At 49.5% G+C, this 57,671-nt stretch carries 41 protein-coding genes (1 of these 41 cut by a window edge); 27 read left to right on the top strand and 14 right to left on the bottom strand.

Going from position 1 to position 57,671, the window contains the following annotated elements:
* The 3 genes from Pan241w_RS11980 to Pan241w_RS11970 form a co-directional block, all read right to left on the bottom strand.
* Window positions 1-1,022, bottom strand: the 5' portion of a protein-coding gene (locus Pan241w_RS11980; protein WP_145215637.1) for a hypothetical protein. Its footprint begins 607 nt before the window's first position; the window shows 1,022 of its 1,629 coding nt (coding positions 1-1,022); its start codon is at window positions 1,020-1,022; the stop codon falls past the left edge of the window.
* 275 nt (window positions 1,023-1,297) lie between these two features.
* Complete coding sequence (locus Pan241w_RS11975) at window positions 1,298-1,945, bottom strand: bifunctional 4-hydroxy-2-oxoglutarate aldolase/2-dehydro-3-deoxy-phosphogluconate aldolase (RefSeq protein WP_145215634.1); 648 nt, start codon at window positions 1,943-1,945, stop codon at window positions 1,298-1,300.
* A gap of 50 nt (window positions 1,946-1,995) precedes the next feature.
* Window positions 1,996-2,481 (bottom strand): hypothetical protein, encoded by a 486-nt coding sequence (locus Pan241w_RS11970; protein ID WP_145215631.1) that lies wholly within the window; start codon window positions 2,479-2,481, stop codon window positions 1,996-1,998.
* A gap of 587 nt (window positions 2,482-3,068) precedes the next feature.
* On the opposite strand from Pan241w_RS11970, the gene Pan241w_RS11965 reads away from it, so the two are divergent.
* From Pan241w_RS11965 to Pan241w_RS11945, 5 genes are all read left to right on the top strand, one after another.
* Window positions 3,069-3,473, top strand: a complete 405-nt coding sequence (locus tag Pan241w_RS11965; RefSeq protein ID WP_145215628.1) for a hypothetical protein — start codon at window positions 3,069-3,071, stop codon at window positions 3,471-3,473.
* A gap of 213 nt (window positions 3,474-3,686) precedes the next feature.
* Window positions 3,687-4,976, top strand: coding sequence for an ATP-dependent Clp protease ATP-binding subunit ClpX (gene clpX / locus Pan241w_RS11960; RefSeq protein ID WP_145215625.1), 1,290 nt, complete (start codon window positions 3,687-3,689; stop codon window positions 4,974-4,976).
* Between the two features lie 143 nt (window positions 4,977-5,119).
* Window positions 5,120-5,641, top strand: a complete 522-nt coding sequence (locus Pan241w_RS11955) for an FHA domain-containing protein (RefSeq protein WP_198000478.1) — start codon at window positions 5,120-5,122, stop codon at window positions 5,639-5,641.
* Window positions 5,642-5,674: 33 nt separating this feature from the next.
* Window positions 5,675-6,064, top strand: coding sequence for a DUF4440 domain-containing protein (locus tag Pan241w_RS11950; protein ID WP_145215617.1), 390 nt, complete (start codon window positions 5,675-5,677; stop codon window positions 6,062-6,064).
* A 6-nt stretch (window positions 6,065-6,070) separates the two neighbouring features.
* Window positions 6,071-6,454: a hypothetical protein gene (locus Pan241w_RS11945; RefSeq protein WP_145215614.1), complete on the top strand. Its 384-nt coding sequence runs from the start codon at window positions 6,071-6,073 to the stop codon at window positions 6,452-6,454.
* A gap of 18 nt (window positions 6,455-6,472) precedes the next feature.
* Here the strand turns inward: Pan241w_RS11945 and Pan241w_RS11940 are convergent, their stop codons facing one another.
* The 6 genes from Pan241w_RS11940 to Pan241w_RS11915 form a co-directional block, all read right to left on the bottom strand.
* On the bottom strand, window positions 6,473-8,269 hold the full coding sequence (locus tag Pan241w_RS11940) for an aspartate kinase (protein ID WP_145215611.1): 1,797 nt from the start codon (window positions 8,267-8,269) through the stop codon (window positions 6,473-6,475).
* Window positions 8,270-8,549: 280 nt separating this feature from the next.
* Window positions 8,550-9,701 (bottom strand): undecaprenyldiphospho-muramoylpentapeptide beta-N-acetylglucosaminyltransferase, encoded by a 1,152-nt coding sequence (gene murG, locus Pan241w_RS11935; protein ID WP_145215608.1) that lies wholly within the window; start codon window positions 9,699-9,701, stop codon window positions 8,550-8,552.
* Window positions 9,702-9,789: 88 nt separating this feature from the next.
* The gene (gene ftsW / locus Pan241w_RS11930; protein WP_145215605.1) at window positions 9,790-11,427 is read right to left on the bottom strand and encodes a putative lipid II flippase FtsW; all 1,638 of its coding nucleotides are present in this window, start codon (window positions 11,425-11,427) and stop codon (window positions 9,790-9,792) included.
* A 243-nt stretch (window positions 11,428-11,670) separates the two neighbouring features.
* On the bottom strand, window positions 11,671-12,777 hold the full coding sequence (gene mraY / locus Pan241w_RS11925) for a phospho-N-acetylmuramoyl-pentapeptide-transferase (protein WP_145215602.1): 1,107 nt from the start codon (window positions 12,775-12,777) through the stop codon (window positions 11,671-11,673).
* Between the two features lie 292 nt (window positions 12,778-13,069).
* A complete protein-coding gene (locus Pan241w_RS11920; protein WP_145215599.1) occupies window positions 13,070-14,470 on the bottom strand; it encodes a UDP-N-acetylmuramoyl-tripeptide--D-alanyl-D-alanine ligase in 1,401 nt (466 codons plus the stop codon).
* A gap of 57 nt (window positions 14,471-14,527) precedes the next feature.
* Entirely contained in the window at window positions 14,528-16,003 is a 1,476-nt protein-coding gene (locus Pan241w_RS11915; protein ID WP_198000477.1) for a UDP-N-acetylmuramoyl-L-alanyl-D-glutamate--2,6-diaminopimelate ligase, read from the bottom strand.
* A 780-nt stretch (window positions 16,004-16,783) separates the two neighbouring features.
* Here Pan241w_RS11915 and Pan241w_RS11910 point away from each other — a divergent pair.
* The 6 genes from Pan241w_RS11910 to Pan241w_RS11885 all read left to right on the top strand — a co-directional run bounded on the left by Pan241w_RS11910 (window position 16,784) and on the right by Pan241w_RS11885 (window position 23,791).
* Window positions 16,784-17,791 (top strand): DUF1559 domain-containing protein, encoded by a 1,008-nt coding sequence (locus Pan241w_RS11910; protein WP_145215593.1) that lies wholly within the window; start codon window positions 16,784-16,786, stop codon window positions 17,789-17,791.
* A 204-nt stretch (window positions 17,792-17,995) separates the two neighbouring features.
* Window positions 17,996-18,340, top strand: coding sequence for a hypothetical protein (locus Pan241w_RS11905; RefSeq protein ID WP_145215590.1), 345 nt, complete (start codon window positions 17,996-17,998; stop codon window positions 18,338-18,340).
* A 104-nt stretch (window positions 18,341-18,444) separates the two neighbouring features.
* Window positions 18,445-19,773 carry a PhoPQ-activated pathogenicity-related family protein gene (locus tag Pan241w_RS11900; RefSeq protein ID WP_145215587.1) on the top strand — a complete coding sequence of 443 codons (1,329 nt, stop codon included), beginning with the start codon at window positions 18,445-18,447 and terminating at the stop codon, window positions 19,771-19,773.
* A gap of 185 nt (window positions 19,774-19,958) precedes the next feature.
* Window positions 19,959-20,273 carry a hypothetical protein gene (locus tag Pan241w_RS11895; RefSeq protein WP_145215584.1) on the top strand — a complete coding sequence of 105 codons (315 nt, stop codon included), beginning with the start codon at window positions 19,959-19,961 and terminating at the stop codon, window positions 20,271-20,273.
* 332 nt (window positions 20,274-20,605) lie between these two features.
* Window positions 20,606-21,157 carry a ribosomal protein S18-alanine N-acetyltransferase gene (gene rimI / locus Pan241w_RS11890; RefSeq protein WP_145215581.1) on the top strand — a complete coding sequence of 184 codons (552 nt, stop codon included), beginning with the start codon at window positions 20,606-20,608 and terminating at the stop codon, window positions 21,155-21,157.
* Between the two features lie 12 nt (window positions 21,158-21,169).
* Window positions 21,170-23,791: an excinuclease ABC subunit UvrA gene (locus tag Pan241w_RS11885; protein WP_145215578.1), complete on the top strand. Its 2,622-nt coding sequence runs from the start codon at window positions 21,170-21,172 to the stop codon at window positions 23,789-23,791.
* A 12-nt stretch (window positions 23,792-23,803) separates the two neighbouring features.
* Here the strand turns inward: Pan241w_RS11885 and uvrB are convergent, their stop codons facing one another.
* The 4 genes from uvrB to Pan241w_RS11865 form a co-directional block, all read right to left on the bottom strand.
* Window positions 23,804-25,849 (bottom strand): excinuclease ABC subunit UvrB, encoded by a 2,046-nt coding sequence (uvrB, locus tag Pan241w_RS11880; protein ID WP_145215575.1) that lies wholly within the window; start codon window positions 25,847-25,849, stop codon window positions 23,804-23,806.
* Between the two features lie 222 nt (window positions 25,850-26,071).
* The gene (locus Pan241w_RS11875; protein WP_232107427.1) at window positions 26,072-26,953 is read right to left on the bottom strand and encodes a segregation and condensation protein A; all 882 of its coding nucleotides are present in this window, start codon (window positions 26,951-26,953) and stop codon (window positions 26,072-26,074) included.
* 297 nt (window positions 26,954-27,250) lie between these two features.
* Window positions 27,251-28,015, bottom strand: coding sequence for a gamma-glutamyl-gamma-aminobutyrate hydrolase family protein (locus tag Pan241w_RS11870; RefSeq protein ID WP_145215572.1), 765 nt, complete (start codon window positions 28,013-28,015; stop codon window positions 27,251-27,253).
* A gap of 960 nt (window positions 28,016-28,975) precedes the next feature.
* Window positions 28,976-30,172, bottom strand: coding sequence for an MFS transporter (locus Pan241w_RS11865; protein ID WP_145215569.1), 1,197 nt, complete (start codon window positions 30,170-30,172; stop codon window positions 28,976-28,978).
* A gap of 219 nt (window positions 30,173-30,391) precedes the next feature.
* Between Pan241w_RS11865 and tsaE the strand changes: the two genes are divergently transcribed.
* The 16 genes from tsaE to Pan241w_RS11785 all read left to right on the top strand — a co-directional run bounded on the left by tsaE (window position 30,392) and on the right by Pan241w_RS11785 (window position 56,792).
* Window positions 30,392-30,877 carry a tRNA (adenosine(37)-N6)-threonylcarbamoyltransferase complex ATPase subunit type 1 TsaE gene (gene tsaE, locus Pan241w_RS11860; protein ID WP_145215567.1) on the top strand — a complete coding sequence of 162 codons (486 nt, stop codon included), beginning with the start codon at window positions 30,392-30,394 and terminating at the stop codon, window positions 30,875-30,877.
* Window positions 30,878-30,923: 46 nt separating this feature from the next.
* Window positions 30,924-31,928, top strand: a complete 1,005-nt coding sequence (locus Pan241w_RS11855; protein ID WP_145215564.1) for an NAD-dependent epimerase/dehydratase family protein — start codon at window positions 30,924-30,926, stop codon at window positions 31,926-31,928.
* 103 nt (window positions 31,929-32,031) lie between these two features.
* Complete coding sequence (locus tag Pan241w_RS11850) at window positions 32,032-32,322, top strand: hypothetical protein (protein WP_145215561.1); 291 nt, start codon at window positions 32,032-32,034, stop codon at window positions 32,320-32,322.
* 259 nt (window positions 32,323-32,581) lie between these two features.
* Window positions 32,582-36,097 (top strand): DNA polymerase III subunit alpha, encoded by a 3,516-nt coding sequence (dnaE, locus tag Pan241w_RS11845; protein WP_145215559.1) that lies wholly within the window; start codon window positions 32,582-32,584, stop codon window positions 36,095-36,097.
* Between the two features lie 134 nt (window positions 36,098-36,231).
* A complete protein-coding gene (locus Pan241w_RS11840) occupies window positions 36,232-36,828 on the top strand; it encodes a hypothetical protein (protein ID WP_145215556.1) in 597 nt (198 codons plus the stop codon).
* 257 nt (window positions 36,829-37,085) lie between these two features.
* Window positions 37,086-38,144: a biotin synthase BioB gene (gene bioB, locus Pan241w_RS11835; RefSeq protein WP_145215553.1), complete on the top strand. Its 1,059-nt coding sequence runs from the start codon at window positions 37,086-37,088 to the stop codon at window positions 38,142-38,144.
* 183 nt (window positions 38,145-38,327) lie between these two features.
* Window positions 38,328-40,484 (top strand): terpene cyclase/mutase family protein, encoded by a 2,157-nt coding sequence (locus Pan241w_RS11830; protein ID WP_145215550.1) that lies wholly within the window; start codon window positions 38,328-38,330, stop codon window positions 40,482-40,484.
* Between the two features lie 322 nt (window positions 40,485-40,806).
* On the top strand, window positions 40,807-41,766 hold the full coding sequence (locus Pan241w_RS11825) for a DUF1559 domain-containing protein (RefSeq protein WP_315940512.1): 960 nt from the start codon (window positions 40,807-40,809) through the stop codon (window positions 41,764-41,766).
* A gap of 377 nt (window positions 41,767-42,143) precedes the next feature.
* The gene (locus Pan241w_RS11820; protein ID WP_145215548.1) at window positions 42,144-44,753 is read left to right on the top strand and encodes a peptidase MA family metallohydrolase; all 2,610 of its coding nucleotides are present in this window, start codon (window positions 42,144-42,146) and stop codon (window positions 44,751-44,753) included.
* A gap of 52 nt (window positions 44,754-44,805) precedes the next feature.
* Entirely contained in the window at window positions 44,806-45,612 is an 807-nt protein-coding gene (locus Pan241w_RS11815) for a DUF4159 domain-containing protein (protein ID WP_145215545.1), read from the top strand.
* Window positions 45,613-45,656: 44 nt separating this feature from the next.
* A complete protein-coding gene (locus Pan241w_RS11810) occupies window positions 45,657-46,682 on the top strand; it encodes an AAA family ATPase (protein ID WP_198000476.1) in 1,026 nt (341 codons plus the stop codon).
* On the top strand, window positions 46,679-47,617 hold the full coding sequence (locus Pan241w_RS11805; RefSeq protein WP_232107426.1) for a DUF58 domain-containing protein: 939 nt from the start codon (window positions 46,679-46,681) through the stop codon (window positions 47,615-47,617). Before Pan241w_RS11810 ends, Pan241w_RS11805 begins: the two co-directional genes overlap by 4 nt.
* A gap of 28 nt (window positions 47,618-47,645) precedes the next feature.
* Complete coding sequence (locus Pan241w_RS11800; RefSeq protein ID WP_145215539.1) at window positions 47,646-49,745, top strand: vWA domain-containing protein; 2,100 nt, start codon at window positions 47,646-47,648, stop codon at window positions 49,743-49,745.
* Window positions 49,706-53,395, top strand: coding sequence for a DUF4175 family protein (locus tag Pan241w_RS11795; RefSeq protein WP_145215536.1), 3,690 nt, complete (start codon window positions 49,706-49,708; stop codon window positions 53,393-53,395). Before Pan241w_RS11800 ends, Pan241w_RS11795 begins: the two co-directional genes overlap by 40 nt.
* Window positions 53,392-55,725, top strand: a complete 2,334-nt coding sequence (locus Pan241w_RS11790) for a hypothetical protein (RefSeq protein ID WP_145215534.1) — start codon at window positions 53,392-53,394, stop codon at window positions 55,723-55,725. Before Pan241w_RS11795 ends, Pan241w_RS11790 begins: the two co-directional genes overlap by 4 nt.
* Complete coding sequence (locus Pan241w_RS11785) at window positions 55,725-56,792, top strand: hypothetical protein (protein ID WP_145215532.1); 1,068 nt, start codon at window positions 55,725-55,727, stop codon at window positions 56,790-56,792. The genes Pan241w_RS11790 and Pan241w_RS11785 overlap by 1 nt, the downstream gene beginning before the upstream one ends.
* Window positions 56,793-56,830: 38 nt before the next feature.
* Here Pan241w_RS11785 and Pan241w_RS11780 read toward each other — a convergent pair whose 3' ends face one another.
* The gene (locus tag Pan241w_RS11780) at window positions 56,831-57,670 is read right to left on the bottom strand and encodes a sigma-70 family RNA polymerase sigma factor (protein ID WP_145215529.1); all 840 of its coding nucleotides are present in this window, start codon (window positions 57,668-57,670) and stop codon (window positions 56,831-56,833) included.
* Between the last annotated feature and the right edge of the window lies 1 nt (window position 57,671).

Here is a 57,671-nt window from a genome sequence, read left to right as displayed (position 1 = left end):
AACTGTGTCCCGTTTAAGACCTGCTTCCGTTCCGGTGCCCAATTCTTTTCTGAAGCGGGATAGCGGTTTTTCGCATAGTGCGGACGCTTCTCCGGAGCATCGGCGACAAATTGCCCTTTCACTGAATCCTGCATGGACTGACTGCCAGCCCCTGCTTTGGGGAACACACTGGGTAACTGTTGATTATTGGCAAGAGGTGTCTGCTGCTCAAACGGTTTTGGCTGAGTCGACTGTGGATCTTGTCCTTGGCCCGAGTAAGGAGCGAGTGGTTCAGGCTCAGACAACGTCAAACTGTTATCCGGCGTCCCTCCCTGTGCAATTGGCTGATTAAAATCGGGCAGGTCCTGTTTGTTTTTCTTTGGTACCGAGCGGCTTGCAGAAGCAACGACACGGATCTGTTTCTGGCTGCTTCCCACATTGTCTGCTTTGTCTTTGATCATTCCACGAACAGCAACAACGCCACCTTGAGAAATGGACCAGGTGGTCTGCCCCTTCCCATGCGGTGCAACAATCACCCGTTGCCAGTTCGGACTCCCGTTTTGAGAATACTCCAGTACCAGCTTACTTGGATCCAAATACTGATCTTCCGCGTTCCAGATTAACTGGACCTTGCCAGGAGAAATTTGTCGTAAATCGAGATCCAGCCGGGGAGGGGTGGTATCAATGACAACACGCAATCCAGGTTCAAAAACGGGTCCCGAAGGATGCAGCTGATTTTTTGAGTCCAGGGTGCGGACAGAAAACCAATACTCGCCATCCTGTGTCGCTTCAAATGGGAACTTGCGGGTGGCCGGAGAGACTGATTTCAAGTGATTCCAGGTGACACCGCGGTCTATAGAGACATACAGCCTGATTTCACGGGCTCCGAGACGATCGATTTCCGCCTGATCATAATGATAGGGAATTCGAAACTGAGTCTTACTGGTAAATACAGGCGCCGAAGGAACTCCAGCTGCCTGGGAAGAACCGGTTAAAATTCCCCAACAACTGCAACTGACTACCAGTAATGTCAATAGTCTCATGCCAATTCACCTCCATACCTGGACAACAACGATTTTCATGTTATCCAAGTTCGGAGCCCCCTCCTGAGAAGTTGTAAATATTTTTCAACAGCCAATACGTACGGGTACTAGTAAACCGAACCTTGACTATCTAGGCATATCGTCAAATCAGATCGTACGACTTGAGAGGATCTTTCTGGTTAGAACAGAAGCGCAGTAGAAGAAAAGCCTCCCTGTTTTGCGCAATATTCAAGAGGAGGCCCGTTCACACTCCGAATTCGTAAGCCAAGGGGGAATCAGCCTTTTCGGAGTGCGGCAATCTGATTCATATATTCAGTGGTCAGTTTCTGAATTCCGTCCAGATCGCCGGATTCGACCATCTGTTTCGTCACCAGCGAGCTTCCCAAGCCCACGGCACAGGCTCCCGCATTCAGATACGCAGGCAATGTCTCCAAATCAACGCCACCAGTTGGCATCAAAGGAATCTGGGGCAGGGGGCCGTGCAATGCTTTGAGGTAAGCCGGCCCTCCCACAAATGCCGGAAAGACTTTAATGATGTCAGCACCGGCTTCCCAGGCGGTCAGTACTTCGGTTGGCGTCAGTGCGCCGGTCATGATCAATTTGTCATACCGATTACATAATTCAATTACATCCGTATTGACGGTCGGTGTGACAATAAATTCGGCTCCCGCCAAGATCGCAGCACGGGCTGTCTCAGGATCAAGCACCGTTCCGGCCCCCAAGAGAATTTTATCTCCCAGTTCCCGTTTGACCTGTGCCAGAATGTCCAAAACTCCCGGTACTGTAAAAGTCACTTCAATCACATCCAGGCCACCTGCATAGATGGCTTTGGAAACATCAACCAGCAACTCACCCGATTGCGCACGAATAATAGCAACCGCACCACGATCAATCACCTGAGTGAAATCCGTATGTCGACTCATAAAATGAACACCCTATCTATTTAATCTATTTTTAATTTGCTGAAGGTTGCTTACGCTTGAAAAGAGAATTGTTCTGCAAATTCCAAGACCCACAGGTCAACCAGATCCTGAAATGAGTCCATATCCGCTTCAGCTACAAATTGGTAATGAGACCGGTTGAAAGTTTCTTTGTTTCGGATTGTTGCTTTGGCAACCAATTCGATGATATGCGTTTCAGTGAAAGGCCGAACGACCATCTCCAGCCGAGTATAGAGGCTCTGAGCCTTTCTTCCCGCACCAAGACTGACGTCGTCACGTGTGATTCTGGACCCCCACCCCTCTTCTTCCATGAGGGTTTTAAATTGAAAACCGGGAAAATGATCGGCCAGTTTTCTCAAACATCCATCAATATGGTCGGTCAGCTCCAATCGGTATTTCAAATGCAGATTCCGAAACTCCTCTTCAGACATCTTCTTTCCGACCGCTTCTTGAATTTCTTCATTTTTGGCTGCACGCCCTTTGTTAATGGCGTGCTGAAGACGTTTTTCAAAATCCATTCATAATCCTAACAATAATGAGTCTATAGTAGTGTGCCGGTTTCGACAGCCAAAAATTTGCAATAAACCGTGCAAGGGAAGTTCAATCTAAAATTGATCATAAAAGTGAATTCGCCGGGATGCAATGCAAGGACTCTACGAGCCTACCAATTCTTCCCGTGTTTTATGAATCGATCAAATCACAGTCCTGGTTTGATTTTAGGTAAATTCGACAATGTAAGTCTTACTATTTCCCTATCTGGTAGATCATGGGAACTCAAAACAGGCCCCAGTTTGATGAACCCTGATCTTGAAATCGATTCCAGAACAAATATTTCGCTCTCCGACTCAATTTTAGGTTGAAAACCAGAGTTTTAACCACCCTCTGCAAAACCGGTAGACTCTCATTGAAAAGCACTCCGCTGGGCGCTCATTTCCCTCTCATATCGAATTTTACTGATTTTTGGCGCATGAAATGCTAATATTCCCAGAAGCCGAAACAGACCAATATCCGCAGGCGGACTTGCCTCAAACGGAACACATCCCAATAATTATTGACAGACAATATATAATGGGAGGAATGCTGAGAGAGACCGATTTAGGAGCATGTGGCTTCGTCAGGAAAGCAGCTATGGGTTTGTATTAGGGAAGACAGGAAGATAATACTTTCTGCCAGTTTTAAAGTGATTCTATATATTTTAACTTTGGGAAATCGATCTGGAAGACAAAAGTTATTCAAGGAACTGTTTGAGGGCCATATCCTTCAGTGGGTTTTGGCGTTTCTCCTTGTCAGTTTTTTGATTTGGTTGATCGTATGGATCGTAGGACGTTTTAGGGAAAATGAGGATCGTCATGTTGATGCGAGTGAATTGCTTCTTCAATTCTCAGAAATGCGTCGAGAAGGTGACCTTACAGACGATGAATTCCGATCCATCAAACAACGGCTTGTTGATCCCACCGAGAAGGATTTGGAAAAAAAAGAAACTACTGATCACATAGAAAACGCCGATTAGAAAGATCAGGCAGAATACCATCTGTCACCCTCTAATCAATTTTTTGCTGATTACAATTTTACCTAACGATTGCCTCTTTTAAAATTTAAGTAGATCTCACTTTTAAATCCATGTCACAAGTTTTTTACATGTCGAATGATTTGCACGGAGGCAGAATCAAAACTCACTGGACGTTATACGCCATCATTTAGTTGACACCGTTGAAGGGAAGCTATGCCCACCGGACGAGATATCACCTCTGGAAAACGTAATTCTTCTGGGAAGAAAAATGCAAACTGTTCTTTTTGTAGAAAAAGCTATCGCGAAGTGGGGCCTCTCGTAGAGGGACCCGACAACGCGTATATCTGCGGAGAATGTATTGAAGTCTGCCAATCAATACTGGAACAGGAGCATCGACGCAGGGGAACAACAAAGAAACTATTCAAAAATGTTCCCACACCACGTGAGATTGTGACCCACTTGAATGAGTATGTAATTGGTCAGGAACGTGCCAAGAAAGTTATGGCTGTTGCCGTCCATAATCACTACAAAAGACTGATGCATTCTGAAGAGGAAGCATCAGATGTGGAACTGGATAAATCTAATATCCTCCTGATCGGCCCTACCGGTTCAGGAAAAACATTGCTCGCCAAGAGCCTGGCGCGTTATCTGCAGGTTCCGTTTGCCATCGGTGATGCAACCACCTTAACCGAAGCCGGCTATGTAGGTGAAGATGTTGAAAACCTCTTGCTCAAATTGTTGCACGCCGCCGATTTCGATGTCGAAGCAGCCCAACGCGGGATTCTGTTCATCGACGAAATTGACAAAATTGGCAAAACCAGCCAGAACGTCTCGATTACACGCGACGTTTCCGGAGAAGGTGTTCAACAGGCCTTATTGAAGATGCTGGAAGGGACTGTTGCAAACGTGCCCCCACAAGGTGGCAGAAAACACCCCGAGCAACAATACATTCAATTAGACACATCGAATATCCTGTTTATCTGCGGCGGAACGTTCGTAGGCCTCGAAGACATCGTTGGCAAGCGACTTGGCCGTAAGACAATCGGCTTCGGTCAGTCAGGCCAGAAAAAAGAAAAACAGCAGGAAAAATCGAAGAACGATTTACTGGCACAGGCTTCAGTCGATGACGTATTGGAATTCGGCTTGATTCCGGAACTACTCGGACGTCTTCCCGTATTGTCGACATTATCGCAACTGGAAGAAAATGATCTGGTGCGGGTACTGACGGAACCGAAGAACTCGCTGGTCAAGCAGTTCCAGAAATTCTTTGAGATGGAAAATGCCAATCTCGAGTTTACTGATGCGGCACTTCATGAAATCGCATGCATTGCTCAGAAGAAAAACACGGGAGCCCGTGGTTTACGAAGCGTAATTGAACAAGCCATGTTTGACATCATGTTTGAGCTTCCCGAACAGGAAGCCGGGAAAAAATATGTGGTTACACCGGAGATCATCCGGGGAACGGAACAACTTTTTCCCAAAGATGATTCAGCAGCCGCGTAGACTCAGGACAATCCAGGTTCTATAATTAAATCAGAAATAGTCAATTTTCCCGCCGGAGTGTTTCTTCGGCGGGTTTTCTTACGTGTGGCTAAGTCATGAAAATTCGCCTGAGTCTTCAAAGTCCTGCTAAAAAAACGAAACCCATGACGCTCTCTAAAACAACCTTAATCGGGAGAGCCTCTGACTGTGATATCAAACTCAAGTCCGATCTGGTCAGCCGCCATCATTGCAAAATCTTTCTGACTGAATCAGTTGCTTTGGTTCATGACTTGGGTAGTTCCAATGGGACTTTTATTGATGGTAAAAAGTTGACTCCCAAGCGAGATACCAAACTGATCCCTGGATGTGTGTTATCCATCGCTGATGTCAGTTTTCGAGTAGACTATGATCCCCAGGAATTTGTGGATGTCGGATCGACAATCAACCTGAAGGGGATTGAAGCGCTGTTGCCCGAAAACCCACTCACCTCTGCTTCAGACGACGTGATTCCGATTCATGTTCCAGATGAAATTTCCCTGCCGGAGTCCCAGGAGAAATCTGAAAAGAACAAATCGAGTGAAACCGTGACGATCGACGAATACGATCCAGATCAGAATTCCAGGGAAAATAAAAAGACGATTCAATTTCCAGAAATCGAATTAACTGATAATATGGACCAAAATTGACCCCATCTTGACTTTTCTCAACAGGATTCAATTATGTCGGACAATGATGTACAACAGCTTTTGAAATTGAGCAAACAACTTCTTGATGCCGTTGATCACAAAGACTGGAATACCTACACAGATCTTTGTGACGAAGAATTGACTTCATTTGAACCGGAGTCTCAAGGACACCTGATCACGGGGATGGACTTCCATCGTTTTTATTTCGAAATGAATCCAACTGGCAGACCCAGACAATCAACTATCAGTTCTCCCATGGTTTCCGTCATGGGTGATGTGGCTCTGATAACTTATGTTCGAATTGTCCAGGCAATCGACGAACACGGCCATGCTTCCAGTTCCTCTTTCGAAGAAACCCGTATCTGGGAAAAGCAGGACGGCGACTGGCAACATGTGCATTTCCACCGTTCGCTTATTTCCTGATTGGCTATGATGACTGAACCTGATTCGAAATCCCAAATAGTCATTCTCTGTTCTGACATGCTGTTTCTCAGCAAAATCACCGGCACAGCCAGACAACTGGGTTACTCATTCTGCACAGCGCTCAGCTGCGACAAAGCGGCTGAGTCACTTTTGAATGAAACCAGACAGTTACTACTGATTGACCTGAATCAACAGAATCTGGACTGGGAGCTGCTGACATCGATCCACCAAGGAGATGCCAGCCTGACCAGCATTGCCTTTGGCCCACACATCGATACGGAACGCCTCAACAAGGCAAGGGCGGCTGGATGCACGCAGGTGATACCCCGCAGCCAATTTTCCGCACAGCTTCCCCAGCTCATGGATGCCGCTTTGACTGAAGCAGCCTGACTAAAACGGAATCGAGGCTTAACCCAATTCAAACTTCTTCAACAATCCCTGGTAAGCCTGCTCGCCATGCTCAAGGGCGACGACGGCACTGATCCGGGTCTCGCTGGTGTTAATCATCTGAATATTGATCTGGGACTCTGCCAAGGCGCTAAACATGCTCTGTCCAACTCCAGTATGACTGCGAAGACCGATGCCCACCACGGATAGTTTTGCAATCTCCTCTTCATGACTCAATTCCGCATTACCCCATTCCGAGAGCAAGGGCCGCACCAGTTCCAGACTCTTTTCCAGCGAAGTCCGAGGCACCGTAAACGAAAGGTGCGCCTGCTCTTCTTCACCCATGTTTTGCACGATCATGTCGACCGAGACGCCCCCCTCTGCTACGACAGAAAACAGACGTGAACAGATCCCGGGATTATCTGGAAGATTTCTGACAGTCACACGAGATTGGCTTTGGTCGAACAGAACTTCACTGACCACAATATCTTCCATGTTGGCTAACTGATCGATGATTTCCTGCTCTAACTGAGTCAACCTTTGTGACGCTTCTTCAGAAACTTCACCGGCAGACGACTTCTGATTTGTGGCGAATGTGTAGCTAGTCAGGCGATCTAATTCGAAACCATTATGAATCACACGGACCGCTTCTTCACATTGATTGCGATCAACGAGAACGGTCACCTTAATTTCGCTGGTTGTAATCATTCCGACATTAATGTCTGCCTCGGCCAGGATTGAGAACATGCGACTGGCCACTCCATAATGATTCCGCATGCCACTTCCCACGATTGAGACCTTGGACAGATTGGTTCCCTGCTGAATCTTTCCAGAACCAATGGCCTCGATCGCCTCGCTGGCTGCGGTCAGAGTTTCCGCCAGATCCGACTGAGGAACAGTGAAGGAAACCCGTGCGACGCCTCCTGTTCCCACATCTTGAACGATCATATCCAGACAGATTTTTCGCTCTGCCATTCGCGTAAAGATACTGCCCATGATCCCCGGCTCATCGGGAATGTCAGTCAGACTGACGCGGACTTCATCTCGCACAAAAGCCACGCCGGTTACTACGGGGGCATCCGCTAAAGGCTGCGCGGCAATCAGAGTTCCTTCGCCATCGGAAAATGAGGGACGAACTTTCAGAGGCACCTGGTATTTTTTCGCGAATTCAATCGACCGAGAGTGCATCACCCCCGCTCCCAGACTTGCCAGCTCCAACATTTCGTCATATGAAATACTGTCGACTTTATGGGCTTCCGGCACGATGCGTGGATCGGTCGTAAACACGCCCTCCACATCGGTATAAATTTCACACATGTCTGCATCCAGCACGGCTGCCAGAGCGGTCGCGGTTGTATCACTGCCTCCCCGTCCTAGGGTTGTGATATTCCAATCCTTATCCCGTCCCTGAAAGCCGGCAGCAATGACAATCTTCCCTTCATTCAGAGCGGTGCGCATCCGCTCTGTCGAAATCGAAATAATACGTGCTTTCGTATGCGAGGAATCTGTGACGACACCAATTTGTGATCCGGTCAGACTGATCGCATCGCCTCCCAGCTTATGAATAGCCATCGCCATCAAAGCGACTGATTCCTGTTCCCCTGTCGAGAGCAACATATCCATTTCACGCGGAGTAGGACTATCTGTCATTTCCGCAGCCAGTCGCACTAGTTCGTCCGTCTTTTTACCGCGCGCACTGACCACCATCACAACCTGATGACCGGCTTGATGCAGTTCGGTGGCACGCCGCGCTGCGGCGAGAATTTTGCTGGTATCGGCAACACTCGTTCCACCAAACTTCTGGACTATGAGCGACACGTCTCTTCTCCGTTTCTCTACTCTTAAAAAATGACAATCTGACTCTCAGAGAATGCAATAACCTACAAACAGTACATTACGCAATTTTAGCCCACTTAGGTTGAGCCAAAGAATCTGGAAGGTAACAAATCGGGTCAGTTTCGTGAATCAACAGACTTTTCCGATTCGATAAATCTTGGAAAACCGCCTTGAAATGTGTCATATTCCTAAATTCTAGCAGCACATACTCCAGATCGACGTTATAGGCTGGCCAAAACAGTGTTCATAAAAACACACCCCATCACCCCAGGATCAACCCAGACAGTTCCTCAGCAACCCGACGGGCCGCATGCGGGAAGGCAAGTTCATGGACTTTCTGGGACATACCACTTCGTTGCTCCTCAGTATTCAGCAAATCCAAGACCGCTTTTGTGAGTAACTCAGCGGTGACTTCGGGCTCAGGTGCCTGTTCAACCAGTAATGCTGCGCCCCGTTCGACATAATAACGGGCATTGATTAACTGATGATCTCTCATTGAATTCGGAAACGGAATCAGGATTGTGGGGATTCCGAGACAGGCAATTTCAGCGAGCGTCGTGGCTCCTGCCCGGGATATGATCAGATCCGCACGTGTGTACCACTCAGTCAGGTCATCAAAAAAAGGTTGCACTGTCACCCTCAGTTTAGACCCGCGTTTTTTCAACCGCCCATAGCCATCTTTAGCACTCTCATATCCCGCTTCTCCCGTCTGATGCACTACATGTAACGGCTTTGGCAAATCGTCTCCACTTCTTTCCAGCAAGCAGAGCACAGCGTCATTGACAGCAGTCGCCCCCTGACTTCCTCCTAAAACCAGGATCAAAGTTTCGTCAGACTTCTCTGCAGACTCCCTCTGTATCCCTGCTTCAAGAATCTGCTTCCTGACGGGATTTCCTGTCAACACAATACGCGGCGGACCGTTTTGTTCTCCACTTGGTCTGCCTTTGAACTGTGTTTCCCAAAAAGAGATACAGACCAGAGAAGCGCGCCCGCATAAAAACTGATTTGCTCTCCCTGGAATGATATTCTGCTCTAATAAAACAATTGGAATTTTTAACCAGGAAGCAGCGAGAATGACTGGTACGCTGGCAAAACCTCCCAGGCCAATGACTACAGCTGGAGATTCTGTTCTTAAAAAACGAAGAGCCTGAAAAAATGCGCGGCTGTTTCTCCAGAGAAATCGAAAAGGAGCACGCTTTAAATCGCTGGTTGATGCCGATGGCAAACTGAGATGCTGATACCCTGAGTTTTCAATAATTTGCTGCTCGACAATGCGGCTAGAGCCTACAAATATCGTCTGAAATTCACCGAGAGTCACCAACTGCTCGGCGACAGCAATCCCGGGAAGCAGATGACCTCCTGTCCCGCCTCCTGCAAAAACAATCGTTTTATTTCTACGAATCGACTCGGTCATTGTACCCTGGAATCACGCGTGGAGTGACTTCTTCCTTTAAACACCAATCAAAGGGTCCAGCATAGGGGAACTCTTCTCAAATTCCCAGTCAATTCTTCTCTTCATCTTCGTACTCTTCATCTTCGTACTCTTCATCCTCGTACTCTTCATCTTCGCACTCTTCATCTTCGCACTCTTCATCCTCGCACTCTTCATCCTCGCACTCTTCATCCTCGCACTCTTCATCCTCGCACTCTTCATCCTCGCACTCTTCATCCTCGCACTCTTCATCCTCGCACTCTTCATCCTCGCACTCTTCATCTTCGTACTCTTCATCTTCGTACTCTTCATCCTCGCACTCTTCATCCTCGCACTCTTCATCCTCGTACTCTTCATCTTCGCACTCTTCATATTCGCACTCTTCATATTCGCACTCTTCATCTTCGCACTCTTCATCTTCGCACTCTTCATCTTCGCACTCTTCATCTTCGTACTCTTCATCTTCGTACTCTTCATCCTCGTACTCTTCATCCGTTTCTGGTTCTGAGTGAACGAGATCCGTTTCCATCACCGCTTGCGGATCAGGTAACGGCTCCTCTTCTTCCTGCCCCGGGTCGATCAACAATGCTGCATCCGCTGGTGACCGAGTCAAACTGACAATGATCCCCAGAGAGAGCAGGCTCACCATCAAATTCGTACCACCATAGCTGATGAGAGGGTGCGAAATTCCTTTAGGGGGCACCATCGCTGTCACCACGGCAACATTGATAATCGCCTGCAGTACCAACTGCATTAACAATGTAAACCCGACAACATAGGCATATGACTTCTGATTCTGTGAGCGAATAATATTGAAGCCTGCCAGAAACAGTCCCAGCCAGAGCCCCACAATTCCAAGAGTGCCAATTAAGCCCAGCTCTTCGCCTGCCACCGAAAACACAAAATCAGTATTCGCTTCTGGCAAGAAACTTAATTTTTGCGCTCCTTTGCCCAGCCCAGATCCAGAAATACCACCTGTGCCTAACGCCATTAGCGACTGCTTCAGCTGATAGGGAGCCGATTGCCAGTCAGTCCAGGTATCAAGAAACCCGCTGATTCGCTTTAACTGATAAGGTCTCAATGCCACCAGCATCCCTAAAGCCGGAATCGCACAAAGCAGCCCGACGATGAAGTTTCGAAGCGGCCAACCTCCCAAAAACAGGGCAATCGCAACTCCCCCAACCAGAAACAGCGACGTCCCCAGGTCAGGCTGTTTTAAAACGAGTGGGATCACAATTGCCAGTGGAATCAATAAAGGAATCGTCCCTTTGAACCAGTGTCTCAAAGACCGACGACGTTGCAACATCAGCCGAACCGTGAGAAGAGGGAGTGCAATTTTTGCCAACTCGGATGGCTGGAGCGAAACCGACCCGAACCTCAACCAGCGTTGCGCACCATTCACGCGCGTACCGATCCCGGGAATCAGAACCAATATGAGTAAAACAACAGTTCCCCAAAAGAGCAGGGGGGCACGGTCATACCAGAACCGGGCAGGCATATATGAAGCAATAGAAGCCACGGTGACTGCAATCGCCAGAAACGTCAAATGCTTTGATAAATAAACCTGTTCGAATTCCGTTGGCCAGGAGGTGATGCTGGCACTATGAACCATTAACACTCCGATCCCCAACAGCGCACACGCCATCGAAATGAACAGACTGCGGTCATGGTCCGGTTGTGATTGTGGTAAAAGCGAAGCCGGCTTCATTTGAATTCTCTCATCGATAAACGAGAATGGATATCAATGAAATCGTCCTGAAAAATGGTGCACCACCAACCCCAACCCCTTTGTGAATTCACGATTTAGAAACATTCGACAACCACACGAACCAGCTGACAAAACCGTGATAACAGGCCTTCCCCCAATCAGAACGCATTACCCGACCGACAAAAGAGGCATGATCAACAAACCTTTTTTAGCTTGTGAAACCCCAGCTTCAGTAACCGAGGCTCAGGTTGCGATCTTCAGGCTGGCGATCGCAATGATGGCCAGCAAGGCAGAACAGATCCAGAAACGAACGACAATTTTCATTTCATGCTGACCTTTGAATAAATAATGGTTGTGCAATGGACTACAGGCAATCAGACGGTTTCCCGTACGCCGAAACCAGAATACTTGCATGATCACACTGAGTGTTTCGACAACGAACACCCCACCAGCAATCACCAATAATGCTTCCTGACGAATCACCAGTGCCGCAAAACCAAGTAGTGCCCCCAGAGGCAGTGAGCCCGTGTCCCCCATGAAGACTTGAGCCGGATAGCAATTGAACCACAAGAATCCCAGCACCGCTCCCACCGCCGCTCCCAAGAGAATACTCAACTCGCCGGCCCCCGGAATATAGGGCACCTGCAAATACTCGGCCATCACTTTATGCCCCGCCAGATAAGTCAATCCGGCAAAGGCAGAGCCGGCAAACACCATGCAACCACTGGCCAGCCCATCCAAACCATCTGTTAAATTGACAGCATTGGAACTCCCTGTCATGACAACGATCGCCCAGGGAATAAAAAAGATGCCCAGATAAAAAGTCAGGCGGGTGACCGGCATGATCAAATCCAGCCCTGAATTCAAGCTGGTGTTACTGAAATAGAGCAGCGTACCCACGAAACCGGAAAACAGAATTTGCACCACCAGCTTCTGGCGTGGTTTTAATCCATTCTGAGTGGTACTGAGCTTGATCCAGTCATCATAAGCCCCCAGCAGTGCAAAGCCAGCGGCTGTCAATATCCCGAGTTGAACATAACGATTCGCAAGATCTGCCCAGAGTAACGTCGAAATCAAAATCGAGCCGATGATAAAGATGCCCCCCATCGTCGGAGTGGCATTCTTTGAAGCGTGGATTTCATTCAACTTTTCCGAAGCACTATCAACGCGCTCACGGAACCGTTTTTCCAACCAGCGAATCGCCAGCGGGCCCAGCAGTAAGGCAATCAAAAAAGAAGAGAGACTGGCCAATGCAATTCGCGCGGTCAGAAAGACACGAGAATCACCAGTCGAGAGAACTTCGAGTTGTTCCAGCAGGGGAGAAAACGTCTTCAATAACCAGATTACCATGAAGTGTTTTTCTCGTCGCTTACTGCTTCACACAAACCAGGCTCAGGATTCACATTCACTTTCTCAGCCTGTTGAACTCAATCCAGACACATCTTAACGATAATTTATACGCTCGTAAATGAAAGCACCGGACGCCGAGACCCCATATCCCGACGTCCGGTAAGGATTTCATCATGATACAGCAGTGGAGTGATCGACCCAATTAATCACAAATTCCGGTGCTGATTTGTCCGCCGAAGCGAACGCGCTCAGGATTCCCGCAAACCCAGGAGCACATGATGAAATCACAAGTTTAGACACATGATATTTTTTTCTCTCCTGAAGCAACCTGCTGATTGAGAAATGAAATCAAACGTTCCATCCGCATGCCTCGAGAGCCTTTGACTAACACGACATCTCCTGCCTCCAGACAGGAGGCCACATTACTTTGCAGTTCTGTCACATCAGGCGCTTGTACAATCCGATCCCGTGACAGGTTCGCAGAAACAGCCCCTTGAACAACCGCCCCCGCCTGTTTTCCACAGACGAAAAGCAAATCAATTCCAGACGTGGCAATCAACTCTCCTATTTCCTGATGATACCGGTTTGACTCGGCTCCCAATTCCAGCATGTCACCCATCACAAGCACGCGTTTACCAAGGCCAGCCCAATCCTTCAAAACCTGACACGCTGCTCTCATCGACACAGGGCTGGCATTATAAGAATCATCAATGATTGTCCAGTTACCGACCAGACCAACATGACAACGTCCAGGTACTGAAGAAAATTGACCGAGACTTTCTACCAGATCTTGATTTGATAATCCAAATTCTTTCCCGATTGCTATCGCAACCAGAGCCGCAGAAACAAAATGCTTTCCCTGTACGGGAATAAAAAATTCTGTCGATTCAAACTGAAACCAGATCCCATCATCAGTTTGCCGAATGGAAACAGCCTGCAAATCATTCTGTTCTCCCAGACCCACCTTCAGAGTACGAGCCGACGTTTTCGAAATCAGGAATTCAGCGAATGGATCGTCACCATTCACGACTGCCAGTCCTTGAGCGGTGAGTTGCTCGAATAACTCGCCTTTTGCATTGGCAGTTTGGTTGAGTGTTCCAAAACGTTCTAAATGCGAGGGACCGATTCCCGTAATCACTCCAATTTCCGGTTGTGTGATCTGAGCCAGATCCCGAATTTCACCCACTCGAGAAGCCGCCAGTTCCAGAACCGCGTATTCGTGAACTGATTCAATTTGAGCAACACTCAAAGGAACGCCAAATTCATTATTATAATTAGCGGGGCTCTGAGTCCCTTTTAAATAGGGGGACAATGCCGTATGAATCATATTTCGAGTGGTCGTTTTACCGACGCTACCTGTTACACCAATCATGGTTGCCTGCTGCTGACTTCGATACCAGCGAGCAAACAGCTGCAAAGCCTCATTGACATTATCAACAGTAATAAATCGCTGTGAATACCGACCTATTTCTGCACCACGATTCACAACACAAGCTTGTGCGCCACGCCTCAGTGCTTCCGTAGCAAATTGATGCCCATCCAGCCTTTTACCCTGAATCGCAAAAAACAAATCTCCAGCAGCCGTCGTACGGGAGTCTATCGATATCCCCTCAATTTCAGTAGTAACCAGATCCGGAAGGACAGGAGTCCCCTGGATGATCTGAATAACCTGATTGAGTGAAACACGATCCATACGATTTACTCTTTATATTCTAAAAACTGATACTTCTTTGCAGTTCAAACTGCAAATTCAAGCAGGAATTTTTGCTGAATTCTCCGAGAGTGAATTACTGAAATAATTTTCCACAACAAGCCGATCGCTAAATGGGATTTTTTGATCCCCAATGATTTGTTCGCATTCGTGCCCTTTGCCGGCGATCAGCACCAGATCTCCTGGCTGTGCTTCTTTGAGTGCCCGATAAATCGCCTCTTTTCGATCAACAATTAATTCGGGGAGAACGCCCTTAGTTCGACAGCCTTCCGCAACCATCTCGATAATCTGCATAGGATCTTCACTACGTGGATTATCACTGGTAATGATCACCTGGTCGGCTTCACTGCCAGCCATTCCCAATAAACCTCGTTTAGAGTTATCTCGATCCCCACCAGCACCAAAAACACATAAAACTCGTGATGGACACACTTCCTTAGCAGAACGAATCACATGACATAATGCATCGTCAGTATGTGCGTAATCAATGAGAACAGTATACGGCTGCCCGCAATTAACCTGTTCCATTCTTCCGGGAACACAGCCAAGACTTTGAATTCCCTCGGCAATTTCAGTCAATGACAATCCTAACGCGAGACAAACCGCCGCTGCTGCTAAGCAATTTGAAACATTATGCATTCCTATCAGCGATGTTCTGACAGGCACACGCGATCCATCAAACAAAACATCAAACGCAACACCACTCGTAGATTCCTGAATCTGTTCGGCTGTAACATCAGCGCGGTTGTGAATCCCATATGTTAATAAAGTCTGTGTCACTTTGACTTCAGATGCGAATGACCGACACGCAGAATCATCACTATTTAAGACGACCGTCCCGTTCTGCTTGACATGTTGAACGATCTTTGCTTTACAAGCAGCATAGTTTTCACGATTCTGATGATAGTCAAAATGATCCTGTGTAACATTCGTCACGACTCCGACCGAAAGATCTATCCCCGCCAGACGGCTTTGGTCTAAAGCATGACTGGATACTTCCATCACTGCGTGCGTGACATCATTCTTGACCATTTTTGATAAAAGCTGCGAAAGCTCGCTCGCATCGGGAGTGGTCAACGAGGCGGGACATGCTGAAACTCCATCATGATATTCGACGGTACCCAACAATCCGGTCCTTCGCTCCGTATTCTGAAGTATTGCCCTGACCAGCCAGGTCACAGTTGTTTTCCCATTCGTACCTGTTACACCCACAGCCTGCAGATGACGAGCAGGGCGGCCTGCAATTTCAGCACATAGAACGGCATAGGCTTTTCGGACATCCGTGACGATACACTGAGAAACCGGTAGATCCACCACAGGATGACCTGTAAGAATCGCTTTGGCTCCATTCCTGAGTGCCTCGGGAATATATTGTTCGGCATTTTCTCGCGTGCCGGGAATGACGGCAAAAATATCACCTGATTCACAACGTCGACTGTCAGACTGAATGGAAGTAGCACAGATATCAGCACAATCAACAAAGCTGGCAGAAGGAAACAGAGCCCTTAAACTCATGGCAACCGTTCCCGGAGACAAGCTGAGCGACGAAGATGACATGGATGTGAGGTAAGAACCATGCATTTCAGTAAAACCATCTATGAAAGGGACGAGGAGTAGGGGAGATTTCGGTGGTAAACTGAAGTTTGAAAAAGTTGATCAAAGCCGGAACCGGCTAGGGAATAGACCAAGTCGAAAGCATTTCTATTTGAGCAGGGGGGCATTCTCGTAATTCTCAGGATCAGGTCAACCCTGGTTAGCGAAAAAAGTATGTCCCTCTCACGTGCCTTGTAATTATTACAGAAACCTTTACCTCAACGTATTTTGGCATACCAGCCTGAAACCACTTCTCCAACCTGTTTCCTACTGCTTTTCGAACCCTGCGCTTCTACGGATCACCTCCTACGCCTCCACCACCAGAGCCGGTCATTATTTCGCCGAAACAGCACCACGATACTGACATTTCATGCAATCTACCTCAAAAATTAAAATCAGTATTTTTACCTATTTAATACACAACACTATGGATTGAGGGGTTTACACTATGTATCCTGTAAGTAGATCAGATGTGTTCCACTTCCATCTCCATCAACATCTGAATGACACTTTTTAAACGTATTTTTCGTTCCATAACAAGTTTTATCAAACTGCAAATTCTTGCTGTTTACTTCGCATTCTGCTGAAAAGCAGATCTGCAACTGAAGCCATAGAAGACTTCAATTGTAAAAGGAGAAACCATTCTCAACTTGCTTTTCCCAGGTCAAACATTTCATTTCGATGTGTCAAAGGAGAGAGAATATGCTACAAAACTCGCGTCACAAAAAAGGATTCACTCTGATCGAACTACTTGTCGTTATTGCGATTATTGCTATTCTAATCGCTTTATTACTCCCTGCTGTTCAACAGGCACGTGAAGCAGCCAGAAGGTCTACCTGCAAAAACAATCTAAAACAGCTGGGTCTGGCATTTCACAATTACCATGATACGCACAGCTGTTTTCCGTATGCCTGGTTCTTAGACCCTACCAACCCCTCTAATTTAAAAGCCGGCAGCTTTGGTATCATGCTTCTGCCCTATATTGATCAAGCCCCCTTATACAACCAGTGGAATTCTTCATACCCCGCTTTGAACCAATTCGCTGCAATCCCTCAAGTTGCACAAAACCTGACTGTCATCCAAACACCACTGCCAGTCTTCATGTGCCCCTCGACTCCAGAAACAACGAAACATGACTACGACTTGAGCCCAGCCTTTCCTTTTAGTTGGACTGCAGCTCGTTCCGACTACTGTCCTGCATCGGGCGTTCGGGGTACTTATTCCAGCCTTGCGTACACCGGCCATCCAGCAGCAGCCAGCCGAAGTGGAATGCTGAATTTTGTAGGCTTGAGTGCGTCAGGTAGCCCGGGAGACAGCGTTACCAGATTACGTGATATTGTGGATGGTTCCTCAAACACCGTCTTGCTGGGAGAGCGAGTTGGTGGCAACAAGATTTACAGCGGCACAACGATCAACTCCGCTTTGACAACAGCACTTGGCCCCAGCAATGGTGGTGGCTGGGGAGATTTCCTCAGTGGTGAGCACTGGTACCAGGGATCTCTTCGTGACGGGACCGATGGGGGAAGTGGAGGACCTTGTGCCATCAACTGTAGCAATGCAAGAAGTACCGGCTTCTTAAGCTTCCATGTAGGTGGTGCCCACTTCCTGCTAGGCGATGGTGCAGTGCGTTTCATTAGCCAAAATGTCGACGCTTATACATTCGCCTCTCTCACTACACGAGCAGGTGGCGAAATCGTCGGGGAATTCTAACATCCCCACAACCTTTTAATTGGTTAACTGTTTGTCGACAGGCCCCCTCAGGTGCCTGTCGACTTTAGGCACAACATTTACCCCCCCTTCATTACCTGAGAGAATTCTATGCAAATACAGCAGACTGTCTTTCTAACACTGATCACATTCTCCATGTTTTCCTGTAGCAGCCCAGAGGAACCTTTCACTAAAAAAACCTACCCAGTGAAGGGGAAAATCACTGTTGATGGAAAGGAACCCGGTTCCCCCATCCAGATCCAATGTCTGAATACAGGTGAAATTGACACAGAACACCCAACGGCTTCGGGATGTAACTCCTCTAACGACGGAACGTTTGAACTCTCAACTTACACAACCGGTGATGGAATACCTCCTGGCGATTATGTTTTGACATTCGTCTGGAAAAAATTTGACATCATGTCACGGGGATATGGTGGCCCCGATAAACTCAAAAAACGATACGATAAACCAGAAAAATCCAAAATCAAATTTTCTGTAACCGAGGGAGAACCAACCGATCTCGGCGTAATCGAATTAACCACGAAATAACGCTTTTTTACTTTGACTTTTCGAGTATAGAACAATTTCCCCAGTCAGCTTTGAAAGTTGCCTGGTCACTACTCTGACTTCAACCTGAAAACCGGATCAAGTCTATGATTTCACGAGTTGCTACTTGCCTGATTGCGATCTCTGTCAGTACTTCCATTTTTGCTGCCGAGAATTCCAATGTTCCTGCTTCCCTCAAACAAGCCAGAGAAATTCCGGATGCGTTTTTTAAATACATTCAACGCGAGGAACCGGACTATAAATGGGAAATCCATGACTCGTTCTCACACGATGGCGTCACTGCTTACCCTGTGGAATTGACGTCTCAGACCTGGCAGGGAATTACCTGGAAGCACTGGCTCTATATTTTCGAACCTGACAATATTCGCATTAACAACAAGGTTCTCCTGTTTGTCACCGGAGGCAGCAATGGCTCTCGCCCGAGTGAAAAACGACTCCACCCAGCATTTTTACTCGCAAAAACAACAGGCGCTCGCATCGCCTTACTCACCCAGGTTCCAAATCAGCCACTGTTTGACGGCAAAAAAGAGGACGATCTGATTACGGAAACCTGGCTGCGTTACCTGAAAACAGGCGACGAAAACTGGCCACTCCTGTTCCCCATGGCAAAAAGCGCCGTCAAAGCCATGGATGCCATTCAGGAAATTGCCCGGGAAAAACGCAATATTGTCATTGATGGCTTTGTGATTACCGGCGCTTCCAAACGAGGCTGGACCAGTTGGCTCACCCCCGTAGTCGACAAGCGAATTATCGCCACCGCACCGATTGTGATTGATACGCTCAATTTTCGAAAGCAAATGAAACACCAGATTGCCACCTGGGGAAAATACAGCGAACAAATTATCGACTACACCAGCAAGGGACTGATCGTTGAAGGTGAAGAAAGCCAGAGAGAGAAACACCTCCGCCAAATGATGGACCCTTACACTTATCGGAATCAACTAAAATTACCCAAATTAATCATCAATGGAACCAACGATCCTTACTGGGTTGTTGACGCAATGCGTTTTTACTGGCCTGACCTGGTGGGCCCCAAATACATCCTTCAAGTCCCGAATGCGGGCCATGACCTTGGTGGCGGAGTCGAATACGCCTTGCAGACCATCGCCGCCTTCTTTATGCATGCTGCGACAGGCAAAGAACTTCCGACGATGGATTGGGACAACTCCACCGATTATGAATTGAAACTTACCTGCAAGAAGAAACCAACGCAGGTCCGACTCTGGAGTGCTTACTCAGAGAATAAAGATTTCCGTAATTCCAAATGGACTTCCAGTGAAATCACCACTGACAACGATGTGTACTTGGCGAAAATAAACAAACCAGAAAAAGGGCACGTCGCTTATTATCTGGAAGCCATCTACACCATAAACCAAATCCCTTTCTCATTATGCACGATTACGACTGCCAAATGACGGCAATTGAATCGCGAATTTACAATTCTTAAAGCAGGAGATCCATTTTTAAAATCTTCGAAGAAGATTTCTTTTTCATCTTTCCGTTTCTTTTCTGAATGTTAAGATATCGTGTAGACGGGGTTGATTTCCCCGAAAGCACGAACAGAAGGACCGTATATTAAAGTGGTGAAAGGAACAGCCACATGAAAAAGAAATCTCTCGCCCAATCTTCTAACCCGACTCCAGCCAAGGCAGCCATTCGAACGACATCATTGCAGTTTGATGCGCCCCATTCTCTGGAGTGCGAAATTCAGCATGCATTAGCACTAGATTCGGACGTCTGCCTGAATTCTCTCGTTGTTCGCCGCACCAAAAATGGGGTTTGCCTCGAAGGTGTTCTCGAATTTGATGGCGAATGTCCGGACATCTGTAATCGAATCAAGGCGCTCACTGGCGTTGAAGAAGTCATCAACCACCTCATGATGAAAAAACGAATGCCGCTTCCCCCGAAAGGCTAAGCAGCACTTCAGTTACCACTTGAATGCGCCAAAGAAATTCATGTTGAGAAGGCTTTTTCTGCGCAGCAAACTCTCCCATTCGCTTCATTTTTGCCAAAAAAAATAAAAATTCGTCTGTGCGCCGTTAATCACTTCTGCTAACTTTCGCGAATCAACCTCGCTGTTTTAGGCGTCATCAACTCCGAAACACATCCTCAATCATGACCTACAAATTCCGACGCCCAACTAAACCGATTCAATTCATTTTTCCCAGGCTATTGCTGAACTCATGAAGAGAATAGCAACTGTCCAAGGCACTTATTGAAGTACTTATCAGTAGCAGGAAGGCCACTATGAGTCTCAATCATCATCCAAACCAAGATACTATGGTGCAAATCCGCTGGCTTATCAGGAGAGATATGCCAGAGGTTCTCCGAATTGAAGAGGAGAGCTTTGAATACACTTGGACGGAAGAGTATTTTCTGAGCTGCCTCAGACAACGAAACTGTATCGGCATGGTTGCAGAGCACAATCACCAGATCGTCGGCTTCATGATTTATGAACTTCATAAATCGATGATCCAGGTTTTGAACTTTGCCGTCGCCCCCGAATTCCGACAGCAGGGAATTGGACGTCAAATGGTGCAACGCGTGATAGATAAACTGTCTCAGCAACGTCGGCGTGAGATTGTATTAGAAGTCCGCGAGACCAACCTGTCCGCTCAACTGTTTTTCCGCAAAATGGATTTCCGCGCCGTTTCTGTACTGAGAAACTACTTCGAAGACGCAGGAGAAGATGCCTACGTTCTGCAATACCGCATGGAACGCGCCGAACAGGACTTCGCTCCCGGACTTGCTCCCAAAAATCGGATCAGCAATTACTTCGACGCCTCGGATGCTGCCTGAAATTGACAGCGAATGACGAATCAGTTGCCAAGTGGATCTTCTTCCAGCCAGCAGATGCCTGCCATTCAACTGCGTGGCGTCCGTGTCCATAATCTGCAAAACATCAATCTGGACATCCCTCTTAATCAATTGACCGTCGTCTGTGGCGTCAGCGGTTCCGGCAAGACCAGCCTGGCTTTCGACACGCTTTATGCAGAAGGTCAAAGACGCTACATTGAGACGCTCTCTACGTCTGCCCGGCAATATTTGAACCAACTCCCCAAGCCAGACGCCGATCATGTTTCTCATATACCGCCAGCAATTGCCCTCAAGCAAAACGCAAGCAAAAGACTTGCAGCCAGCCGCGGAATCGAACCAACGGTCGCCATCGAATCGGGTATCCACCACTACCTGAGACTGCTGTATACTTCATTAGGACAAGTTGTCTGTCCCGCATGTCAATCACCGGTCATATCCCAAACACCGGAATCTATTCTCGATTTTCTGAAAACGCTGCCCCAAAACTGTCGTTACCAGATTTGTTATCCGATCCTTCCAACATCAGATCAACCTCTAGCGGAAATCATTGAGGATCTTATCCAGCAAGGCATGACGCGTGTCATTGCCAATCACAAGACCTACAAGCTGACAGCGAACAGCTCCTCAGAAATCATTCACTCAGCAGATCTTTTCCTGGTTGTCATTGACCGTCTGAGCACCAAGAGCATCGAAGATCAACGTATCCTGGACAGCCTGGAACTCGCGTTTGATTTATCATCTGGGAAATCCGTCATTCTCCTCGAGCAAAACCAGGACATCGAGAAAACAGCAGCCCCCTTGATGGTCGACGAAAAGCCCTGGCTCCGATTTGATTTCTCGACAGACCTGATCTGCTCTCGCTGCAACAAAGAATTCAGCCTTCCAGAACCACAACTCTTTAATTTTTTCAGTCCGACCGGTGCTTGTCCCACCTGCCAGGGAACCGGATTGATATCAGATTCCTCAAGCCCTTTGAAAACAACACAGATTTGTCCCGACTGTCATGGCAGTCGCCTGACTGCAGGCGCGCTCGCGGTCCAAATCCAAAACACCAACATCGACCAGCTCTGCCAGCAGTCGATTCAGGAGCTGCGAAACTGGTTTTCAGAGTTATCGCAAAATCTGAATCAGCCAATCCAACAACATGTGACACCTTTGCTCCGTGAAATCAACCATCGACTGGATCTGTTAGACGAATTGGGAATCAACTACCTGGCACTCAATCGCTCCATGCGAACGCTTTCCGGCGGCGAAGCACAACGCATCGCTTTAACCTCCACTTTGTCCTCAAATCTGGTCAACACACTCTATGTGCTGGATGAACCATCCTCGGGCCTGCACCCTGTAGAAAATAAACGTGTAATTTCTGTTCTCCAGAAACTATGTCACCTCAACAACACACTTGCCATCGTCGAACACGATGCCGACTTCATCCTCGCAGCCGATCACATTGTGGAACTGGGACCTGGTGCCGGTAAAGCAGGGGGCCAACTTGTTTTTGAAGGCCCCTATGCCCAACTTATTGCCTCAACATCCTCGCCAACGGGTAAAATTCTAAATGCCTCTTCGCCAGCAGACCTGAAATTGGTTCCCAGAAAAACAGACCCCGACTGGATCACACTCAGCGGCGTCACTCGCAACAATCTGAAAAATATCAACGTTTCATTTCCACTGGAACAGTTGTGCGTTGTCACAGGCATCAGTGGCAGCGGCAAAAGCAGCCTGATTGAACAGACCCTCTTTCCTGTTCTGTCAGACCTGCTGACGAAAACAGAACAAGCTCATTCATTTTCGTTTTGCCAATCAGTCACTGGCATCGAGCAGATTGACGAAGTGATCTTTCTCGACCAGTCACTCGTAGGCCAGACTCCCCGGAGCATACCGGCAACTTACCTGAATCTGTTCGACAACATCCGGACGGTGTTCGCTCAAACCAGTGATGCGAAACTTCGTAATCTCTCTCCCCGACATTTCAGTTTTAACAGCAAGAACGGCGGCCGCTGTCCTGAATGTAAGGGGACGGGCTCGATTGAAATCGACCTGCAGTTCCTGGCAAACTTAAACATGACCTGCCAGGAGTGTCACGGAAAACGCTATCAACGCGAACTGCTGGAAATCAAATACCGCAAACTCAATATCGCCGAGGTACTGGAACTGACCGTCGACGAAGCGTTCCCTTTTTTCCGCGGTCAGCCAGCGCTGCAAAAAAAACTGAAACAACTCAAAGATGTCGGCCTGGGTTACATCCCTCTCGGCCAGCCTCTCCCTTCACTCTCGGGCGGAGAATGCCAGCGATTAAAACTCGCTGCCTACTTGACTACCAGCAGTCGCAACAAAACCCTCTTTCTGATAAATGAACCGACGGCTGGCCTGCACCCGCTGGATATTCAATATGTCTTAAACTGCTTCGAACATCTACTCACAGCCGGACATTCTATTATTGTTATCGAACACAACCTGGAAATGATCCGAGCCGCCGACCACATCATCGACCTGGGTCCTGATGCAGGCGAAGCCGGGGGCGCCATTGTGACGACAGGCACACCAGCAGAACTCGCACAACATCCATCCTCTTACACGGGAGCTGCTCTCAAAAAGCAGTTCTTGAATACTTGAAGCGCATGAGACTCAACGTTTGCGTCGCTGTCGTTTTCCTTTTTTTCCAGACCGGGACGCTTTTGCGGTCTGAGTTTTTCCGGACTTGCCCCCGTTTTTTTTCAGATCGTCAATCCGATCTCTCAATAATGCGGCTCGCTCAAACTCCAGCTGTTCCGCCGCCTCCAGCATCTCTTTTTCGAGCTCTCCCAGAAATTCCTGGGTAATATATTCTGACTCATCCGAGAAACCGACTGACTCCCGCACAAGCTGACGGGCTTCGATTTCTTCTTCAATGCCTCGCTTGATCGCTTTCTTGATAGACTCCGGCGTAATCCCATGCTCGCAATTATATTCTTCCTGAATCGCACGGCGACGTTCTGTTTCATCGATCGCATTCTGCATGCTGTTCGTCATTCGGTCTGCATAGAGAATGACTTCCGCGTTGACGTGCCGAGCCGAACGGCCGATTGTTTGAATCAAACTGGTTTCACTTCGCAAAAAACCTTCTTTGTCGGCATCCAGAATGGCAACCAGTGAAACCTCGGGAATATCCAACCCTTCGCGCAATAAATTGATCCCGACAACAACATCATATTTCTGCTCTCGTAGCCCTCGTAATATTTCCACGCGTTCAAACGCATCCAACTCGGAATGCAACCAGGCACAGCGAATCCCTTCCTCTTGAAAATAAGAGGAAAGGTCTTCTGCCAGCCGCTTGGTCAACGTAGTCACCAGCACGCGCTCTTTCACCGCAACGCGTTTCAGAATCTCCTCTTTCAAATGAGGAACCTGCCCACGGGCCGGCACAATTCGAATCACGGGATCGATCAACCCAGTCGGACGAATGACCTGTTCCACGACTTCCCCTTCAACACGCTCCAGCTCCCAGTCACCCGGCGTAGCAGAGACAAACACCGTCTGTCTGCGTCGTTCGTTCCATTCATCAAAAGTCAACGGGCGATTATCAAGCGCCATCGGCAAACGAAAGCCATGCTCAACCAGATTGGTCTTTCGAGATCGGTCTCCCGCAAACATCGCACGTACCTGAGAGACGGTCACATGCGATTCGTCAACGAATAACAGATAATCATCGGGGAAGAAGTCGAGCAACGTATCCGGCGGTGATCCCGGTTTTCTACCCGCCAGCGCGCGGCTGTAATTCTCGATCCCCGGACAAAAGCCCACTTCTTCCAGCAATTCCATATCATACCGAGTTCGCGCACTGAGCCTTTGGGACTCCAGTAACTTCCCCTCATTCTGCAGGACCTGCAACCGTTCATCCAGTTCGCTTTGAATCTCGTGAATAGCAGACTCAATCCGCTCCTGAGGCAAAACAAAATGCTTGGCCGGATAAATATAGGCTTCTTGCACGGTCCGCAGCACTTCTCCCGTCAAAGGATTAATGACCGCTAGATTTTCGATTTCATCGCCCCAGAATTCAATCCGATACGCGAACTCTTCATAAGCGGGCCAGCACTCAACCACATCTCCGCGAACTCGAAATTTCGCCCGCGAAAGCTCCACATTATTTCGATCATACTGAATATCAATCAGCTTCCGCAGCATCTCATCGCGGTCAATCTCTATGCCCACCCGAAGCGGGATCATCATCTCCAGATAATCTTTGGGAGACCCCAAACCATAAATGCAACTGACGCTGGCCACAACAATCACATCACGACGACTGACCAGCGCGCTGGTCGCCAATAAGCGCAGACGATCAATTTCATCATTGATCGACGCATCTTTCTCAATGTAAATATCCCGCTGTGGAATATAGGCTTCCGGCTGATAATAATCATAATAGCTGACAAAATACGTGACGGCGTTTTCCGGGAAAAACTCCTTAAACTCCGAATACAATTGGGCGGCCAGAGTTTTATTATGCGATAGAATCAGAGCAGGGCGGCCCAGTTCTGCGATCACATTCGCCATAGTGAACGTTTTCCCTGATCCCGTCACGCCCAGCAACACCTGATCTGACTTTCCCTCTTTAATCCCCTTGACCAGTCCTTCAATTGCACGAGGTTGATCACCCGAGGGTTGGAAGTCGCTCTTCAGCTGGAAAACGGACATACTCTCTCATTCCTCTAGTCCTGTCATTTACCAACAGAACTTTTTTAAACACAGAGCCTCAGATCTAACATGGAGATAACTCAGTGTATTGTAGAGGAAAGCCTTCAACAGGGGAAAGGGACCAAAAGAGCAGAATCAAAGTGCTATCTATTTCAGGCGCCAGTGCAATTTTCCCCAGATGATACTCCGTTTTCAATCTGGACACCTGGGAAAACTGTAGGCTTAATCTTCAGACGCTGTTTCACCAGCAGGGGGTTCTACTTCAGGCAGATCTTCCGAGGATGCGGTCGCTTCCTCCACACCTTCCGCTTGCACAACACCATCCTGGCTCGCATCCAGTTCATCCGTTTCATTCGAATCTGACTCACCGGCATCCGTCATAGGAGGCATAACCCAGATTTCGCTGTATTCTACAGGCTGCTCTGCCCGAAATTGATGATGTCGCAACAATTCCAGAATCGCCAGGAAAATACCAATAATCCGGCTGCGTAGTTTTTCCCCTTCAAAGAAGTCACTGAATGCAACTCGTTGTTCTTCACGAACACGGGCACCAATCAGTTCGACATAAGTCGAAATCGGCGTATCATCATAGGTAATGCTTGACTGCTCTTCGACTTCCTTGCGCTTGACAACCCGCGCTAGCGCACTGACCAGGTCCCACAGCTCGACTTCTTTAATCAAGTCTTCGGAAGGATCTTTCCCTGATTTCGGACGCTCATCCGTTAGACGAGGATAGTGTTCCTGCCATTCCGCTGCGTGTTCTTCCAGCGCATTGGCTGCATCCTTGAACTTTTTATATTCCAATAACTGCTGAATCAAATCGCTACGAGGATCATCAATGACCTCAGCAATTTCTTCTTCTTCCGCGCGAGGCAAAACCATTCGGCTTTTGATTTCGGTCAGCGTGCTGGCCATCACGATGAAATCGCCAACCAAATCCAGATCAATCAATTCCAGAACATCGAGAAACTCGTTAAAAGATGCCGTAATTCGAGCGATGGGCAGGTCGAGAATGTCCAGTTCATTACGTCGAATCAAATACAACAGTAAGTCCAATGGACCACTGTATATATTCAGATCGACCCGGTATTGCGCAGTCGTCATAGTTTCTGTTTCGGGCTCAGTTTACAGATCCAGTTTCCACGATCCATCGTTAAACTGTTATCTGTCTTTTAGTTACATCGCTTCTTTGATCAAGAATGGAATACGATGAGTCGTCAGTCATCGCGGGATTCGATCGCATATTATCGTTATCGTCAGATTAACCGCTACAAATTCAGAGATTCCGATTTCCAGACCGAGAAATAAAAAATCGGCAAGTCGTTATGACTTGCCGATTTTCGAGTACATCGACTCACGATGACACAAAGCTGACTGAAATGAAACACCCCGAAATTCGGGTCAGGCAGCCTTGCGGACAGGCATTTGCAGAATTTGTGGTTCGGGCTCTTCACAAGCCGTCAGGAAGTTTTCGAAGACCTGCATATCCAAGGCAGACGCAGAATGATTTTGCGGATGCCATTGCACGCCTACACAGAACCAGTCTTCATCAGGAACTTCGATTGCTTCGACGACACCATCGGGGGCTGTCGCTGAAACCACAAACATTTTAGAAATATAATTCACAGCCATATGGTGCTGGCTATTCACTCGAATTTCACCCGGGCCGTACATTTTATCGACCCGCGTACCGGGAACAATATTGATAATATGTCTTAGATTGGATTCCACTCCATCGCGGTGATACATCGCTCCGGGAACATCTTCCGTCACATGCTGATGCAGCGTTCCGCCACTGATTACGTTCATCATCTGCATGCCGGAACCGATTGCCAGAATAGGCATTTTCATTTCCATTGCCATAGTGCAGATCCGGCGATCAAAGTCTTCACGACGCAGAGGCATCGCCCGAGAGGCGGGATGTTTTTCAAATCCCAGACGAACGGGATCAAGGTCCAGAGTACACCCTGAAAGCACCAGACCATCCAATTGATTCAAAAACTGTTTTAAGTCATCATCATCAGCCAACGGGGGAATCATCATAGGAATCCCACCAGCATCGGTTACAGAATCATAATAGCCGGTATAAAACCAGCTTAACGCCTGTGCTTCTTTTTGCTCAGCGCGGTAGTCTCCGGTAATTCCGATCAAGGGCTTTTTCGACATGGTTCCATCCTTCACTTCAATGCACTTCCTGTGCGGTCAAAAATATTCCGGGGATAAAACGGGAACTCCCCAATTAACAGACCGGCGGAAGCAAACTACAGAAAGACGCGCCAAAGAAGTGCGTTCGAGCGGATGAAAATCCCCCCTGATCGAACGAATAGAAATAGAATCCATTCTCTTTTAGCGGTCCGTTCCTTCGGTCCGTGTCGTACTGAAAAAAACTCAGTAGCCTCAAATGTTTGTTACTGAATCATTCCAAATCACTTGAGTGAGCGGATCTTAGTAACCTGAAATCAGGCTGTCCAGCGAATCGATCATTTTGAGCGAATATTTTCTCATTCAAACTTTCGCATACCACATCTTGTGTCAGCTCGATGATTGACTCCTGAAATTCTCGCACTGAAAGATATTTTTTCACCAAATTAATCGAAATCTTTGTCGCAGTTCAACAAGAAAACGACTTGCCATTGAAACAGGATTTTTATCCCAACCCTTCAAAAAACACCTGAAAAACAAGGCTTTAATTCACCTCTTGACTCCCTCATGCCACCCCTTAAATTGCGGGGTTAGCGTCGCGCGCGCGAGTGACTCGTTTTTTTATAGTGCATACGACAGAACCTGTTAATCGATCCACTATTCAAAACCCCTGTTTTTAAAGGCTCAAATTCAACATTCCCTTTTTCGGGTTTCTTATGTGCAGTCGCATTCTTTGACCATCGTTGACGCTTCAGAGAAAAATTACGAAAGATCAATGTCACTTTCTGCGATTTCACTCTTGCTTTGTTGACGCCGTTCCGCATGATTCAAATCTCTGTAACCAAACTTTTCGAATTGGAGTTGTACGATGACAAACCAATCAGCCTAATTTCTCTGTACAACTTCCTACAACAGGACTGATTCCTGACAAGCTTGATGCTATCAGACAAAACCACATTCATAGAGATGAAAAGCAGGCACTGCTTAAGTAGCCTCTACCGCTTCTGACTGAGGTTGCGTTCGTGTTGCCACTGCAGGCAGGAACAGCGTGCCCAGGGTCGCCAGAATCAGGCAGGGAATGATGGCATGAAACGCCTGATGCGGAACATCCAGGGCTACAAAGTGACTCGTAATTTTGGCCTGGATCATACCGCCTCCCCCCCAGGCCATTCCCATCGTAATCGCCGAAGCCACTCCGCCTCCATTCGGAAACAGTTGATGTGAATAGGAAACCATCGCCGGGCTGGTCCCCCATAGAATTAAACCACTGGGAATCAGAAGTAACGTCATCAGCCATGTCGGACAGCCTTCCCATCCGAGTACCAACATCAACGGGATTCCCAGCAGCGGACAGGCAATCATAAATGCTTTTTCATGGCCCGACTTGAAACGGAACGCCATCAACAACATTCCTGCACTGGCGGAAAACAGGAACACCGATTGCGTCATCCCAATCTCAAAAGCCGACGCGCCCTGATTTTCAAGGATGAAGGAAATCAGTTTATCCATCGCCATATTCGGCACCAGCCTGAGCGAACAGACCAGAAACAGAAAGAACGCTAAAAAGACGCGTCCTTCCAGCATCTGCGACAGCGACTGTGCCTTTTTCTTCCGATCCCGTTCAAACAGGGCGGCAGGCGGCTTTCCAAACTGGTACAGGAAAATAATCAGCCCGGAATACAGGGGCGCCAACACCCAGATACTGGACAGCCCCCAGGTCGAAACAATCGCACCACAAATCAGCGGCCCCAGCGCCAAACCCATGGCGCCGCCAAACATGAACAGCGACAGACTCCGTGTGCGGCGTTCTGGTATTAATGATCCAGCCACCACCGCCGCTTCCGGATGAAAAGACCCAATGCCAATTCCCCCCAGTAAGAGCGCCACACTCAACACGAGTACGCTGTTGGCCGGCCCCACCATCGGCATCAGTGCCGCTCCCAGTAATGGTCCCAGCCACAGAATCGATTTGATCGGATACCGATCGCGCAGATATCCAAAGACCGGCTGCGCGAGAGAGGATGCAAGCGCATGAATGGTCAACACCATGAACAATGTGTTCTCAGTTAATGAATGCACACGTTTCAACTCACCCCACAAGGGGCCAACAATGATCGCCGAAGCATCAACGATGATGTGAGTCAGCGTGAGACAGATCAAACAACGATAGGCGTGAGACATTACAGGTATAACTTCAAGGCGGGAGTTCGATTTGAAAGCAGACTCTATTCTACAGAGCTAGACAGGAATTTGGGAATCAGGTTCATAAGACTGTCTGCCTGTTTTTATTACTTTTTTCATCCCACTCTGAAAATAGCTTGTATTGTGATTTCGTCAGAAAAAAGCTATACCTGCCATATCACATCGACTTTTTTGCAAACTATTCAGAGAGAACATTCCTTGGACACTGCTTCAGAGTGGACCTTTCAATCAACCAGTGAAACAGAGACCCAACGCCTGGGAACCATGCTGGCAAAACTGCTCGAGCCGGGTACTGTGATTGCTTTAAATGGCAATCTGGGTGCAGGAAAAACCCGTCTGGTTCAGGCAATTGCAGAGGCGCTGGGCGTGGATCGAGCGGAGGTCAATAGCCCCACATTTGTTCTGATCCAGGAATACCAGGGAAATCTGCCGCTGTATCACTTCGATACCTACCGCTTGCAGGATACCGATGAATTTCTGGAACTGGGTGCCGATGACCTGCTGTATGCAAATGGCGTCTGCCTGATCGAATGGGCCGACAAAGTCGCGGAAGTCTTGCCGCGGGATTTACTGCAAATCAACATCGAACACAGTTCTGAAACAGCACGTACTTTTCACTTCAAGGGGCAGGGCCCCCGTTCAACCAAAATCGTCGATGCCCTCAAACGAGAAGACCCTGCATGAACGCAATCAACTTCTCCTCCCCAGACTTTGAATCAGGATGACAGATATGACTGTGGAATCGGAAGAGAAACTGTTGGTAACAGGCGGGACAGGCCTGGTTGGCAGTCGCGTGATTCAACGCGCACTGGAATCAGGAATTCCGACAATGGCCCTGGTGCGTTCACCGGCAGAGGCAGAGTTCTTAGCAGAGCAGGGGGCCGAGCTGATCGAAGCGGATCTCACAGACTATAAAACACTCAAAGATGTACTACGCGGCGTGACAATTGTCGTGCACACGGCTGCAAAGGTAGGCGACTGGGGAGCGATCGACGAATATCGGAAAACCAACGTCGGCGGGCTGGAATATTTACTGACCGCACTCGAGGAACAATGTCTGATCAAACATTTCATTCACATCAGTTCGCTCGGCGTGTATGAAGCCCGCGATCATTTTGGTACCGATGAAACTGAGCCGCCTCATACCGCTGGCATCGATGGTTACACGCTCAGTAAAATCGAAGCCGAGCAGCTTCTGCAAAAGCATTCTCTCCCATACACAATTCTACGTCCCGGATTTATTTACGGCCCGCGCGATCGTACCGTCTTACCGCGTATTCTGGAGCGCTTGAAATCAGGACAGTTCGCATACCTCGGCACTCCCGAGAACCTGATGAATAATACCTACGTCGAACATCTGGTCGACGCTATTTTTCTGTCTCTATTCAACGAAGAATCGCTCAGCCAGATTTATAATATCACAGACATCACTCTGGTCACGAAACGGGAATTCATCTCTACCATTGCTGAGCTGGCTCGGTATCCAATCCCCAAAAAAGTCGTTCCGCTTACAATTGCGAGGAATCTGGCCCGGGTGCTGGAAGGCCTCTGGAAATTCCTCGGAAAAAAACAGGCCCCCATCCTCTCACAGGCACGCATCAAGTTCCTGGGGCTGAACCTGGACTTCAGCACACAAAAAGCCCAGCAAGAACTCGATTATCACCCCAAAAAGTCGTTTCAACAGGCAATGACGGAAACCATGGACTGGTTTCGCGAAAACCACAAGCTCCCGTAGGTTACCGACAATGATGAATTTTACATGAAAAGATGCAGCAATCCAGTCCCATCGGAAATCTCGCATTTGACCCGACTTGGACCTGACGGATAGAATAGTCATTATGGAAAGTGAATCAACGCAAGCACCTGTACTGCCTGATCAGAAACAGCCAGCGGATCTCCCGAAATGGTCGTGGTGGCGGTATATGATCAAATCACTAATTCAGGTGACGATCCTTTTTTCTCTGTATGTCCTTTCCATCGGCCCCTTCTTCTGGCAATGGTACGCGTCGTTTAATTCGATGAGCTCCCCGTTCTTCGCATCCTTCTACATGCCGCTATTACTAGCCTGCGATTTTATCCCGCCACTCTCCGACGGCGTGAACTGGTACATCAACCTCTGGATTGGCTGATCGAACCTGCTATTCACCTGAATCTGGCAGGTGGACATTTTCCAGAAAACAAATACAACTCCCGTTTCATCAACTCTCACACATATCAAAAATCAAAATCCCAAAGCCGCAAGGTTGATTGACAAACGAGAGAATACAAATACACTCAAGAGTAGAAGCAGGGGAGAAGCTCTCTTCCGTTTTCTTCACTCAAATTCTCTCACAGCTTAGGCTGATCATAGCCTGGATGGCGTCCAAATAGACGGGAGCACGGAATATTATGAGCGACCCACGCCCTTTTGCTCATCTACATTGTCATACCCATTTCAGTATGCTGGATGGGGCCAGCCGCATCCCTGAAATGGTAAGTAAAGTCAAAGAAGCCGGCATGGATTCGCTGGCGATCACCGACCACGGCAATCTGTACGGCGCGATGGACTTTTACCAGCAGTGTCGCAGTCAGGATGTAAATCCGATCTTGGGACTGGAAGCGTATATCGCCCCCCGCAGCCGCTTCGAAAAAGGGGCTTCGCGGATGAAAGAGGCCAGTTTTCACCTGACATTGCTGGCACAGAATCGGCAGGGCTTTGAAAATCTAATCAAACTTTCTTCCACATCGTATCTCGAAGGCTTTTATTACAAACCCCGTATCGACAAGGAAATCCTCGAAGCCCATAGCGAAGGCCTGATCCTGCTCACAGGCTGTGCAGCAGGAGAACTGTCGCACCATATCCTGGGAGAAAACTGGGAAGAAGCAGAAAAGCTCTGCGCCTGGTACGAAAAAGTATTTGGCGACCGGGTTTATATGGAAGTACAGAATGCGGGGCTGGAGATCCAGCGGCAGTGCCTGGAAGGAACAGTCGATCTGGCTAATAAAATGGGGCTGCCTCTTGTCGCCACCAACGACGCCCATTATGTCGACCAGAAAGACGCCGTCGCCCAAGACGTTCTGCTGTGTGTCAGTACGCGCTCAGTCGTGAGTGATGAAAAACGGATGAAAATGACCGGCGATCAGTTTTTCGTCCGCACCCAGGATGAAATGTACGATGCCTTTCCAGGATTGGAACACGCGGTCGCACGCACACAGGAACTGGCGGAACGGGTTGACATTCAGATGTCAGATAAAAAATTCTACCCGGTCTTCCAGCCACCTGACGGCATGACCGATACGCAATACCTGCGCAAACTCTGTGAAGAGCGCCTGCCGCTGAAATATGGCGACGAACTGACACAGGCCCACTGGGATCGACTACACCTCGAACTGGGTGTGATTGAGCAAATGGGTTATTCCAGCTACTTCCTGATCGTCTGGGACTTCGTCCAGTTTGCGGAAAACGAAGGAATCCCCTGTACGGCCCGTGGTTCGGCCTGTGGGGCAATCGTGGCCTTCCTGTTGGGAATGTCACAGGTCTGCCCGCTGAAATATGACCTGCTGTTTGAACGATTCCTGGACCCCAGCCGTTCGGAACCACCCGATATCGATATCGACTTCTGTCGCGACCGCCGTCAGTTGGTGATCGATTACACCAAACAAAAATACGGCGAGAAAAGTGTGGCGCAAATCGGCACGTTTGGTACTCTCAAAGCGAAAGCCGCCATTCGAGACGTCGGACGCGCGCTGGGTGTCCCGCTGGCACGTGTGAACGAAATCGCCAAGATGATTCCTGACTCACTCGGAATCAAACTCAAGGACGCGCTCACAGAAAGTCCCGATCTGCAAACCGCCTACGATCAGGATTCGGAAGTCAAACAACTCCTCGATCTGGCAATGCAACTCGAAGGCTTATGCCGTAGTGCCGGTACTCATGCGGCGGGGGTTGTGGTCGCCGACCTGCCTCTCTCTGAAGTCGTCCCGCTGCAGACCATTACCGGCAAGACAGACATCATCACCCAGTGGGATGGCCCCACCGTTGAATCGGTGGGCCTGCTCAAGATGGACTTCCTCGGTTTGCGCAACCTGACGATTCTGGACAAAGCCGTTCAGAACGTAAAAAAACATTGCGGCATCGATATCAATCCTCACAAGCTGCCTCTGGATGACAAGGAAACGTTCGAACTCCTGCAGCGGGGAGAAACCAAAGGGATCTTCCAGTTGGAAAGTGGCGGGATGCGTGACCTACTGACCAAGATGCGTCCCGACAAATTCGAAGACATCATCGCGACCTCCGCCTTGTATCGCCCGGGACCTCTGGAAGGGGGGATGGTGATGCAGTACGTTGATGTAAAGCACAACCGGATTCCGATCCCGAAAGTGCATCCGATTGTGGATGAAATTCTGGACGAGACCTACGGCGTGATGGTCTACCAGGAACAAGTCATGCGGATTCTAAACCGTGTGGGAGGCATCGAGCTTTCAGCCGCGTATCGCTGTATCAAAGCCATCAGTAAGAAAAAACTGAAGATCATCGCCGACTTCCGCGATCAATATCTGGCGGGTGCCAAAGAAAACGATGTAGACGTCAAACTGGCAACCGATCTGTTCGAGATGATCGAAAAATTTGCCGGTTACGGATTTAACAAATCGCACTCGACTGCCTACGGCGGCGTGGCTTATGCGACTGCCTATCTCAAAGCACATTACCCCAAAGAATTCATGGCGGCACTCCTTTCCTGCGGAATGGAAAGTCACGAGCGCATCAACGAACATGTCGATGACTGCCGCCGCATGAAAATTGAAGTACTGCCCCCCGATATCAATCACTCGGACGTCGAATTCAGCGTCGAAGGCGAGAAAATTCGTTTCGGTATGGGAGCCATCAAAGGGGTCGGCGAACAGGTACTGGAAGCGGTTGTCGAAGATCGTGAAGAGAACGGACCATTCCTGAATCTGTACAATCTCTGCGAACGGGTCGACCCCAAAACGTTGAATAAAAGTACGCTCGAAATTCTGATCAAAGCGGGCGCGCTCAGCAGCCTGGGAGGCAACCAGGCACAATTGATGCTGTCTGTCGAGCGGGCCGTCCAGTCAGCCCTGAATATTCATCGAGACCGAGCACGCGGGCAGAAAAGTCTCTTTGACGACGAACCCGCGGCTGATGAATCAGGCGGCGCTGAGGAAACATTATTACCGGAAGCGGAGGATTGGCCTCGTGCCCAGAAACTGGGTGCGGAAAAAGAAGTCTTCGGTTTTTACCTCACATCACACCCGCTGGCCGAAATGGGAACTGCACTTACCAAGTATGCGCAACACCAGACAAACGAGCTGGCGGAGATGGATGATCGCGAAGAAGTCATCCTGGCTGGCATGGTTTCCTCGATCAAAATGGCTGCTACCAAAAAGCCAAGCAAGAACGGGAATACTCGTTACGCTAACTTTGACCTCGAAGACCCCCACGGCCTGGTTCGCTGCATCATGTGGCCCGAACAGTTCGCATCTATGGGCGAAAAAGTCAAAATGGAAGCGATGGTGATTATCAAAGGAAAAATTGATAAACGGGGCAGGGAACCGAATGTGATCGTTGATCAGCTGCTGACCCTGAATGATGCCCGCAAGCAGTTCACCGACCGGCTGGCCATCAATTTTAAACGCGGTGTTCACACACGCCAGGATATGGTCAACGTGCATGATGTGCTGACACAGTACCCGGGACAGACAGAAGTCCTTCTCGTCGTTGATTCCGTCGACCAGGAGAAACCCAATACCCACTTGCGCTATGTTCTGAATCCTCCCGGCAGCATGCGTGTTTCCTGCAGTAATGAATTTGAAAACCAGCTGACGGCTGTCATCGGTGAGAGTCATATTCACTTCCATACTCCGATTAAGAAAAAAAATACAGGTGGAAGTATGGGCCGCTAAAACCTTTGCAGCAAAGGGGGCAAACAAAGTCCGCATTCTGCTGTTTTTTAAGAAATCTTGGCGTTCCCTCAAGCCGAAAATAAGATATAGTTGTGTTAACTATTAGGGGGTTCAGGTTCTGCAGGACACATGCGATGAAAAAAACGGGAATCATTATCTTGGCTTTGACAGGCGTCTCAGCCCCATTCCTGTTCAAAACAGAGAATTCGGATCAAGCACGGTCTCAGGAAAGTCGTAACACAATACTGCGACAACAGCCGATTCTGCAGCAAATCCCAACGCGTCTATCACAAACGGATTCGACACAGCTTCGCACTGATGCCACGCCCGACGCAACGATTCAAAAATCAGCGTCAACCGGCTCATTTGAAGGATTCTCATCCGATGAAATTCTGGCGAAACTCGTTGGCAAATGGGAGCAGACCAAAAGTTCCAGCAAGCAAATCCTGACCATTAAGGAAAATGGAACAGCGACGATGCTGATTGAACCTCAAGGCCTCTGGACAGCTGTTCTGGGAAAACAGGTCACCATCGATATCGAATGGAGCCTCAACGCCGCCACACTGACTCTGCGTGCCGTCGGCGGAAAGCCGGAAAACAAGCTGGATTACATCAAACAGCTCTGGGGAAGTGAATTTGTCCGCGAAATCAACTCCATTGAGGACAAAATGTTCACACTTCGCGATGATAAAGGCGACGTCAGCCAAAAGTGGATTCGTACCGCATACTGAGCCGAATCGATGATTCCGTCAAACTGTAACTCTCTCAGACAGCCAGTTTACTTGTACTCTCGCCCTTTTTGCCTATCATAGAAGCGAGATACGTCCTGAAATAAACTGTACAATATATTACAACTCGTGTCTGAGCCGGGATTTCCACCGGCAAAACAGGCAATGCTTACCTCTCAGGACCGATCTCAATCCAAACCGTGCCCGGATGGCTGGTTGATACGACTAAATTGCTTCTTATGCTCTGAAAGATCTATTTGATGAACACTCAGGTTAATTCGTCTCCTTCACGCTGGCAGACTCTCGCGGATCAAGTTCTGTCCGGTTATCAGATTACCCACGAGGAAGGGTTGGAGATCCTGAATTCTTCTGATGATGAGTTGTTGGACTTATTAGCTGCCACATTCCGAATCCGGCAGAACGCATTTGGCAAACAGGTCCAGCTCTATTACCTGAAAAATGCGAAAAGCGGACTCTGCCCCGAAGATTGCGGCTATTGCTCACAGGCCCGTGGCTCGAAAGCAGAGATCCCCAAATACCGCATGCTGAATGAAGAGAAGCTGCTGGACGGCGCCAAAGCCGCCGATGAAGCCAAAGCGGGCACCTATTGCATCGTCGCCAGTGGTCGTGGACCGACAGACAAAGAAGTTGACCACGTTGCATCCGTCGTCGAAAAAATAAAATCATCATACGACCTGCGAATTTGCTGCTGCCTGGGACTGTTAAACGAAGATCAAGCCAAACGCCTGCAACAGGCCGGCGTGAATCGCATCAACCACAATCTCAACACCAGCCGCGAGTATTACGAAAAGATCTGTACCACTCATACCTACGAAGATCGCCTGCAAACCCTCAAAGTCGCCCGGGATGCCGGCATGGAACTCTGTAGCGGCCTGATTGTCGGCATGGGCGAAACTCCGGAAGACATTGTCGATGCCACATTCGAATTGCGTGAGCTGGAGACAAAATCGATTCCGGTCAACTTTCTGAATTCGATTGATGGGACTTCACTGGAAGCCGTTGACGAACTCGATCCCCGGTATTGCCTCAAAGCACTCTGTCTGTTCAGAATGGCACATCCCAACACGGAAATCCGCATTGCCGGCGGTCGCGAAGTCAACCTGCGATCCATGCAGGCCATGGGATTGTACGCCGCCAATTCCATGTTTGTCAGCGATTATCTGACAACCAAAGGACAGGCCGCGGAAGCCGATTACGAAATGATTGCCGATCTTGGATTTGAAGTCATCGTTTCCGGCCACGAGATGAAAGCAACTGATGCAGCTCCCGAGTTGGCTGCCCAGAGTGAATCTTATTAATCCAGTGATACTGCAGGTTTTGCCATGGGGTTTAGGCTTTCTCAAACCCCTTACGTAGATTGAGGTTGTAAGATAATCCGCGTCTCCCTATGATCCCGCCTTGAAGATGAGTGCGCGCATTGCATACCTCACCTTTATCTCTGGGAATGGAATCCGAATTAACTGAGTCAGGGAGCACCTGAAATGAATTCAGGCAGACTGAGAGCCAGCCACCTTACCGGCGACCCGGTGGCAGGACACGAAACAAACCCCACCTTCAAAATTTTCCCCAGCACCGAAGCTGCCCCCTTCGATCACCCGGAGCAGTTGTTGAAAGGCATCGCCCGCTCGCGGGACTACCTGCTGTCTCAACAACATGATGACGGATATTGGGTCGGAGAATTAGAAGGCGATTCGATTCTGGAATCGGAATACATTCTGCTGCTGGCGTTCCTGGGAAAGCAAGACTCACAAGAAGCAATCCAGGCCGCAAACTACCTGATGGATATCCAGATGCCTGACGGGGGCTGGAACATGTACCCGGAAGGCCCGATCGAAATCAGCGCTTCGGTCAAAGCCTACTTTGCACTCAAGCTCACCGGTCATTCTCCCGAAGCCGATTATATGCAACGTGCCCGAATCGCAATTCTGGCAGCCGGCGGTGTCGAAGCCGTCAACAGCTTCACCCGCTATTACCTGGCATTACTGGGAGTGATTCCGTATTCCAAGTGCCCGGCTGTGCCCCCCGAGCTGATGCTGATTCCTCGCTGGATGCCATTCAATATTTTCGAGATGTCGGCCTGGTCACGCACCATTCTGGTTCCACTCAGCATTCTCTGGGCCTTTCGTCCTTCAATCGCTCTGCCGCCAGAGCAGGGGATCACCGAACTGTTTACCGGAGATCCTGCCGCCTACCCCAGAACCATACCGAAATCAGAGGCCCTGGACTCGCTCAAAAAGAAAACCTGGTTCAACTGGCATCGTTTCTTTCAGTTCGTGGACCAGGGTTACAAAGGCCTCGAAAACCTGGGATTCAAACCGCTGCGAAAACGAGCCGTCAACAAAGCACACCAGTGGATGAAATCGCGTTTTGAGCATAGCGACGGACTGGGCGCCATTTTCCCCCCCATCGTCTGGACCGTGATTGCTCTCAAATGCCTGGGAGAAGAAGATAACAGTCCCGATATCCAGCGCGCAATGCGTGAATTAAAAAAGCTGCAGATCAAAGAAGGCGATCGTATTCGTCTGCAGCCTTGTAAGTCTCCCGTCTGGGATACCGCTATCAGCACGATCGCGTTACGCGAAGCGGGCGTTTCCAATCGGCATCCGGCAATTCGAAAGTCCGCCAAGTGGCTCTTGTCACAGGAAGCCAGACAACCGGGAGACTGGGTCAATTCCAGCCGCTCACAAACTCCTGGTGGCTGGTATTTTGAATTTAACAATGAGTTTTACCCCGATGTCGATGATACCGCGATGGTCATCATGGCCTTGCGCCGCTGTATGCCGAAATCATTAAAAAATGACCAGTGGCTGACTGACTTTCTAGTGACCCCGGAATGGAACCCATATGACGAAAATCTCAATACGGAAGCTATTATCGCGGGACGTAGCGAATCACGAGAGCAAGCCTTTGCCGATCTGGATTTGCTTCAGCCGATGATCGGCGCCATTCAGCGCGGAATGCAATGGATGCTAGGCATGCAAAATAAAGATGGTGGCTGGGGTGCCTTTGACCGTGATAACAACCGCGAACTATTTACCCAGGTCCCTTTTGCCGACCATAATGCGATGGTTGATCCCAGTACGGCCGATTTAACGGCGCGCGTATTGGAAGCGTTCGCAGACGTGCAACTGCCAATCAGCCATCCCGCGTGTCAACGCGCCATCGAATATGTCTGGAGTGAACAGGAAGACGACCACTGCTGGTATGGCCGCTGGGGCGTGAACTACCTGTACGGAACCTGGCAATCGATTGTCGGATTGACTCAGATCGGCATTCCTTCCGACGACCCGCGTATTGTTCGAGCAGTCGGGTGGCTCAAATCAAAACAGCAACCTTCAGGAGGCTGGGGAGAAACGGCAGACAGCTATGCCGATCCCTCATTACGCGGACAGGGAGCAGAGACTCCCTCGCAAACAGCCTGGGCTCTAATGGGGCTTATGTCGGCAGGAGAAATCGACTCGGCGGCTGTCCGGCGCGGAATTCATTTTTTACTGGAAGCTCAAAAAGCGGATGGAAACTGGGACGAAGAACCCTTCACAGGAACCGGCTTCCCCAAGGTCTTCTATCTCAAGTACCACCTCTACCGCACCTATTTCCCTTTGATGGCTTTGGCTCGCTTTGAGCGATTACGACGCTGATTTTTTACTCAGAACATCCCACCATAACCGTGGGTATTTTTTCTTATGCACAGAACACCATGTTCGTCAAAAAAAGAATATTCTTGACAAAATTTAACAAAATAAAGCCTATAAAATAAGGGATTAAAGCCGTCACACTAAACACAACAGCACCTGCGGAAATTAATTTTCTATTTTTTTTTAAACTAAGTTTAAACCGTTCTTGTTTCCTCTTCATCACAGATGTAATTTCATCTGCTGCTCAAGCTCACTCTGGTTCCTGTCAGAGTCGATTTTCGCTTTTAGCAGGCACCCTCTACACACAATGTTTTTCACTGGAGTTATGATGAAGAGATGCAAAGGAACCTCACAGCGCGGGTTCACACTGATCGAACTACTTGTCGTAATTGCAATCATTGCGATTCTGATTGCCTTACTCCTTCCGGCCGTTCAACAGGCACGAGAGGCAGCAAGACGTTCAAACTGCAAAAACAATTTGAAACAAATCGGACTGGCACTCCACAACTACCACGAAACATTCAGCATCTTCCCCCCCGGTTATGTTGGAACCGGTGCCAGCGCACAGAACCCGAATCTGATTGCCTGGTCAACCATGATTCTGCCTTTCATCGACCAAGCGAACCTGTACAACCAGATCAGCTCCAGCATGTTCCATAATCCTGGTACAGGCGGCTGGTTAAACATTGCCAATGTCACCCCGGCAGTCCCTGCAACCACACAGGCACAGACTGTCATCCCCTTTTACAACTGCCCTTCCGACCCCATGGGTGGTCGCAACGCAGATCGTAAAAGTGTGACCAACAACTATGAGTGGGGCAAATCAAATTACCCTGCAGTCAGAAATTCAATTTACTGGAACACGACTCCTTCGACACCCGTTGCTGTCACCGTCCAGGCCAGCTTCGGTAACAGCGACAAAAGAGTCCGTTTCCGTGACATGACCGATGGCACAAGTAACATCATCATGGTTGGTGAACGAGCAACTTTGGATTCCCCCGCTCCTGCATCAATCAATCGGTATGGTGCCATTTGGATCGGTTTTCAGGTTGATGCCAACTCTCTAACGGGTACCGCATCTAGTGGAGAAACCTCGACTCCTGGCCCCTCAACGAATGAACTGATCAACCAGTCGAGCCCCAATGCATTCAGCAGCCCGCACGTTGGTGGATGCCACTTCCTGATGGGTGATGGAAAAGTTCGTTTCATCAGCGAAAACATCAACGGCGACACCTACACTTGGCTTGCCGGGATCAATGATGGTCGTGTCATTGGTGAATTCTAAACTAAAAACGACATGAAAATATTGTTTCAGCTCACTTTGAGCAGCTGAACAGCAAATAACAAACAGGTAGCATTTCAACCTTCAATTCGTTGAAATCGCTGCCTGTTTTGCGTTCACCAGCGAAGCAGAGCAAATCAGAAAACGTCACCAAAACCCCTCCTTATGGAAAATTCTTATTGCACATATCGAGCAAATTCGATATTGTTCCCTGTTGGCTCACGTACTCAAGATCTACAACAGGCGTCCTCCAATTGAGTCAGAGATGATATTCTTCAGTGGTTCGGGATCGTGAAATCGTTTCTGATCCTGCATTGAAGAAGGTGATCCAATGTCTGCGAATTCCTTCGCACATTGGACTTTCCCAGGGAAGGGCGCATATGCAACGAGTGCAACGTTTCCGAATCAGGCAGGACCTCAAGGTTCCCATTCGACACCCGCTTTCTTTTCACAGCCTGTGTCCTCGCGCTCAGACTCTCCAGGCACTCAGTTTCCTACTCTTCATCACCGTCTTTCCGGTCTATTCTTACTCGTCAGAAATCGAAAACTGCGAGCAATTACTGCATACCGGGCAATACCAAAAATGCATCGACGTCGCAGAAGCAGCGATCAATAAGAAGGCCTATGGCTCTGAATGGCCACTCCTCAAAGCACAGGCAGAACTGGCAGTCGGTCAATATGTCGAAGCGAAACAAACAATTGACGCCGGCCTCAAACGTTATTCCTGGAGTCTCCCGCTCAGACTTATAGCCGTAGAAATCTACCAATTGAACAACGAGCACGAAGCAGCCTCTTCATTCCTGACCAGCATCCACGATCTCGCCAGCCGCTCTGCCTGGCGTTACACCGATGCCAGCAGTCTGGTCGCACTGGGGCGCGCATCGCTCATGCGAAATGCCGATCCCGGCGAAGTTCTCGAATCCTTTTATGATCGCGCGATCAAAGAATACCCCGACCACAAAGATGCCTACCTTGCCAGTGGAAATCTGGCGCTGTCGAAAAATGACTATGCGCTGGCACAGGAAACGTTTCAAGCAGCATTAAAACAGATCCCCAATGATGCAGACCTGCTGTTCGGTCTGGCCCGCTCACTGCAACGTTCCAACCCCGAACGTTATGAAACGTTAATGGCTCAAGTGCTCAGTACAAATCCCAATCATATCCCCGCCCACATGGAACAAATTGCTCTGCTGATCCACTCGGAACAGTTTTCGAATGCCAAAGCGCGACTGGAGCAGGTTCTCGCTATCAATCCGCACCTGACAGAAGCCTGGGCCACTCTGGCCGTGATTGCCCATTTCGAAAACCGACCTCACGATGAAACCGCTTTCTACTGGCAGGCACTCAGTCATCATGATCAGAACCCCCAGGTTGACTATCTGATCGGCAAAGCCCTTTCCGAACATTATCGCTTCGCGGAAGGCGCCGCCTATCAACGCCAGGCTCTGGAAAAAGATCTTCAATACCTGCCTGCCCGCATTCAACTGGCTCAGGACGAATTACGGCTGGGGCAGGAAATCAGTGGCTGGGAACATGCACTTCAGGCCCATCAACAAGATGGCTACGATACCACCACATTCAATCTGCTTGAGCTGAAAGATCAACTTGCCGAATTCAAAACACTGCAAGATGAACAATTCATCATTCGCATGGATTCGAGCGAAGCAGACGTCTACGGCCAGCAGGTCGTCCAACTTCTGCACGACGCCCGCAAGACGCTCTGTCAAAAATATGGACTCGACCTGAAATCCAAAATCACCGTCGAGATCTTCCCTAATCCGGACGACTTTGCCGTCCGCACTTTCGGCATGCCTGCGGTCTCCGGTTACCTGGGAGTCTGCTTCGGAAAAGTCATCACTGCCAACAGCCCCGCCTCTCAAGCCGATCACCCCACCAACTGGGAGTCAGTTCTCTGGCACGAGTTCTGTCACGTGGTCACACTTGAGTTGACGAAAAACAAAATGCCCCGCTGGATCAGTGAAGGTATCTCGGTCTACGAAGAACGCCAGAAAAATCCCCGTTGGGGGGAAACAATGATTCCACAGTACCGGGAATTGATTCTGAGCGGAGAAGCCACTCCGATTGGCGAATTAAGCAGTGCGTTTCTCAATCCCAAAAGCAGCCTGCACGTGCAATTCGCATATTATCAGTCATCGATGGTCGTAGAATACCTCATCAACCAGTTCGGCTTCGAAGCCCTGCGACTCATCTTGAATGATTTACGCGTGGGAATCCCCATCAATGTCGCCATCGAACGCCGTACAAAAACATTAGGTGAGCTGGAACAGGAGTTTGCCGCCTTCCTCCAAAATCAGGCGGAAGACTTTACCCCAAAAGTTGACTGGTCAGAACAGGATCTGCGGCCGCTAATCAGCGACGACACCAAGCGATTTGATGACTGGATCAAAAAACATCCCAATCATTTTGAAGGCCTGATGGCTTACTCCCAGATTCTGGAAGAAGAAAACCGGACCGAAGAACTGGAAGCCACGCTCAAGAAACTGACCAAGATCTATCCCCAGTACACGGGCGCCGATAATGCCTGCTTGCGACTGGCAAATCTCTACCAGAAACAAAAACGCTTCGATGAGGAACAGAAATACCTGAAACTGCATGCCCGGTATAATCCCAATGCGCTCGCGGTATTTCAACGCTTAGCGGAAGTCTATCAAAAGAAACAAAACTGGGACGATGTTTACTCAGCCGCACAAAGTGCGAATGCCATTAATCCGCTCAATCGGGATACCCAGCAGATACTTGCTGAAGCCTGTGTTCATTTGCAACGACGTCAGGAAGCCATCAACGCCTGGCGTGCCATCCTGGCATTGAAGCCACACAACAAAGCTGCCGCCCACTACCAGCTCGCCCGGTTACTTCAATCGGATAATTTACAACTAGCCAAACGACACACACTCATCGCGCTCGAAGAGGCGCCCCGCTTTCGGGCCGCTCATCAATTGTTACTTGAATTGACGGCAAACACACCATAATGCCTCGCACGAGTTTTGACATGAACCACTAAGGCTCACGGAGGAGCCTGCCATGAAGAATAGTTTGATTTCACTGACTGTGGTCTGCGGATTACTGATCGTCGTTACGATCTGCATTGGGCAGTATCGGCCCTCCATCCCCGCTGATCGCGGCGGTGTTCCCGACTGGAAAAACGATGCGGAATTCAAGCACGATGTCTTCACCTTCGTACGCATTCGATACAACTCACACCAGGGCTGGCGGCGCTGGGCCACCGACTATCCCGACAGCGACTTGAATTTTTCCTATCGACTCCAGCAACTGACTTCCATGAAAGTTGACCCCGAAGGCCGGATTCTGGAACTGACCGACGAAGAACTCTTCGATTATCCCTTTATCTATCTGATTGAGCCCGGCTCGCTGGAATTCACGGAAGAAGAAGTCGTCGCACTCAGACGCTATCTCTCCAATGGCGGTTTCATGATGGTTGACGATTTCTGGGGCGAAGCCGAATGGGATAATTTCGCATTGGAAATGAAACGCGTCTTTCCCGAACGCGAGCTCGTCGACATTCCTCTGGAACATCCGATTTTTCATTGTGTCTATGATCTAAAAGAAAAGCCCCAGGTCCCCAGCATTGGTGTCGCCCAGTGGGGCCGTTCGGAAGGCATTACCTGGGAACGGGAAGATGCCAAACAAGTTCATTACCGAGGCCTCTTCGATGACAAAGGGCGATTGATGACAGTTGTCTGTCACAACACCGACTTAGGTGATGGCTGGGAACGGGAAGGGGAGGACAAATGGTATTTCCAGGAGTTCTCCGAAAAGAAAGCCTACCCCCTCGGCATCAATATTGTGTTTTATGCCATGACCCACTGAGTCCAGCGCAGGTGACTTAATAGAATTTTTTCAGGAGCCGAAACGTGAACCTTAAAATTGTCTCCCCCGATGGTCGCAGCGATGACGAACGCACCTTTGAACTGCTGCAAAACAGCCGCCAGCAAATCGATGTCGAAATTTCCAAAGCTGTCATCGGTCAAAAAGAAATCGTCGACCAGCTCCTGATCGCACTCTTCGCCGGCGGACACTGCCTGATCACCGGTGCCCCGGGTCTGGCGAAAACGCTCCTGGTCAATTCACTGGCGCAGGTTTTCAAGCTGAAATCACAGCGAATTCAATTCACCCCCGACCTGATGCCCGCTGACATCACCGGAACCGAAATTCTGGCAGGCGACTCCCAGGATGCACGGGGCATGAAGTTTGTTAAAGGCCCTGTATTCACAAATATTCTGCTGGCCGATGAAATCAACCGCACGCCTCCCAAAACACAGGCCGCGTTACTCGAAGCGATGCAGGAAAAACAGGTCACGGTCACCGGCGTCAAATATGAACTGGATAAACCATTTTTCGTGTTGGCAACGCAGAACCCGATCGAAATGGAAGGCACCTATCCGCTTCCTGAAGCACAGCTGGACCGCTTCATGTTCAATCTGGTAATTGATTATCTTTCGGAAGACGATGAAGTCGCCGTCGTCACGCAAACAACGGCCCGTAATGCCGAGCCCATCGTCCCGCTGTTTACCGGCAGCGACATTCAACAGTTCCACCAGTTCGTCCGCGAAGTTCCCGTCGCCGAAGAGATCGTGCGTTATGCCGTCCAGCTCTGTGCCGCCTCCCGTCCACAGCAGGAAACAACGCCAGACTTCATCAATGAATGGGTCAACTGGGGTGCCGGCCTACGAGCCGCTCAAAGCCTGATTCTAGGCGCCAAAGCACGTGCCGTCCTGCGCGGGCGCGTGCATGTCACCGTTGAAGATATCCAGGCATTGCTGGCTCCCGTTTTACGTCACCGCATTCTGATCAATTATCGCGCTGAAGCCGAAGGCATTACCGTCGAACAAGTCGTTCAACATCTGATTGACACCATTAAAAGGCCCATCGCAGCATGAGTTCGATTCGCATGAAACAAAATACACCACACACCGCCCCACAGAATAAGCGACTGGCCTCCCAGCGGATTGATCCTGCCTGCCTGATGCGGATTAAATCACTGGAACTCAGAGCGAAATCGGTCGTCGAAGGGACCTGGAAAGGCCTGCATCGCAGTCCCTATCACGGCTTTTCGGTTGAATTCACCGAATATCGCGAATACACGCCCGGCGACGATCCGCGCCACATCGACTGGAAACTGGCGGCCCGCTCCAATCAGCATTTTATCAAACGCTTTGAAGAAGAGACCAATCTCTGCTGTCACATGCTGCTGGACCTGAGTACTTCCATGCAATTTCACAGCCTGGGTTATTCCAAATCGGATTACGCGAAAACACTGGTCGCAACCTTTGCCTATTTCCTCTCCACCCAGCGCGATGCCAGTGGGTTGATCATCTTTGATGAGCAGGTTGAGTCGGTCGTCCCCGCCCGGTTCACCCGTGGTCAGCTCAGACGCATTCTGATTGAACTGGAACGACCACCACAGGGATCACACACCAACGTCGTGTCTCCTCTGAAACACGCCGTCGAAACGATTAAAAAGCGGGGGCTGGTCGTTTTGATTTCTGATCTCATGTCACCGCTGGACGAGTTAAACACCCATCTGGGATATCTGCGTGCCAAAGGACATGAAGTAGCCTTATTCCAGATTCTTGACCCGGCCGAGATTCATCTGAACTTCAATGAAACGGCGATTTTCGAAGATCTCGAAACAGGCGACCGCATCGCCCTCAATCCCAAAGCAGCACAAGCTAGTTATCGACAGCAGTTGAACCAGCACCTGGATGAAATCCAAACTATCTGCCGCAAACAGGGCGTGCATTATCACAAATTGACCACCGATACACCACTGGAAGCAGGACTCTCCGATTTTTTAGCTGATCGCGCCGCATGAAAGCAGTCCAGAAACAGAGGACACACAGTTGAGTTTTTTAACCCCACTCTATCTAGTTGGAATCATCGCCGTCGGCCTGCCGATCCTGCTCCATCTGGTCCGACACCAGCCGAAAAATGTCCTGTTCTTCAGCTCGCTCCGTTTTCTGGAACACAAGCCTCCTCAAACCAACCGCAAAAATAAAATCGAACACTGGTTGCTGCTCATGCTGCGTGCTATCGCCGTCATGCTTCTGGTAACTGCATTTGCACGCCCTTTTTTCAAAAACACCGACATCGAACTGACGGCGGCAGATACGAAGCACCAGACCATTCTCCTGATCGACACCAGCTCCAGCATGCAGCGCGGGACTCTCTGGAAAGAAGCACTGCAGACCGCCGACGAAATCATCAAGCAAGCCGACGAGAATCAGATCGCCATCTACACATTTGATTCCCAGCTCACCTCGGTCAAACCGATCAAGGACTCAAAGCAGGACACACCTCAACAAACGCAGCAAACCGACCGTGAACGCCTCACCAAGCTGACTCCCGGCTGGAACGCGACCAATCTGGGATTCGCGTTGTCAGAAATCGCCGCACGACTGCAGCAACAGGCCATTTCGGATCCGACGGGAACCCTGTTACAAAACAGCACGATTGAGCTGATTACGGATTTCCAGGCGGGTTCCCAAATCAACTCACTTTCAGAATTTTCCTGGCCGGCAGAGGTTCAAGTCCGCTTACATCAACTGAAAGAAAAACAGACCAGTAATGCTGGGCTCCAACTCCTGGCACTCGACGAACAAGGGCAGGCAACGGTTCGTATTGTCAATGCGGGCGACTCAAAGCAGGAACAGTTCCAGGTCGCATATCAAACGGCCCTCAGCGAGTCCGAGCAACCACAGAAAATTTACATCCCCGCAGGTCAGTCCCGAGTCATTCGCATGCCGGCAATTGACGAACAGCAACCCGCTACGCGAATCGTACTCAAAGGCGACAAACACGACTTTGACAACAATCTTTATCTTCAACCCCGCGAACAGGCAAACATCACTATCGTCCATTACGGCACTCCCGCCGCAGGCTCCACCGAGTCCCCTGATTATTTTGCCAAACGCGCATTTCCGACAACGCCCCAGCGCAAAATCGAATTCTTAACGGTTGGCCCCGATTCACCGCAAGTTCTGCTTTCGGTGGCGAAGATTCAGCTGATGATAGTCAGTCGCGAACTCTCTGCCGAGGAAACCAACCTCGTCAAGAATTATCTAGAGCAGGGTGGGGTAGTCCTGTTTTCCCTGAACCAGCAACAAACCAGTGACACGTTTCAACTTTTAATCTCCCGTTCGGAACAGAACCTCGTTTCGGAGGCCGACGTCAACGGCTATGCACTGCTCACAAATATCAAATTCGAGCACCCTCTGTTTCAGATGTTCCAGGCTCCTGAATATTCGGACTTCACAAACCTGAAATTCTGGAAGTATCAGCGGCTCTCGCTTCCCGAAGATGTACCGCATCAGGTTCTGGCACGCTTCGACCACGAAAGTCCGGCGATTGTGAACGTCCCCCTTGGTCAGGGACACCTCATCGTCATGACGTTTGGCTGGACTCCCGAGGCAAGTCAGTTCGCACTTTCAACCAAGTTTGTACCGATGATGAATGCCATTCTGGCCCTCAATGCCAATATGATCGATACTCCCTCCCAATTCATTGTCGGTGAAACCGTCAAGCTGCCCGAGTCCCTCAAAGCAGCGAAGGTGAGCGTGCCCAAGGTCTCATCAATTCAGTTGGCAGTGGGTCAGCAGAATTTCGAACAAACAGTCCAACCCGGCCTGTATCAGATTACATCACAAGATGAAACAACGCCGGTACAAAAGTTTGTGGTCAATCTCGACATCGAAGAAAGTAAGACCGCACCACTGGCAATCGAAAAACTGGAAGCACTGGGAGTCAAGCTACTCAACCACAACGAAACCACAGCCGCCAATTCAGCCCCCGCCGATCTGAAACGCCAGGCGTTGATCCGGGAGATGGAACAGAAACAGAAAATATGGCGTTGGCTGATCATTGTCGCGCTGGCGATGCTGGGTCTGGAAACACTGCTGGCGAAATGGATCGCCGGCAAAAATTCAGCGACACGAAAGGCGTAATCATGGGCCTGCCCGATCTCTTACAACAACTCAATCAGGTCGTCTTTCGTTATCAGGCCAGCCAGAATCTCAAACGATTGACCCTGCTCTGGCTGATTGCCGGCGTCCTGACACTGTTAACATTAACACTCATCGAACCGATTGCTGCACCACAATTCCAACACCTGTTGCTGGCTGTGCTGTTGGGTGTACCATGCCTCGTTGCGACGGGAATGCTTCTGTTTCGCTCCCGAAATCGTGTTTCTCCTGCCAGCCGCCATCAAATCGCTACCTTAATTGAACAGACCTACCCGGATCTGGACACCAGCCTGCTGGCCACACTGGAATTAGAAAAAACAACCGATGAAACGCAGCCCACTTTTCTGCAGAATCGCCTGATACAACAAGTTATTCAGCATGGAACCGAACACGACTGGCGGCAGACGATCTCCAACCGCAGACTGATCCTGCAAAGCACAACACACCTCGTCTGTTTCACTGCCTGGTTCATCAGTTGTCTCACCTGCTGGTCTTACCTGAAGGCGGCGCCCATTCCTAAAGAAGAACCACTGTCGACCATCGCTTCCACCAAAGCACAGTATCAGGTCGAAATAAATCCGGGAACCACCGATCTGGAAAAAGATCACCCTCTCTTAATTACCGCACGATTCATAGAGAAAATCCCCGATATTGCAACCCTGCACATCCACGGGGCGTCAGGAGAAACACAGGAACTGCCGCTCGTCAAACACCTGGACGACCCGGTCTTTGCCACCCGGCTGCCTGCCGTGAGCGAGGATCTTACTTATTCCGTTCAAGTAAATCACTGGGAAACGGAAACCTATCAGGTCAAAGTCTACGTTTTACCAAAACTGGTTCAACTGGATACGGTGATCACGCCCCCCGAGTACACGGGACAACCAACACAGACAGTGGAAGACAGCCTGACTATCAGCGCGGTCACCGGTTCGACGATTGAACTCCACGCCCGGTTCAACAAACCTGTAAAAGCGGCTCGATTGGTATCAGGGGCAGGGCAGCCATTACCGATGGTACTCAGCTCAAATGGCACCTCAGCCCGTCTCAAGCTCAAAGCAAAACAGAGCCAGACTTGGAACTTGCGATTGATCGATGCCGACAAACGAGAAAACCGAAACCAACCTTTCATCGATCTCGCCGTCATTCCCAACCTGCCCCCGGAAATCAAAGTGACATTTCCCGCTCGCGATACACGTGTCTCCCCGTTGGAAGAGGCCCTCGTGCAGGGGACCGTCGTCGATGATTTCGGCGTGCAACAGGTAGGACTCGTCTATTCAATTCCCGGTCAGCCTATTCAAACCCTGAATTTACTCAACACAACAAAGCCCAAGTTGGAGGTGGCCACCGAGCACATCCTCTCGCTGGAACGTCTGCAGGTACAGCCGGACACGCTGATTTCCTATCACTTGTTTGCGGAAGACATCGCCCCTGACGGCAGCAGACGCAAAGTGCTCAGCGACATGTATTTCATGGAAGTCCGCCACTTTGAAGAAATCTTCAAGCAAGGCCGCTCTGCAAACAGCTCCTCGAAATCGGGAAAAAGTGGCGGGAATGCTCAGCAGGCCGAAAAGCTGGCAGAGCAGCAAAAACAGATTATCAATGCGACCTGGAAAATCATCCGCCGCGAAATCAAGGAGACCGTATCCAGCGAGTTCGCAGAAGACGTGAATACACTGCAACAGGCACAACAGGCACTGGTCACCGCAGTCATCAAGCTGGCCTCAAAAGTAAAATCGCAAAAATCAAAAGCCGTCATCGATTCCATCTCACAAAAAATGCAGGAAACCGTTTCGCTGCTCAACGCGGCCAAGGATGCCAACGAGGTTGAACAACTCACCACAGCCCTGGCGACTGAACAAGCCAGTTACCAGCTCCTGCTGAAACTGCGCGCCCGCGAGCATAAGGTTTCCCAAAATAAAAATGGGGGAGGCAGCAAAGGGGGCGGCAGCAGCCGTTCACAGAATCAACTGCAACAACTGGAGCTGACCAACAAAAAACAGCGTTATGAAACCGAGAATCAGGCATCCCCACCTCCGGCGACACAACCGAATCGTGAATCACTGCAAATCCTTAACCGGTTGCGAGAGTTAGCGCAGCGTCAAAAGGATCTGAATGAACAACTCAAAGAACTGGCCGACAAACAGCGTTTCGCAAAATCCGATCAGGAACGCGAAGAAATCGAACGCCAGTTGAAACGCTTACGCGAACGACAACGCGAACTGCTTCGCAAAGCCGACGAAGTCGCCCAGCGGATGGATCAGTCTAAACAACCTTCATCCACGAAATCCCGACGTGAACTCGAACAGACGCGGAAACACCTGCAACAAAGCTCACAATCGCTCAAAGAAGGGCAGGTCTCACGTGCCCTGAACTCCGGAACCCGCGCCCAGCAGCAACTGGACCAACTCAAAAACGAATTCCGCAAAAAAACTGCCAACCAATTCGCCGACGCCATGCGATCCCTGAATCAGCAGGCCGAACAACTCGATCAAAAGCAGAAAGAACTGAGCCAGGCGCTCAATAAATCCGACCAGCCAGACCAGCCCAAGGGACGGCGGTCTCTGCGAAAGAATCAGGGGCAGCAGAAACTCGCCGATCAACTTGAGAAGCAGGAAGATCGGTTGAAAAATCTGGTGAAACAGATGAAAAAAGTCGTTCAGGAGTCTGAAAAATCAGAGCCACTGCTTTCCAAGCATCTGTACGATGCCATTCGCAAAACGAGACCCTATCGCCCGGAAGATGCGTTAAAGAATGCCGCCAACTTCCTGAAAGAGGGCGCCACCGAACGGGCGCAACAGGCTGAACAACGTGCCGGGCAGGGAATCGAAGCGATGAAACAGGGGATCAAAGTCGCCGCCGAAAGTGTTCTGGGCAACGATCTGGAATCACTCAAACGGGCCCGACAAGAAATCAAATCACTCACATCAGACATGAAACAGGAACAGAAACTGGCCGGCAATCCCAAAGCAGCAGGCCAGCCAAAACCGTCTGCACAAAAATCAACCCAGACCGGAAAAGGGAAATCTCCCGGACAAAAACCATCTCCGGGAACGAAAGCCGGTCAACCGGGTAAATCTGGTTCCCCCTCCGGTCAGGGCAAGTCCCCCGTACAACTGGCGTCGGCCCAAAAAGGTAAAGGTCAGGGCTCTCAATCAGGCTCCGGCAAATCCTCATCTCCGTCATCTTCACAATCGGCATCAAAACCATCATCTCCTAAATCATTAAAGGGGTCCCGCGGCAATTCGAAAGGGGGCGCTGGTGGAGGTCAGGGAGGTCCTGGGGCACCGGCGGCGGGACCGATTACCGGCAATCAGTTCCGCCAGTGGTCTGACCGTATGCGGGATGTTGAGGAGATGGTGGGAGATCCTGAACTACGTAGTAAAGTCGCTCAAATTCGTGAACGGGCACAGAGTATGCGTGCCGAGTTCAAACGACATTCCAAAGTACCGGAAGGAGACTTGGTCAATGCGCAAATCCTGGAACCGCTGGCTGAACTTCAAAAAGTATTGTCAAACGAAATCAGCAAACGAGGCGCGGAGACATCGCTGGCACCGATTGACCGCGACCCGGTACCGGAAAAATACTCTGACCTGGTCCGTCGCTACTATGAAGAATTAGGGAGTGGAAAATGATTTGTCTGGCCCAAATCCAATTCGGCGCCCCCGACTGGACCACCATCACCATCGCTGTCCTCATTGTAGGTCTGGCACTGTTGATCTATGCCTACCGTTCACTCTCCCTGCAGCGTTCGCTGTCGGGGGTCGCCTTCAGTCTGAAACTGTGCGGCATCGCAGTCCTCTCGATTGCGCTCACCGAGCCGTTATGGAGCGGCGTGCGGATTCATCCCGGCACCAATCTGTTCGCGATCGTGGTGGATGACAGCCAGAGCCTGCAAATTAAAGATTCCAAAACAGGTCAACCCCGCCTGCAACAGATTCAACAATTGCTCTCAACCACTGAAGCCGAGCAGAAGACACCGCAATGGATGATCGATCTGGAACAGAATTTTTCGGTCCGGAAATATTCCGTCGATGCCCACGCGCATGCCCAGACCAATTTGCAGCACTTGACCTTTGACGGCTCCCAGACAAACCTTGTCTCCAGTCTGAATGAATTAAATCGCCGCTATCAGAAGCTCCCGTTAGCAGGTATTCTGTTGATGACGGACGGCATCTCCGCCGAAGAAATCAACCAGCTGGAAACCTCCGTTCCGATTTACTCGGTTCCGATTGGCGATTCCACTCCGGCCACCGACCTGGCGATCACAAAAACTTCCGTCAGCTATTCCCCCTTTGAAGACGCACCGATTCGAATTCTCGCCGACCTTTCCGCGACACAGTGCCAGCAGAAACAAATCAAGGCACAACTGCTGGATGAAACTGGTAAGGTGGTCGAGACGGTAACCCGCGAAGTCAGTCAGCCCGAACAGGAGTTTCAGATTCGTTTCCAAGTCCGCCCCGATGCGACCGGTATCGCCTTTTATCAAATCAAAACATCGCTGATCTCAGCAGAGACCAACGAAGCCACGCTGTCCAACAATCAGCGCACACTGAAAATTGATCGCGGCCGCACCGCACATCGCGTGTTGTATGTCTCAGGCCGCCCCAACTGGGAGTTCAAATTCTTGCGACGGGCAATTGAAGAAGACGAATTTATTCATCTGGTGGGACTGATCCGCATCGGCAAAAAAGAAACCAAATTCGATTTTCGCAGTCGGGACGGGGAAGAAGGAAACGCGCTCTTTCGCGGCTTTGACCCCCAAAATGAAGCCGACCTGGAACGCTACGACCAGCCGGTATTCGTACGGATCAATACGCAATCTCCCGATGAACTCAAAGACGGCTTTCCCAAAACCGAAAGGGAACTGTTTCAGTATGAAACGCTAATCATCGACGACTTGGAAGCAGCCTTCTTCACACACGACCAGTTGGATCTGATCACCCGCTTTGTTTCAGAGCGGGGTGGCGGGCTGGTGATGCTCGGCGGGCAGGAATCGTTTCAAAAAGGAGGCTACAATAAAACGGACTTGAGCCGTCTGTTGCCGGTTTATTTCCCACAGCGAGACACTTCTGCCTTCGAAAGCGACTATCAGTTCGCATTGACTCGCGACGGCTGGCTTCAACCCTGGATGCGTCACCACAAACAGGAACAGGAAGAACACAAACGCCTGACAGAAATGCCGACCTTCAAAACGATCAATCGGATGGATACTACCAAGCCTGGTGCCACTCTGGCAGCAGAATTGAAGAGCCCTCAGAAAGCCGTGTTTCCTGCAATTGCTACACAACGGTACGGCTTGGGACGTGTCACAGCCATCATGATTGGGGATCTCTGGCGTTGGCGGTTGAAAGAAGATTCCACGTCTCCCCAACTCTACAAATCCTGGCGACAGTTATTGCGGTGGATGACCACCGATGTGCTGGAACCCATTGATCTCCTGGTTGATTCGAACCCCGAGGGCAATTCCGGTACGAAAATCAAAGTCCTCGTCCGGGATCCAGAATTCCAGAAACGTAGCGATTATCAGGTCGAATTGGAAATCACGACGCCCAAAACTGAGACCATCAAACTGACAGCCGATCCAACAGCCGACAAGCCGGGCGAATACCAGACCGTCTATCTACCCCCTCAACCGGGCGGTTATGCGGTTTCTGCAACTGTTACCTCACCCGATTCTAAATCAAAAACAATCAATAGCGGCTGGGTCCACGACCCGGGCAGCAGGGAGTTCCGGTCCATCTATCCGGACCTTGACCGACTGCAACAACTCGCGACACGAACAAAAGGGGAAGTGATCCCGGCTGCCAAACTGTCACAGTTCGTCAATTCTCTGGATCAACGCCACATTCCTGTGACAGAAGAGTCAGTCAGTCCACTCTGGCATCACCCCTGGGTTCTGGTATTCGTCCTGGGGTGCCTGTTTGGTGAGTGGTCTTTACGACGCTGGAAAGGATTACCCTGATGCACAATCAAATCCGAACTGGATTGAAAACGATATTGATTTGTCTGTTGACACTCATCAATGCCATGCAATTGAACGCAGAGAGTGAAGCTCCCATCAAAAAAACAGAACGCATGATCGTTGTGATCGGTGCCGGCGGTCTGGAAGAATATGAACAGCAGTTTTCCCGCTGGTCGCAGCGCTGGAAACAAATCGCTGCTCATAAACAAGCTGAGTTAACAGTGATTGGAGAAAGCGTCGATGCGCGCCAGTCGGATCTGGAACTGATCACGCGAGAACTCCAACGTCAAACCGATAACATGACGGCCACCTGGTTAATCCTGATCGGACATGGCACCTTTGATGGTAAAACCGCCCGTTTCAATTTGCGTGGCCCCGATCTCACCGCTGATCAACTGAGCCAATCCTGTGACGCCGTCAAACACCCGCTGGCTGTTCTCAATTGTTTTTCATCCAGCGGCCCCTTTTTGAACGCGCTGTCAGCGGACAATCGTGTGATCATTTCAGCGACAAAGAACGGACACGAATTCTACTTCTCCCGCTTTGGAAATTTTCTTTCCGAAGCCAGCTCTCAACCCCAGGCTGATTTGGATCATGACGGTCAAATCTCGCTACTTGAAGCCTATCTGGCGGCCTGCCGCGAAACGAACGCCTATTATCAGGAAAAAGGAGAACTGGCCACCGAGCACGCTCTGCTGGATGACAATGCCGATCAACAGGGAACCCGCGGCGATCAATTTGAAGGTCTGAATCGAATGCCTGATTCCCATTCTGAGAAGACGACATTACCAGATGGGCATCGGGCTCATCAATTCACTTTGTTCGCGACACAACCGATTGCCCAGATTTCCGGCGAACAGAAATTGAAACGCGATGAACTGGAACTCCAAATTCTTGCACTGAAACAGCGCAAAACTGAGTTTTCCAATTCGGATGAGTATTACCAGAAACTCGAACCTCTGATGCTTCAACTGGCACTCGTCTACCGCAGGATTGATCAAAAGCAACAGCAGATCATCTTCGATCCGATGGTTGTCCCCATTAATGCAAAAAAGACCGGCAGATAACCGGTCTCTTTGCTGATTTGCTAAAGTCATTCCAAAGCTTACTCGCCGGAAATTTCTTTGGCCAGTTTTTTGAGTGCTTCACTCTCGATCTGCCGCACGCGTTCCCGCGTCAAACCTAATTCCTGGCCGATCTCTTTCAATGTTTTTGGTTCGTCACCGTCCAGACCAAACCGCATCCGCAGAATGCTGGCTTCGCGATCCGGAATTTCTTTCAGCAGTCGATAGACATGCTTCAGATTGTCATTCTCAACCAGTTCATCATCGGGGCCTTTTAAGCGATCATCGGGAATCATCTCTCCCAGTGACCAGCCAGCCTCATGCTGCTCGGATTGAGGCGACGAATTATACAGCTGAATCGCTTTCTTGACAATTTTCAATTTCTTCGGTGGAAGATCGAGTTCTTTGGCCACTTCTTCTGTGGTGGGAGTTCGATCGAGCGTGTCTTGAAGCTGAGCGGTGGCACGCCGCCATTTGGTCAAAAGTTCGACCATATAGGCGGGAATACGAATGGTCTTCGCGGAATTCACCAAAGCTCGTTTGATCGACTGTTTGATCCAGTAACTGGCGTAGGTACTGAAACGGGTCCCCATTTCGGGATCGAAGCCTTCAACGGCCCGGAGTAGACCCAAGTTGCCTTCTTCAATCAGATCCTGAAGTGGCAGACCTTTGCCTGAATAGGCTCGCGCGATATTCACAACAAGCCGCAGATTCGCTCGCACCATACGGTCGCGGGCTTCTTTGTCACCGTTTTCAATACGATTCGAAAGCTCCTTCTCTTCTTCTGCAGAGAGCAGGGCGGTTTCGTTGATTTCTTTGAGATATGTTTCTAACGGATTCTGTACGGCTGAAGAGGAACGCCGTCGAGCAGTTTTCTGCATG

The organism is Gimesia alba, from assembly GCF_007744675.1.
GTDB classification, from domain to species: Bacteria; Planctomycetota; Planctomycetia; order Planctomycetales; family Planctomycetaceae; genus Gimesia; species Gimesia alba.
The sequence above is the reverse complement of the archived record's forward strand: the minus strand, read 5'-3'. Positions and strand labels throughout refer to the sequence as shown.

Coding starts and splice junctions, on each gene's coding strand:
- Pan241w_RS11975 (WP_145215634.1), bottom strand. CDS start 1,945: ATGAGTCGACATACGGATTTCACTCAGGTGATTGATCGTGGTGCGGTT.
- Pan241w_RS11970 (WP_145215631.1), bottom strand. CDS start 2,481: ATGGATTTTGAAAAACGTCTTCAGCACGCCATTAACAAAGGGCGTGCA.
- clpX (WP_145215625.1), top strand. CDS start 3,687: ATGCCCACCGGACGAGATATCACCTCTGGAAAACGTAATTCTTCTGGG.
- Pan241w_RS11955 (WP_198000478.1), top strand. CDS start 5,120: ATGACGCTCTCTAAAACAACCTTAATCGGGAGAGCCTCTGACTGTGAT.
- Pan241w_RS11950 (WP_145215617.1), top strand. CDS start 5,675: ATGTCGGACAATGATGTACAACAGCTTTTGAAATTGAGCAAACAACTT.
- Pan241w_RS11945 (WP_145215614.1), top strand. CDS start 6,071: ATGATGACTGAACCTGATTCGAAATCCCAAATAGTCATTCTCTGTTCT.
- murG (WP_145215608.1), bottom strand. CDS start 9,701: ATGACCGAGTCGATTCGTAGAAATAAAACGATTGTTTTTGCAGGAGGC.
- ftsW (WP_145215605.1), bottom strand. CDS start 11,427: ATGAAGCCGGCTTCGCTTTTACCACAATCACAACCGGACCATGACCGC.
- mraY (WP_145215602.1), bottom strand. CDS start 12,777: ATGGTAATCTGGTTATTGAAGACGTTTTCTCCCCTGCTGGAACAACTC.
- Pan241w_RS11920 (WP_145215599.1), bottom strand. CDS start 14,470: ATGGATCGTGTTTCACTCAATCAGGTTATTCAGATCATCCAGGGGACT.
- Pan241w_RS11915 (WP_198000477.1), bottom strand. CDS start 16,003: ATGAGTTTAAGGGCTCTGTTTCCTTCTGCCAGCTTTGTTGATTGTGCT.
- Pan241w_RS11910 (WP_145215593.1), top strand. CDS start 16,784: ATGCTACAAAACTCGCGTCACAAAAAAGGATTCACTCTGATCGAACTA.
- Pan241w_RS11900 (WP_145215587.1), top strand. CDS start 18,445: ATGATTTCACGAGTTGCTACTTGCCTGATTGCGATCTCTGTCAGTACT.
- Pan241w_RS11895 (WP_145215584.1), top strand. CDS start 19,959: ATGAAAAAGAAATCTCTCGCCCAATCTTCTAACCCGACTCCAGCCAAG.
- rimI (WP_145215581.1), top strand. CDS start 20,606: ATGAGTCTCAATCATCATCCAAACCAAGATACTATGGTGCAAATCCGC.
- Pan241w_RS11885 (WP_145215578.1), top strand. CDS start 21,170: ATGACGAATCAGTTGCCAAGTGGATCTTCTTCCAGCCAGCAGATGCCT.
- uvrB (WP_145215575.1), bottom strand. CDS start 25,849: ATGTCCGTTTTCCAGCTGAAGAGCGACTTCCAACCCTCGGGTGATCAA.
- Pan241w_RS11875 (WP_232107427.1), bottom strand. CDS start 26,953: ATGACGACTGCGCAATACCGGGTCGATCTGAATATATACAGTGGTCCA.
- Pan241w_RS11870 (WP_145215572.1), bottom strand. CDS start 28,015: ATGTCGAAAAAGCCCTTGATCGGAATTACCGGAGACTACCGCGCTGAG.
- Pan241w_RS11865 (WP_145215569.1), bottom strand. CDS start 30,172: ATGTCTCACGCCTATCGTTGTTTGATCTGTCTCACGCTGACTCACATC.
- Pan241w_RS11855 (WP_145215564.1), top strand. CDS start 30,924: ATGACTGTGGAATCGGAAGAGAAACTGTTGGTAACAGGCGGGACAGGC.
- Pan241w_RS11850 (WP_145215561.1), top strand. CDS start 32,032: ATGGAAAGTGAATCAACGCAAGCACCTGTACTGCCTGATCAGAAACAG.
- dnaE (WP_145215559.1), top strand. CDS start 32,582: ATGAGCGACCCACGCCCTTTTGCTCATCTACATTGTCATACCCATTTC.
- Pan241w_RS11840 (WP_145215556.1), top strand. CDS start 36,232: ATGAAAAAAACGGGAATCATTATCTTGGCTTTGACAGGCGTCTCAGCC.
- bioB (WP_145215553.1), top strand. CDS start 37,086: ATGAACACTCAGGTTAATTCGTCTCCTTCACGCTGGCAGACTCTCGCG.
- Pan241w_RS11830 (WP_145215550.1), top strand. CDS start 38,328: ATGAATTCAGGCAGACTGAGAGCCAGCCACCTTACCGGCGACCCGGTG.
- Pan241w_RS11825 (WP_315940512.1), top strand. CDS start 40,807: ATGATGAAGAGATGCAAAGGAACCTCACAGCGCGGGTTCACACTGATC.
- Pan241w_RS11820 (WP_145215548.1), top strand. CDS start 42,144: ATGCAACGAGTGCAACGTTTCCGAATCAGGCAGGACCTCAAGGTTCCC.
- Pan241w_RS11815 (WP_145215545.1), top strand. CDS start 44,806: ATGAAGAATAGTTTGATTTCACTGACTGTGGTCTGCGGATTACTGATC.
- Pan241w_RS11805 (WP_232107426.1), top strand. CDS start 46,679: ATGAGTTCGATTCGCATGAAACAAAATACACCACACACCGCCCCACAG.
- Pan241w_RS11795 (WP_145215536.1), top strand. CDS start 49,706: ATGGATCGCCGGCAAAAATTCAGCGACACGAAAGGCGTAATCATGGGC.
- Pan241w_RS11790 (WP_145215534.1), top strand. CDS start 53,392: ATGATTTGTCTGGCCCAAATCCAATTCGGCGCCCCCGACTGGACCACC.
- Pan241w_RS11785 (WP_145215532.1), top strand. CDS start 55,725: ATGCACAATCAAATCCGAACTGGATTGAAAACGATATTGATTTGTCTG.
- Pan241w_RS11780 (WP_145215529.1), bottom strand. CDS start 57,670: ATGCAGAAAACTGCTCGACGGCGTTCCTCTTCAGCCGTACAGAATCCG.